The sequence below is a fragment of the Amaricoccus solimangrovi genome (genome assembly GCF_006385685.1).
Taxonomy (GTDB): Bacteria; Pseudomonadota; Alphaproteobacteria; order Rhodobacterales; family Rhodobacteraceae; genus Amaricoccus; species Amaricoccus solimangrovi.
In genome coordinates, this window is sequence record NZ_VFRP01000028.1 from 1 (window position 1) to 46,790 (window position 46,790).

A 46,790-nucleotide genomic window follows, 5' to 3' on the forward strand; every position below is an offset into this window, starting at 1 on the left:
TCCCGAGAACGCGAAGACCGGCTTCCTCTTCAACTACACCTGGTGGGCCGATCACCGCGACGAACTCGACGGCCGCTTCCAGTCCTGGCTGGCGCAGTAGGCACCCGGTCGCGCGGATACGTTGGCAGGCGCCGCCCCGGCGGCCCTGCCAGCGCCCGCCGCTCATCTCGCACGCCGGCCTCGGAGCCTCCCTTCCTTGACCGACCGCGCCGCTGCCGAGGGTGCCCCGCGACACATGGAGGCCCGAGATCTTCTCGCCCAGGGTGTGGCCCCATAAGCAGGATTCCCACCTGCGCTGATTTCTGGTTCAACCTTCCGAAAGTGGAGGGTTGGATGCGACGGCATGAGTTGAGCGATGAGCAATGGGTGGTCATCGAGCCGCTGTTGCCGAACAAGCCTCGAGGGGTGCCGCGGGTCGATGACCGGAGGGTCATCAACGGCATCCTCTGGCGGTTCCGGACCGGCGCTCCGTGGCGGGACGTGCCAGATGCCGAAGGTCTTCGGGAGTCCGCGCATTTCGTTCTCGAGCCGCGCCCGAACGCCGACCAGAGCATCCCGGGCGGTGAGCAGCGCCCGCGTGACGCAGGCGGCATGGCTCTTGATCCGCACCTCCTTGAACCAGCCGGTCCGCGCGATCCGCGCCATGCCGCGCGCGTCATGACGGTCGGTCTTGTCGGGCATCATCTTCAAGGCGGCGTTGGCAGGGCGCGCGTCGAGGCAGACGAGGGGCAGCCCCTTCGCCGTCAGCGCATTCCATAGTCAGACCGCCAGCGGGCCGGTCTCCATGCCGATCTTCCCGGGTGTCCAGCACCCGAGCCAGGTCGCGATCGCATCCGGGCAGGTTCCGACCCTGCCCTCCGCCAGCAGCGCTCCGGCGCCGTCGACGACACAGATCGCCGCCGGTTCCTGCGATACGTCCAACGCCGGGATCCCCTCAGATCGCCTCGTAGCTCTCGATCCCCACCGGTTCGCCGGACGCGGTCGGGATGAGCCGCCGCCGGGCCGCGTCGCGGAGGAAGGCGTCGAAGGCCGGCGCCGCGTGCGCCCCGGCATCGTCGCGGAGGCTCTGGAGCAGGAACAGGTCGGGATCGGCGCGCGAGCGATGCGCGCGCAGGGGCGCCGGTGCGTGCCCGTTACGGGCCATTTCCTCCGACAGGGCGCGGGCCAGCGCGTCGCCCATGCCCGGCGCCGCGCGGATCCGCGCCACCTCGGTCACGACGCCGGGGCCGGCCCGCGTCCCGACCGCGAGCCACCCGACGGCGAGTTCGCCGATCTCCACCCGCCGCAACCGGGCCCGCCCGACGGAAAGCCGCCCCACCGCCAGGGCGCCCACGGCGAGCGCGCCGACGGCCAGCGCCCCGAGCGCCGCCGCGCCCAGTGTCAGCGCGCCGAACGACGCCGCCCCGGTCGCGCTCGCGCCCGTCGCGACGGTCCCCCGCCGGCTATCCGTCAGATGACGTCGCATGTCCGCTCTCCCGCCCGTTCCGACCCTGTCCGGCGAGAGTGCGGCTGAACGGAGGTCGGCGCAACGGGTGGCATCGCCCGCGGCGTAGCGGCGCTCTCCCTGTCGCGCTCACTCGGTGCCGATACCGGCACGCCGGAGCGACGCCGCGAACCGCTCGTAATCCTCCGGCCGCCCGGCGAGGGGGCGGACCCGGGCCTCGAGATCCCCGAGCAGCGCCGGCGCCTTCGCCGCCAGCCAGTCCCGCTCGCGGCGGGCGTCCTCCATCTCGCCCGCCTCCGCGAAGAAGGCGGCGGCCATCAGGTGGTAGATCGGCACGTCGTGAAACACGGCGGACCGGATCCGGGCCGCCGCCTCCGCGTAACGGCCGTCGATATAGGCGCAGAGCGCGATGCCGGTCTCGAAATAGGGCAGGGGCCCCGGATTGCGCGCGAGCGCGTCGGCCAGCAACGCGCAGCCCCGGTCCCATTCGCCGTGCAGCGCGAGGCGGTAGCCGTATTCGCCGAGCATGTCCGTGTCGTTGGGATTGAGCGCGACCCCGGCCGCGCCGACGCGCAGCGCCCCCTCGAAATCCCCGCCGAGATAAAGCGCCATCATCTTCGCCTCGGTCGCGCGGATGTTGGCCGGATCGAGCAGGAGCGCGTGGCGCGCATCCGCCAGCGCGCGGCCGAGATCCGCCTCCGGCTCGAAACCCCAGCGGCGGCCGTCGATCGCGACCTGGGCGCGCAATCCCCAGGCCGTCGCATAGTCGGGCAGGCGCGCGACCGCGCGCTCGACGCAGGTCCGGACCGTCCCGTAGCCCTCGGCGTCGATCGTGGCGCGAAAGGCGAAATAGGCGAGCACGCAGGCATAGCCATCCGCGGGGTCCGCCGGCCGCTCGGCCCGCGCCGCGGCGTCGGCCTGGAAGATCGCGCCGTAGGGCTGGCCGATCGCCGTCGCGGCCTCGGCCGCGATCCGCGTCTCGGCCGCGAGCGGCCGCTCTGTCCCGAGATCGGCGGCGTAGCTGCGCGCCCAGACCACCGTCCCGTCGACGGGGCGATGCAGGTTGAGGCTGACGCGGAGCTCGTCGCCGTCGCGGCTGAGCGTCCCGTCGAGCGCGTAGCCCGGCCCGGGCGTCGTCTCCGCCGTTTCCTCCAGCGGGGCCACGACGACGATGTCCCGGAACCGCGCGAGTTCGGCGATGAGCTCCGAGGTCAGGCCGCTCGCGAGCGCGGCGTCGAGCGCGTCGCCCGCGACGACCCGGGGCGCCACGACCGCGACGCGCGGAATGTCGGGCTTGGCGGGCGCCGCCGCGCGCGGCCACCGTAAGGCGCCCAGAAGCCCCGCGAGCGTGACGAGGGCGAGAAGGAGGATGGCGCCGATGAGCGGCGCGACGCGACGTCGCGGGGCCTCCGGCCGCGCGGTGGCCTCCGGCGCCGCCTCGCGCGCGACGAAGCTCGGCACGTAGCCGCCCTTCGGCACGGTGATGACGATCGGATCGTCGGCGCCGGCGGAGAGGTAGTAGCGGTCGAGCGCGCGGCGCAGGTGCCCGGCCTCGACGCGCACGATCGGGTCGGTCCGCGGATCGAAGGAGGCGTCGCGGCCGAAGACCTCGATGGCGATCGAATAGGCCTTGATGCGCTCCGCCCGGCCCGCCAGCGCCTCCTCGACGACATAGGCGAGGAAGCGGCGGTCGCGGTCGGTGGCGTCGAAGGCGTCGCTTTCGAGGATCCGCCGGAGCTGGGCGCGGCAGGGCGCCGGGTCGAGCGACCCGCCCTCCCCCTCGGGCCGGTATGCCACCTGTTCCAAGGCACCCCCTCCTCGGCGCGCCGGACAATCCTCCGGCGTCGCGTGGCTTATACTCTCCGGGCCTCGCCCTGCCAATCGTTACGCGACCTGTCCGCCGCGCGGTTTACGCGCGTTCCACGGGGTTAATTACCCCCCGATACTTCCGCCGGTCCCCCGGGCGGGTCAGGCTCCGGACGAGCGGCGCGACCTCCGTGCCGGATCGCGACATCTGGACGGGTGCGATGAGCTGGAAGCCCGAGCGCGACCTCGCCTCCGCTCTCCGGCGGTTTCCGGAGAAGGCGGACCGGGTGCTCCGGCTGGCGGAGCGCGACGAGGCGTTCCGCGACATGTGCGAGGAACTCGCCGCCGCGGAGGCCGCGCTCGAAACGCTGACGGGCGACGGCTCCGCGACCGGGGCCGCGCGGAGGGAGGAATGCGAGGGCTGGATCGTCCGCCTTCTCGGGGAGATGTCGGACGCCGTCCGGGAGGAGGAGGTGATCCGGCTCTCCGACCGCAGGCGACGCTGAGCCGGCGGGCCGGGAGGCCCGTGGCGCCGAACCGATCTGACGCGGCGGATACCGGGGATCCGGTCCCGCGTCCGAGCCCGCTCCCGGCAGGGGGCGACAACGGCCGGAAGGCCATGGGAGAGGGAAGAGGATGATGACACGCTATCTGACCGGAGCCGCGATTCTCGCGCTGCTCGGCGCGCCGGCCTTCGCCGCCGGGCTGGAAGTCACCTGCGGCGACTACAGCATGATGGACGAGACCACCAAGATGGAGACCATCGCGGAACTCGAGACCGAGACCTCGCAGTTGCCGAAGGAGCAGCAGCTGACCGCCGAGGCGATCCACACCAAGCTGGAAGCCGAGTGCAAGGACAAGGTCGACATGATGGTGATCGACGTCGTCACCGGCAAGTAGCGCCCGTTCCATCAACCAGGGTCCGGCCGCGCGGCGGGCGGACCCGCCGCGCCCGAACCACCCGGCCCGCCGGATCGGCGCGAATATGTAAATGCATATCCGACCGAGGGCGGACGGGGATCCGGCCGCGCGCTCGATATGCATATGCATATTCGGCCAGATCGCCGCGCGAGCCGTGGGTACCGGCCGCCCCTCCGGAGGTTCTTTCATGCTGCGACCGACGCTGGTTTCCGTTCTCCTCTCCGCGGGGCTTCTGCTCGCGGGGCCGGGCTTCTCGCAATCGGCGCCGCCCCCCGCGCCGCATGTGCCGCTCCAGAAGACGATCGGCAAGGCCCGCCCCGAGATCGTGCCCTCGCTCATCGTCATGAACGCCGCGGGGGCGGCGCTCGCGGAGGGGACGCTGACGCTGAAGGCGGTGGCGGCGAATTCCATCGTCTTCGCCGACCGCCCGGTCCGCGCGGCGGGACACGCGCCGACGAGCGTGCTGCTCGACGAATGGAACCCGTCCTATCCCGACAGCTTCCACGCCGACCCGCCGAACGCCACCGTCTCGGCCTTCGGGACCACCGAGAAGGAGGTCTACGACGCCGTGGTGACGCTCCGGAACCCGCGGATGAACGGGGCTGATCTCGTTTTCGACGTCGACGTGCTCGAGGGGAGCCTCGACGGCGCCACGGGTCCGGCGGCGCTCTTCATCGACATCATCGGCCGGCCGCTCACGCCGCTCTCCTTCGCAGGCGCCGCGCGCCGGACCGCCTATCGCGGCGCCTGGTACGCGGGCGCGGCCGACGCGGCCGCCGTCGACGCGGCGCGGCCGGCCTGCGGCTATCCGCCCTATCCGCCCTGCTACTGACGCGGAGCCGCGCGGCTCCGCCCGGGGCGCGAGACATCCAGCTTGCCCGCGCCGCCCGGCGCGGTCGCGACACGAACCAGAGGACCAGAGCCATGCACGTGACGAGGCAGACCCTGCCCGCGACCGCCTTCACCCTCGCGCTCATCCTGACCGCGACGGTGGCCTCGGCCCAGGGGGCGGGCGAGACACCGCCGGCGGGCGCCGCCGGGGCGACGACGACGATCGACGGACGCTACCTTCCGGCCCCGCCCCGCCCGTTCCGGGGCGAGATCGACACCAATGCCATGCAATCGACGCCCTCCTGGCCCGAACTGATCACCCCGCCCCGGGGCGCGCCGAACGTCCTGCTGATCATGACCGACGACGTGGGCTTCTCGGCCCCCTCGACCTTCGGCGGCGTGATCCCGACGCCGACGCTCGACCGGATCGCCGACGAGGGGCTGCGCTACACCCGGTTCCACACAACGGCGCTCTGCTCGCCCACCCGCGCGGCGCTGCTGACCGGGCGCAACCACCATTCGGTCGCGACCGGGGTCGTGGTCGACCAGGCCACCGGCTTCCCCGGCTACGACGGCGTGATCAAGCGCGACACGGTCGCGGTCGGCGAGATCCTCAAGCAGAACGGCTATGACACCTCCTGGTTCGGCAAGGACCACAACACGCCGACCTGGGTGGCGAGCCAGGCCGGGCCGTTCACCGACTGGCCGACCGGGCCGATCAAGGGGTTCGACTACTACTACGGCTTCATCGGCGACGACACGAGCCAGTGGCAACCGAACAACCTGTTCCGGAACACGACCCCGATCGAACCCTATCTCGGCCATCCGGGCTGGAACCTTATCACCGCGATGGCCGACGAGGCGATCGGGCGGATCAACATGCTGAACGAGGTGCAGCCCGAGCGGCCGTTCATGATCTACTACGCGCCGGGCGGCACCCACGCGCCCCATCATCCGACCAGGGAGTGGGTCGACAGGATCGAGGCGATGCACCTCTTCGACGAGGGCTGGAACAAGCTCCGCGATACGATCTTCGCCAACCAGAAGAAGCTCGGGATCGTGCCGGAGAACGCCGAGCTCACCGCCTGGCCGGACGACCTGCCGAAGTGGGACACGCTCTCGGACGAGCAGAAGAAGCTCTACATCCGCCAGGCCGACGTCTACGCCGCCTATCTCGCCTATACCGATCACGAGATCGGCCGGGTGGTCCAGGCGATCGACGACGCGGGCAAGCTCGACAACACGCTGATCATCTACATCTCGGGCGACAACGGCGCGAGTCCGGAGGGGACGCTCAACGGCCTTTACAGCGAGTTCGCGATCCTGAACGGCATCCACCCGAGCGTCGAGGACAACATGAAGTTCTACGACGCCTGGGGCACCGACCAGACCTATCCGCATTACGCGGTGCCCTGGGCCTGGGCCTGGGACACGCCCTACCAGTGGACCAAGGAGGTCGCCTCGCATTTCGGCGGCACCCGCAACGGCATGGCGATGATGTGGCCCGACCGGATCAAGGACAAGGGCGGCATCCGGACGCAGTTCCACCACGTCATCGACGTCGTGCCGACGATCCTCGAGGCCGCCGGCATCCCCGAACCGGTCTCGGTCAACGGCGTCGCGCAGCGGCCGATCGAGGGCGTGAGCATGGCCTATACCTGGGACGACGCCAACGCCCCCGGCCGGCGCGACACGCAGTATTTCGAGATGTTCGGCTCCCGCGCGATCTATCACGACGGCTGGGTCGCCGCGGCGCCGCCCCTGGTCGCGCCGTGGGATCTGTCGCTGGCGCCGCCGCCGGCGGATGTGATGAACGGCTTCAAGTGGCAGCTCTACGACATCGAGGCCGACTGGAGCCAGGCGAAGGACGTCGCGGCGGAAAATCCGGACAAGCTCCGCGACATGCAACAGCTCTTCACGATGCAGGCGGAGAAGTACCGGGTCTTCCCGCTCGACGACCGCACCCTGCCGCGCTTCATGGCGCCGAAGCCGAGCTACACGCCGGGCCGGAACGAATTCTCCTACGCCGGTCCGCTCATGAACGTGCCGTTCCCGGGCGTCGCCGGCGCGCCGGACCTGCTGAACAAGTCCTACACGATCACCGCCGAGGTCGAGATCCCGGCGGGTGGCGCCGAGGGCATGCTGATGACCGACGGCGGGCGGTTCTCCGGCTACGGCTTCTATCTCGTCGGAGGCAAGCCGACCTTCACCTGGAACCTGATCCAGCTCGAGACCGTGAAATGGCAGGGGAAGGAGGCGCTCTCGCCGGGGCATCACACGCTCGTCTTCGACTGGAAACAGTCCGCGCCGGGGCTCGGCAAGGGCGGCACGGGCACGCTCAAGGTGGACGACGCGGTGGTCGATACGAGGGAGATGCCGAAGAGCCTGCCGGTCGGCATCGGCTGGGTCGAGACCTTCAACGTCGGCGTCGATACCGGCACCTCGGTGGACGAGTCCGACTACAAGGTGCCCTTCCCCTTCACCGGGACGATCGACCGGGTGACGGTGAAGCTCGGCCCGGAGCAACTGACGGCCGCCGAGCAGGAGATGATCCGGGGCGCTCGTCAGACGAGCAACTGACTCCTTGAGAGGGCCGCGCCGGTCCTCCATTCTCGCAACGCGGGGTCCGGTTCGCCGGGCCCCGGAGCCTCCCAAACCCCGGAACCGGGACCGAACCAGATCGAGGATCGCACCGAGCATGAGACTTCCGCTTCACGCCATGGCCGCCGCCGGCCTGCTCGCCGTCCCGCTGACCGCCGCCGCCCAGGGCCAGAAGGAACCGCCCGCCGCGATCGCCACGCCCGACCGCGTCGAGACGCGGCTCGGCACGCTCGAATTCACCGATGGCGCGCCCGGGCCGAAGACGGCGGCTGCGCTCTACGATCATCTCGACTTCACCTATGCGTTCCGCGCCTTCACCGACACCTTCCGGGGCGTCAGCGTCGAGGCGGCGCGCCAGGGCTTCGAGGCCGCCGGGATCAAGGACAACGAGATCCTGATCTTCTCCGGGCTGATGGATTCCTCGTCGCTGTTCCTGACGGCCAACGCCGATACCGTCTATTTCCTCGGCTTCGTCGATCTCTCGAAGGGCCCGATGGTGGTCGAGACCCCGCCGGGCGCGCTCGGCACCATCGACGACATGTGGTTTCACTGGGTGACCGACTTCGGCCGGCCGGGGCCGGACCGGGGCGAGGGCGGCAAGTACCTGCTGGTCGGGCCGGGCTATGACGGCCCGCTGCCCGAGGGCGGCTTCTATGTCGGGCATTCCCGCACCAGCCGCGTCCTGCTGCTCGGGCGCGCGTTCCTCGAGAACGACGATCCGAAGGCGCCGGTCGAGGCGATCAAGTCCAGCACCCGCATCTATCCCTACGCGCCGGGGGGTGTCGGCACCTCGATCGCCGAATATCTCGAAGGCGGCGTCGAGCTCGGCCGGGACGCGACGCCCGAGACGCCGGTGTTCCACGAGGGCACCGGCCTCGTCATCAACACGATCCCGCCGAACGATCTGAGCTATTACGAGATGCTGAACGACCTGGTGCAGGCGGAGCCCGCCGATGTGATCGATCCCGAGCTGATGGGGCCGATCGCGGCCATCGGCATCGAGAAGGGCAGGGAGTTCGCCCCGGACGCGCGCATGCGCGGGATCCTCACCGAGGCCGCCGCCGTCGCCAACGCGACGAGCCGGACGCTCGGCTTCGATCCGCGCGATCCGGAGTGGTTCTACTATCCCGACTCGCAATGGTGGAATCCGCTCTTCCTCGGCGGCTACCAGTTCGAGACCCCGCTTCCGGAGATCACGCGGGAAGGGGCGAAGCCCTATCCGCCGACCGGCTACCGCCAGCTCGACGCGCGCACCTCGTTCTTCTACATGGCGACGGGGATCACGCCGGCGATGGCGATGCGGCTGCCGGGCGTCGGCTCGCAGTATCTCTTCGCGGCGAAGGACGGGGACGGCCATTTCCTCGACGGGGCGAAGACCTACAGGGTCACGCTGCCCAAGGGCATTCCGGCCGGGGAGTTCTGGTCCTTCACCCTCTACGACAACCAGACCCGCTCGATGCTCCAGACGCCGCAGAAATACCCGCGCGCCGGCAGCCAGTCCTATCCCTCGCCGGCGGCCGAGGCGGCGGCGGACGGCTCGACGACGATCTGGTTCGCGCCCGAGCAGCCGGAAGGCGTCGGCCGCGGCAACTGGATCCAGACCGACCCCGGGAAGGGCTGGGTCACCATCCTGCGGCTCTACAGCCCGCTCGAGGCGTTCTTCGACAAGTCCTGGCGCCCGGGCGAGATCGAGGCGGTGGAGTGACGCCCGGTGTCCGCCGCCCGACGCCTTCCGCGGGCTTCGCCGCGCCCGGTGGCGCGGGCGTACCGGATCGCGGCGCGGCGGCCCGTCACCGCGCGCGCGGGGGAACGAACGGCAGTTCGGGGGCGGCCAGCCCGGCGAAGGGGTCGGCCCAGGCGGGTATCCGCGACAGGCGGTCGTTCCAGCGCGAGATGGCGGGATAGTCCGCGAGCGGCAGGCCGGCCGCGGCGTTGAAGGGCAGGAAGGTCGCCATCCGGAAGTCGGCGTAGCTCAGACCGCTGTCGAGCAGGAAGGCTCTCGTCTCGAGATGCGCGTCGAGTTGCGCGGCGCTCGCGCGAAAGAGCGCCTCGCCTTCCGCGACCTTCACCGGATCGACCGGGCCGAGCCCGTAACGCTGCCTGGTGCCGAACTCGAAATGGACCATGTCGCAGGCATGCACGAAATTCGCCTTGCCCCAGCTGATCCACCGGATCAGTTCCGGAAGCTCCGGATCCAGCCGCCAGAAGGTCGATCCGGCCGACATCGACAGGCGGCAGGCGATGGCATCCGCTTCCCAGAGCGTGGTCCCGTCCTCGACGAGAATGGGAACGCGGAGGGAGGGATTGAGTTTCCGGAACCGCTCGCTCGACGCCGGATCGAAGGGCGAGGCCCAGACGAACTCGATCTCCGATCCGAGGTATTTCGCGGTGGCCACCGCGAGCCGGGGATTGGGGTTGCGCGAGAAGTAGAGCGTCGGCACTCCGGTTTCCCTCCCCGTCCGGGGTCCCCTGCGCCCCGGCCCTCCGGGGCAACGCGGCGGGATCCCCACCCCCGCCTCAGATCACCACGAGGTCCGCGCTGGTGAGCGTCGGCGCGCCGCTCAGCGCGGCGAAGACGACGGCCGCGCCCGCGCCGTCGCCGTCGGCGTCGTAGGACAGTTCGCCGCGCGACGTGTCGTAGAGGATGAAGTCGTCCGCGTCCCGCGCGGAGCCGGTGGCATTGGCCGCGAAGAGGCCGCTCGCCAGGACGCCCTTCGCCGTCAGCATCGGCATCACCGCCTTTGCGATCTCGATCGTGTCGGCGGCCGCGTTGAAGCCGATGATCGCGTCGACGGCGCCCAAGGCCGAATTGAAGCGGAACACGTCCAGCCCGGCGCCGCCGTTCAGCGCGTCGGGCCCGCCGCCGCCGTTCAGCATGTCGTCGCCGATCCCGCCGTTCAGCGTGTCGGCGCCGGCGCCGCCGTTCAGCCTGTCGTTGCCCGCGGCGCCGCCGAGCGTGTCATCGCCGCCACCCCCGTTGAGAAGATTGTCGCCGGGGTTCCCGGTCAGGACATTGGCGAGGCCGTTGCCGGTCGCGTTGATGGCCGCGCTCCCTCGCAGCGCGAGATTTTCCGCCTGGCCGCCGGCGAGCGAGAAGGTCACCGTCGAGAACACCCGGTCGAAGCCTCCGCCGCTCGCCTCGCCGACCTGATCGCCGGCGTCGTCGACGTGGTAGCGGTCGTCGCCCGCGCCGCCGGCCATCGTGTCGGCGCCGCCGCGGCCATCGAGAACATTGGCCCCGGCATTGCCGGTCAGGATGTTGTCGAGATCGTTGCCGAGCCCGCGAATGTCGCCGGCGCCGGTCAGCACCAGATCCTCGAGCAGGCCGGCGGCCTGATCCGGATTCGCGAGGTCGAAAGCCACGCGCGACATCACCGTGTCGTGGCCGTGGTCGCCCGCCTCCTGCTCCACCACCCTGTCGCCGGCATTGTCGACGACATAGACGTCGTCGCCGTCCCCGCCGATCATCTCGTCCGCGCCCGCGCGCCCGTCGAGGGTGTTGTCCCCGCCGGTTCCGGTCATCACGTTGGCCAGGGCGTTGCCATAGCCGTCGCTGTCGGCCGACCCGCCGGAGCCGTGATAGAGCGTCAGGTTCTCGAAATCGCCCTGAAGCCGGGGGCCGCGCCTGAGGTCGAAGGTCGCGGCGGCGAAGATCGTGTCGATCCCGGCGCTGTCGATCAGCGTGTCCGTCGCGTCGGCGGTGTAGTCGTCGTCGCCGTCCCCGCCGTTCATCAGGTCGGCGCCGTCGCCGCCGCCTCCGCCACCCCCGAGGTCGTCGTCCCCGGCGCCGCCGGTCAGCGTATCGGCGTAGCCCGATCCCACCAGCGTGTCCGCGTTGGCGGTGCCGGTGACCCCGACGCCCGAGGTCGCGTCGACGGCGCTGAGCCAGACGCGCTCGTTCGAAAGGAGCAGCCTGGTCGAGAAGTCGATCGACCCGCCGGCGCCGTCGACGCGGAACATGATCTGGCCGGTGTCGTTCCCGCCGGTGATGCGCGCGAAGGCGTTGAGCTGTTCCAGCGTGGCGAAGGTCACGCCCCAGGACATGACGACGAGCCGCTCGACATTGCTGAATGTCAGGTCGCCGAGATCTCCCGTGCCGCGATAGGGCGACCAGGAGTAGAGCTGGAAGGCGGCGGCGACGACCACGTCGTCGCCGCCGCCTCCGTCGATCGTTCCGTCCTGGCGCCGCACCTCGAACGTATCCGCGCCGTTGCCCCCGTAAAGCGCATCCGCGCCGCCGCTGGCGTCGTCGCGATAGACGCCTACGAAACGGTCGTTGCCCGCGCCGCCGCGGACCACGTCGTCGTGACGCGTATTGGCGAAGGAATCGGCATGACCGGTGCCGGTGACGTCGTAGCCGGAGGAGAGCGTGGTCGCGTTCACCGCGACGCCGGTCGTGCCGGTGACCCGGCCCGAGAAATCGATCGGGCCGCCCGGGCCGGTCAGGTAGATGTTCCCGCCGGAGGGCAGGGTGATCGCGGCGAAGGCGCTCAGCTGATCGATCCGAAGGGCCACCTCGTAGCTCTCCACGAGGAGATGCTCGACATTCGCGAAGGCGAGCGCGCCCAGGGTATCGCCCCGCAGGTATACGCGATCGAAACCGGCGCCGCCGTCGATGGCGCCGCCGTCGCCATAGCCGGGCGCCAGCAGGAAATCGTCATCGCCGCCGGCGCCCGAGAGCATGTCGATTCCGCCGGCCGCGCCGGGCGTTCCATCGCTCGATATGCCATCGAAAACATCCGCGTCCGGCGTTCCGGCGAGATAATCGTCGCCGCTCGTGAGAACGTAGGTTGCCACGGCTCACCCCTTCGATTCAGGAGCGCGCCGAGTGCTCTCCCGTGTGGAATCAAGCGGATACTGTACCGATCATATCGCTTTGCGATTGGAAGGTCACCTCTTTCATCCCGGGAGGAAGCCGGCGCGGCCGGGGGTGGATGCGAGGGCGCCGCGCCCGGACGCGCCTCGCGCTCGCGGGGTCAGGTGAGGATGAAGTCGGAAGCGCCGAGATCGCCGAGACGGACGCCGAGGAGGGTGACCGCGGTTCCTTCGCCCAGATCGAGGATCACGTCGTCGCCCGAGCGCGTCGCCCGCTCCAGAACCGCCGCGGCGGAGGCGAAGTCGAATTCCTCGACGTCCAGGCGGTCGAGGCCGGGCTCGAAATCCTCGATCACGTCGGCTCCGCCGAAATCGTCGAACTCGAAGACATCCGCCCCGGCGCCTCCGACGAGCACGTCGTCTCCCTCGCCGCCATCGATCCGGTCGTCGCCCGCGCCGCCGACCAGGCGGTCGGAGCCTTCGCCGCCATCCAGTTCATCATCGCCGGCGCCCCCGAAAAGCCTGTCGTCGCCCCGGTCGCCATCGAGCTCGTCGCGCCCGACGCCGCCCGAGAGACGGTCGCGCCCGGAACCGCCGTCGATCTCGTCGTCGCCGTCGCCGCCATAGATCCGGTCGTCGCCCGAGCCGCCCTCGATCTCGTCGTTCCCGGTCCCGCCCTTGATCCGGTCGTCGCCCGAACCGCCCTCGATCTCGTCATGACCGCTCCCGCCAAGGAGGCGGTCGTCTCCGCCACGTCCGAAGATCGTGTCGTTGCCCCCGAATCCGCGGACGCGGTCGAAGGCGCCGGTTCCGCGCAGGACGTTGCCGCCGGCGTCGCCGTCGATGTGCATCGGTGATCTCCTCGATTGTGATGTCATCCCCTCCTGAGCACATCCCCGCTGACGCCGGTCTGACGGCGGGTGTCAGGAAGCTGTCAGGAAGAGGGCGGGGCGGCCGGCAGGTCGAGCCGGGCGATGAGCCCCTGGCGGCCATTCTCCAGCGCCAGCGCGCCTCCGGCGGCGGCGGCGATCTCCGAGGCGATGGACAATCCGAGGCCCGCGCCCGGGCCCGCGAGGTCGAGCCGGACGCCGCGGGTCCGGAGCGTGCGGAGCAGTTCCGGAGGTATGCCGGGACCGTCATCCGCGATCTCGATCACCACGCGGCCCCCCGCGCGGGACGCGCGGATCTCCACCGCCGCGCGCGCGTGACGCGCGGCGTTCTCGAGCAGCGCGCCCAGGGCCTCGGTCAGGTCATCCGCGTCGATGCGCGCGCGAAGGCCGGGCAGGGCATCGACGCGCCAGCCGAGGCGAGCGCCTTCCGGAGTCCGGCGCAGCACGGCGAGGAGCCGGTCGATGACCCCGGCCGGCTCCGAGAGCGCGAGGCGCGCCGCGGAGGCGACGCGGGCGCGCGCCAGTTCGCGATCGACGTGGCGTTGCATCGCCAGGGCGATCTCCTCGATACCCTCGGCCTCCGCGCGCTCTCCCTTCGCACGCAACCGGTCCGCTTCCCCGATCAGGGCCTGCAGCGGACTCTTCAACCCGTGCGCGAGATCGGCCGAACGTCCGCGGGCACGCAGGAGCGCCTCCTCCCGTTCGGCGATGAGCGCGTCCACCTCGGCGGCGAGCGGACGGATCTCGCGCGGAAAATCCGCGCCGAGCCGGCTCTTCTCCCCCGATCTCACCGCCGCGACGCGCTCCCCGACCTTCGCGAGCGGGCGGAGGCCGACGGCGACCTGGGCCGCGCCCGCGGCGATCAGCATCGCGGCGAGCAGGGCGACATAGGGCGCGAGATCCCCGACGAAGGCGCGGGTCGCCGCGCGGACCTCGCTCCGGTCGAGCGCCACGGCGGTGCGAACCCGCGATACGCCGCCCCCTTCGGCGAGCGTCAGGGTCCGCTCCAGAAGCAGGAGGGTCGCGCCCCCCGGCCCCTCCAGCGCGTCTTCCCGCGGCGTGCCGGGCGGCGGAGCGGGATCCGGAAGATCCAGCGCCCCGTCCCAGAGCGAGCGCGAGCGCGACGGGCCGCCCGTGTCGGTCTCGACCTGCCAGTAGGAGCCGGAGAGGGGCCGCGCGAAACGCGGATCGGACGGCGGACGGGTCACCGTCACGGAGCCGTCCGGCGCCCGCGAGAGACCCGCGGCCAGCTGATCGAGATCGACGAGCATCTCCGCGTAGGCGCGCCGCTCGACATGCCGCTCGAAGAGGACGCGCAGCCCGACCGCGGCGAGCGCGAGGGCCGCCAGGATCGCGGCGGCGCCGGCGAGCAGAAGGCGGAGCCTGATCGAGCCGCCGCTCACGCGTCCGCTTCGAGGTAATAGCCGAAGCCGCGCCGCGTGCCGACCAGCCCCGGCCCGAGCTTGCGCCTCAGCCGCGCGACCAGCGCCTCCAGCGCGTTCGCCTCCCGCGCGTCGTCGTCGCCATAGAGATGTTCCAGCAATTCGGTGGGCGGAACGACCCGCGCGCGGTGGAGCGCCAGATAGGCGATCAGCCGGTATTCCAGCGACGATAGCGCAACGGGTACGCCCCTGACGGCGACGGTCATGCGATTGCCATCGATCGTGAGGGAGCCTGCCACGAGGATGGCGGCGCCCCGTCCCGCCGCGCGCCGGACGAGCCCGCGCGAGCGCGCGACCAGTTCCTCCATGTGGAAAGGCTTCGGCAGGTAGTCGTCGGCGCCCGCGTCGATCCCCTCCACCCGTTCGACCCATGCGCCCCGCGCGGTCAGCACAAGCACGGGCATGTCACGGCCGTTCGCGCGCCAGCGCTTCAGGATCGCGAGACCGTCCATCGACGGCAGTCCGAGGTCGAGCACGACGAGGTCATATTCCTCGGTGTCGCCAAGGAACCAGGCCTCCTCGCCATCGCTCGCCGTCTCGACCCGGAATCCCGCCGCCGAGAGCGCGGTCACGAGGTCGCGCCGGATCCGGGGATCGTCCTCCACCGCGAGTACGCGCATCAGTCGTCATCATCCTCCCCGACCGAGATCACGCGGCCGGTTCTCGCATCGACGACCGCCTCGAGCAAACGCCCATCCGGGGCGATGAACTCGAATTCGTAGACATGGCCGCCATCCTTCGCCTCGAACTCGACCTCGATGATCCGGCCGTCGATCTCACGCTCGACGATCCCGAGGATCTCGCGCAGCGGCAGGACCTCCCCCCGCTCGAGCGCGCGGCGCGCGCGGTCGCTGTCGTCGAGATCGGCGTTGCCGATCACGGGCACGACGAGCAGGACGGTCGCGAGGCCTGGAATCTTCATCCGCCTCCCTTGCCCGATTCCCGCTGACGGCTCGCTGACGGATCCGGCTCCCGCCGGTCAGGATGGCGACGCCGCGATCGGAAACCCGTGACGAGGGGAGGGCGCCTTCCGCCCCGTCGCGAAGGCGCCCCCGGGCTCACATCTCGAAGTCCTCGTCGAAGCTCATCTCCTCCGCCGGGGCATCCTCCTCGGGCGGCGTCTCCTCGGCCATCGCGGGATCGCCGGAGAACATGCCCGCGATCGCATTGCCGAGCAGAACGCCGCCCGCGACGCCGACCGCCGTCTGCGCCGCGCCCGCGAGGAAGCCGCCGCCCTGATGGGGCGCGCGCATGGCCTGCGTCGCCGGGCCGTTCCCCGGCGCGGGCCGGGGCGTCGGGCGGGCGCCACCGCCGAAGAGGCTCGAGAGGAAGCCGCCGCCGCCCGCCCGCGCCTGTTCGGTCTCCAGCGCCTCGATCCGGGCCTGGGCCTGTTCGAGCGCCGCCTGCTGAACGACGATGGTCTGCGCCATGTAGTAGGGCGCGCCCGGCTGGGCCGCGATCGCCCGCGCGATGAAGCCCTCGGCCGCGGCGTCCCGCGCGGGCGCGGCGCGCTCCGCCTCGGCCAGCCTGGAGAACAGCCCTTCGATCGCCTGCTGGTCGTTCCGGTCCATGTCGTCTCGCCTCCATCGGTTTCCCCCGGGTTTCTCCCGGTCCCGGCGATATAGGTGGTCCCGCGCCCTCCCGCGGCCCCGCGCGTCACTTTGCCTCAACCCGCGCGCGACCGATCCGCGCGTGACGGAAGGGCGGCGAGGCCGAACAGGTCTGTTCGGCGCCGCGCGGAGCCTGTAGGCCGAGCCTCATCTCCGCCGCGCAGAACGAGATCCGCCGCCCGAGGAAACCGAACCGTGCCCAGATTCTCCGCCAACCTGTCCTTTCTCTACGCCGAATTGCCGTTCCTCGACCGTTTCGCCGCGGCCGCGGAGGATGGCTTCCCGGCCGTCGAATACGTCTCCCCCTACGAACATCCGCCCGAGGCGGTCGCGGCGGCGCTCCGCTCGGCCGGCCTCACGCAGGCGCTCTTCAACCTGCCCGCCGGCGACTGGGCCGGCGGCGAGCGCGGCATCGGCTGCCTGCCGGACCGGGTCGACGAGTTCCGCGCCTCGGTCGGGACCGCGATCCGCTACGCCGAGGCGCTCGGCTGCGACAAGGTCAACTGCCTCGCGGGGATCGCCCCGGCGGGCGCGGACCGGGCCGAACTGGAGGCGGTGCTGGTCGCGAACCTGCGCCACGCGGCGCCCCGCTTCGCGGAGGCCGGGATCAGGCTCCTGCTCGAGCCGATCAACCTGCGCGACATGCCGGGCTTCCTGATCCCGACCACCGACGACGCCGGGCGGATCCTCGACGCGGTGGGATCGGACAATCTTCACATCCAGTACGACGTCTATCACCAGCAGGTGATGCGCGGCGACCTGATCGGGACCTTCGCGCGGCTGCGCGGGCGCATCGCCCATGTCCAGATCGCCGACAATCCGGGGCGGGGCGAGCCCGGGACCGGCGAGATCAACTATCCCTTCGTGCTGCGGGAACTCGACCGGCTCGGCTACGACGGCTTCGTCGGCTGCGAGTACAAACCGAAGGCCGGCACCAGCGCGGGGCTCGGATGGATGAAGCCCTATCTCACCGGGAGAGCGCGGGCCTGACGCCCTGACTCCATCGGACCCGATCCGATCCTCGGCGCGCGCGAGGTGAGGATCGGCTCGTGAAACCCGGGCAGGGCCGCGCGCGGCGAAACACCCGGAAGGTCCGTTCCCGCCACGCCGCGCGGATCGCCATGAGCGACCGGTCAAGCGAAGCGCCTTCGACGAATCATCGCCCCGCCGAGGCCTGACGGGCGGGCGGGCCGCGAGTGGCTCCGATGGCCGGGCTCCCGGAGAGTGATACGATTTTTCCTCCCCGCCGGGCTTCGCACGCGTGGCGGCGGAATTCCGTTTGCACACGCCGCGATCGCCCGCCATGAGCTTGCTCCCGGGGCCCCGCGCGCGGGCCCGGCAACGTCGGTTCAAGGAGGATGCCCGGATGAAGGCGCTGGTTCTGGAGGAGAAGCGCAGGCTCTCGCTGCGCGATTTCGATATCCCCGGCACGCTCGGGCCCAGGGACGTCCGGATCCGGACGCACACGGTCGGGATCTGCGGTTCGGACGTGCATTACTACACCCACGGCAAGATCGGCCCCTTCGTCGTCGAGGCGCCGATGGTGCTCGGGCACGAGGCCTCGGGAATTGTGATCGAGACCGGGGCGGAGGTCGCGCATCTGAAGCCCGGCGACCGCGTCTGCATGGAACCGGGGATCCCCGACCCGACCTCGCGCGCGGCCAAGCTCGGGATCTACAACGTCGACCCGGCGGTGACCTTCTGGGCGACGCCGCCGGTGCATGGCTGCCTCACCCCCGAGGTGATCCATCCGGCGGCCTTCACCTACAGGCTGCCCGAGAGCGTCTCCTTCGCCGAGGGCGCGATGGTCGAGCCCTTCGCGATCGGCATGCAGGCCGCGCTCCGGGCGCGGATCCAGCCCGGGGACGTCGCGGTCGTGACCGGCGCCGGCCCGATCGGGATGATGGTGGCGCTCGCCGCGCTCGCCGGCGGCTGCGCGAAGGTGATCGTCGCGGACCTCGCCCAGCCCAAGCTCGACATCATCGGCGCCTACGACGGGATCGAGACCGTCAACATCCGCGACCGCGCGCTCTCCGAGGCGGTCGCCGCGGCGACCGACGGCTGGGGTTGCGACGTCGTCTTCGAATGCTCGGGCGCGGCGCCGGCGATCCTCGGCCTGCCCGCGCTCGCGCGGCCGGGGGGCGCGATCGTGCTCGTCGGCATGCCGGTCGATCCGGTGCCCGTCGACATCGTCGGGCTCCAGGCGAAGGAACTCCGCGTCGAGACCGTGTTCCGCTACGCCAATGTCTACGACCGCGCGATCGCGCTCATCGCCTCGGGCAAGGTCGACCTGAAGCCGCTGATCTCGGCGAGCCTTCCCTTCGAGGACTCGGTCGCCGCCTTCGACCGCGCCGTCGAGGCGCGCGACACCGACGTGAAGCTCCAGATCGTCATGCCGGACTGACCGGCGCCGACCCGCGCCTTCGTCCCGGCGCCGCCGCGCGCCGGGATCGCGCCTGATCCGAAACGCGCCGTGTGCCATGCGGAAAAGTATGAGACGCGCGCCGCCACGAAGGCGAGGCGCGCCGCTTGCCAACACGCCCGAGACAAGACGATACCGATCGAAAGATCAGGTATTTAACTGGAGAACTTCAGGTAGGGCGATCTGCTCGCGCAAGCTTCTGCCGCGGCGCGGCGAAGCAGCGATGGATCATTTCCGCGAAACCGGTCGTTTTCCGACAGAACGCACGCAAAAAAGTATCGATCTTTTCTTCGCCTTGATGTGGAATCCGCCCCGGTCCCCAACCTAGGTTTCCGCTGCGTCCGGCGCGTCCGCAGAACAAGCGCCACCCGCTTCCCGGGGAAAGCGACGCAGGTTGGAGGAAGACCCGTGCAGCCAGATCTGGAACTGGTCCACATCCGCAAGGGCGAGTCCTTCGCCGCGTGGATGCATGGCTATCCGTTCCGGACGGTGCGCTGGCACTATCATCCCGAATACGAGATCCATCTCGTCACCGCGACCTCCGGAACCTTCTACGTCGGCGACTTCGTCGGCTCCTTCCGGCCCGGCCAGCTCATCATGACCGGGCCGAACCTGCCGCAGAACTGGATCAGCGACATCGCGCCCGGCGAGGTCGTGCCGCTGCGCTCGCTCGTGATCCAGTTCCCCGAGGCCTTCATCGAGGAGGCCAGCGCGGCCATGGCCGAGATGGAGGCGCTGCGCCCGCTCCTCGAGCGGAGCCGGCGCGGCCTGATCTTCGACGACGAGACGAGCGCGCGGGCGCGGCCGCTGATGGAGGCGCTGATCGAGGCGCGGGGCCTGCGCCGGCTCGCGCTCTTCTGGGAGATCCTCGATCTGCTCTGCCAGGCGCCCGGCCACGAGGTCCTGGCGAGCCTCAGCTTCGAACTCGACCTGACGCGCTTCGGCGACGGCGGGATCAACCGCGCGCTCGCCCATGTGCGCGAGCACCTGACCGAGCAGATCGAGGAGACCGAGCTCGCCGCGATGGTCGGCCAGAGCCAGAGCGCCTTCTCCCGCGCCTTCAAGCGCCACACCGGCACGACGCTCGTGCGCTACCGCAACCAGCTGAGGATCGACCTCGCCTGCCAGATGCTGCTGACCCACCCCGAGACCCGGGTGGCGCAGATCTGCTACGATGTCGGCTTCTCCAATCTCTCGAACTTCAACCGCCATTTCCTTCGCCTGAAGGGAATGTCGCCGTCCGAGTTCCGGACGACGTTCGCCGCCCAGAAAGCCATGGTCATGGCCGAATAAGCCCGCCTGACCGCGAAGATTTCACGAGTTCGAACGGCGCGGTGCCGTCCGAAGACGCGCGGGTGCTGCCTGCGACACCCCTTGGGAGGAACCCAGAATGAAAACAGCCCTTCTCACCGCCTCCGCCCTGCTGGCGCTGGCCACCGCCCCCGCGGTCGCCCAGGACCAGCTCAAGATCGGGATGACCTTCCAGGAGCTCAACAACCCCTATTTCGTCTCGATGCAGGAGGCGCTGAACGAGGCCGCCGCCTCGATCGGGGCCGAGGTGATCGTGACCGACGCCGGCCACGACGTCGCCAAGCAGATCTCCGACGTCGAGGACATGCTGCAGCAGAACATCGACATCCTGCTGCTGAACCCGACCGACAGCGCGGGCATCGAATCCGCCGTGCACGCCGCCAAGGCCGCGGGGGTGATCGTGGTCGCGGTCGATGCGAATGCGAACGGCCCGGTCGACACCTTCGTGGGCTCCAAGAACCGCGACGCCGGCTACATGTCCTGCAAGTACCTCGCCGAGTCGCTGAACGGCGAGGGCGAGGTCGCGATCCTCGACGGCATCCCCGTCGTGCCGATCCTCGAGCGCGTCGAGGGCTGCGAGGCGGCGCTCGCCGAGGCGCCGGGGATCACGCTCGTCGACACCCAGAACGGGCGGCAGGACCGCTCGGTCGCGCTCGGCGTGGTCGAGAACATGATCCAGTCGCATCCGGACCTCGCCGGGATCTTCTCGGTCAACGACGGCGGCGCCATGGGCGCGCTCGCCGCGATCCAGGGCTCGGGCCGCGACATCAAGCTCACCTCCGTCGACGGCGCGCCCGAGGCGGTGAAGGCGATCGCCGACGGCACGCCCTTCGTCGAGACCACCGCGCAGTTCCCGCGCGACCAGGTCCGCGTCGGCCTCGCCATGGCGCTCGCCCAGAAGTGGGGCGCCCGGGTGGTCCCGGCCCAGGTGCCGATCGACGTGCGCGTCGTCGACTCCGAGAACGCCGCCGACTTCAGCTGGTAAGGCGCAACCCTCCGCCGCTCTCCCCCCGCGGGGGAGCGGCGGTCCTCTCCGGCCACGAGGTGGGCACATGCTCGAACTGAACGGCATCAAGAAACGGTTTGGCAGGATCGAGGTCCTGCACGGCGTCGATCTGCGCGTCCACGCGGGCGAGGTCCACGCGCTTCTCGGCGAGAACGGCGCGGGCAAGTCGACGCTGATGAAGATCCTGACCGGGATCCTCCAGCCCTCCGAGGGCACGATCCGGATCGACGGCGCCGAGCGCCACTTCGCCGATTACGACGAGGCGATCGCCGCCGGCGTCGGGATCGTCTTCCAGGAGTTCAGCCTCATCCCCTATCTCGACGCGGTCGAGAACATGTTCCTCGGCCGCGAACTCCGGGGCCGGTTCGGGCTGCTCGACCGGCGCGCGATGCGGGCGCGGGCGCGCGAGATCATGCGCCAGCTCGCCGTCGACGTGCCGCTCGACGTGCCGGTGGCGCGCCTCTCCGTCGCCGAGCAGCAGTTCGTCGAGATCGCGAAGGCGCTGTCGCTCAATGCGCGGATCCTCGTGCTCGACGAGCCGACGGCGACGCTGACGCCCTCGGAGGTCGAGCACCTCTTCGCGGTGATGCGCGAGCTCCGCCGCCAGGACGTCGCGATCATCTTCATCTCGCACCATCTCGAGGAGATCTTCGAGATCTGCGACCGGATCACCGTGCTGCGCGACGGCCAGTTCGTCGGCAGCTGCGCGGTCTCGGAGGTCGACAACGACCGCGTCGTCGAGATGATGGTCGGCCGCCGGATCGAGAGCAGTTTCCCGCCCAAGCCCGGCGTCGACCCCGCCGCCCCCGTCGTGCTCGAGGCCGAGGAGGTCCAGCTCCGCCGGGGCGGCCCGGTCTCGCGTTTCGAGCTCCGCTCGGGCGAGATCCTCGGCTTCGCGGGCCTCGTCGGCTCGGGCCGGACCGAGACGGTGCTCGCGCTTCTCGGCGCCTATCCGGCCGCGCGCTGCAAGGTCCGGATGGACGGGGTGGAGAAGCGGTTCTCCGGTCCCGACGAGGGGCTGGCGCACGGGATCGGCCTCCTGCCCGAGAGCCGCAAGGACGAGGGGCTGATCACGAGCTTCTCGATCCTGCAGAACGTCTCGCTCAACAACTACGGCAAGTACCGCCGGAACCACTGGTTCATCGACCTGCGCAAGGAGCTCGACTGCACGACCGCCGCGATGGCGGCGGTGCGCGTCAAGGCCCAGGGCCCGCATGCCCGCGTCGACACGCTCTCGGGCGGCAACCAGCAGAAGGTCGTCATCGCGCGCTGGCTCAACCACGACATGCGCGTGCTGATCTTCGACGAGCCGACGCGCGGCATCGACGTCGGCGCCAAGGCCGAGATCTACGCGTTGATGCGCGCCTTCACCGCGCGCGGCCATTCGATCATCACCGTCTCCTCCGAACTGCCGGAGGTGATCGGCCTCTCGGACCGCGTCTGCGTCTTCCGCCAGGGCGGGATCGTCGCGACCGTCGAGGGCGCGGACATCAATTCGGAAACCATCATGACCCACGCGACAACCGGGAGAGTCGAACATGTCGCATGACACCGTCACCGCCCCCGAGGAGAAGGGCCGTGGGTTCAGCCCGGCGTCCCTGCTGCGCTCGCCCCTCGCGCTCCCCCTCATCGGGCTCATCGTCGTCTCCTGCCTCATGGGGCTCGCGAGCGACAATTTCTTCAGCCTCAACAACATCCTGAACGTGCTCCGGCAGGTCTCGGTGGTCGGCGTGCTCGCCGTCGGCATGACCTTCGTCATCCTCACCGGCGGGATCGACCTCTCGGTCGGCGCGGTGATGGCGCTCGTCGGCACGCTGAGCGCGGGGATGATGGTGAACATCGGCCTGCCGGCGCCGCTCGCGCTCGTGGCCGGGATCGCGCTCGGCCTCGCGCTCGGCGTCGTCAACGGGGCGCTCGTCGCCTGGGGCCGGATGCCCGCGATCATCGTGACGCTCGCGACGATGGGCATGGCACGCGGCCTCGGCCTCATCTATTCGGGCGGCTATCCGATCAGCGGCCTGCCGTCCTGGATCTCCTGGTTCGGCATCGGCCGGATCGGCGTGATCCCGGTCCCGGTCATCATGATGGCGCTCATCTACGCGGTCGCCTGGGTCGTGCTCCAGCGCACCGCCTTCGGGCGCCATGTCTACGCGATCGGCGGCAACGAGACCGCCGCGCGGCTCTCGGGCGTCAAGACCCGGCGGGTGCAGCTCGCGGTCTACGCGATCTCGGGCCTGACCGCGTCGCTCGCCGCCGTGATCCTGACCGGGCGGCTCATGAGCGGCCAGCCGAACGCCGGGGTGGGTTTCGAGCTCGACGCCATCGCGGCGGTCGTCCTCGGCGGCACCGCGATCGCCGGCGGCCGGGGCCTGATCCTCGGGACGCTGATCGGCGCGGTGCTGCTCGGCATCCTGAACAACGGCCTCAATCTCATGGGCATCAACCCCTACCTGCAGGACGTGATCAAGGGCTTCATCATCCTGCTGGCCATCTACATCGGGCGGGACTGGCGCTGAGCGCCGCCGCGATCTCTAAACCGGGAGAAGAGCATGTCTGAATCGCTGGCGGGCAAGATCGCCGTCATCACCGGCGCGGCCTCGGGTATCGGCCTCGCGACGACCGAGGCGCTCCTCGCGGAGGGCGCGAGCGTGGTCATGGTGGACTGGAACGAGGCCGCCCTCACCGAACTCGCCGGCAGGCTCGGCGACAGGGCGATCCCGCAGGTGACGAACCTGCTCGACGCCGCGAGCTGCGATGCGATGATCCCCGAGATCCTCGGCAAGGTCGATCACATCGACATCCTCTACTGCAACGCCGGCACCTATATCGGCGGCGACCTCACCGAGACGACGCCCGAGGCGATCGACCGGATGCTGAACCTCAACGTCAACGCGGTGATGAAGAACGTGCACGCGGTCGTGCCGCACATGTCCGCGCGCAAGACCGGCGACATCCTCGTCACCTGCTCGATCGCGGGGCATTTCCCGACCTACTGGGAGCCGGTCTACGCGGGATCGAAATGGGCGATCACCTGCTTCGTCCAGACGATGCGCCGGCAGATGATCCCGCATGGCGTGCGCGTCGGCCAGGTCTCGCCCGGGCCGGTGGTCTCGGCGCTGCTCGCCGACTGGCCGGAGGAGAACCTGCGCAAGGCGAAGGAATCGGGTTCGCTGATCGATCCGGGCGAGGTCGCCGACGCGGTCGTCTACATGCTGACGCGCAAGCGCACGGTGACGATCCGCGACATGCTGGTGCTGCCGACCAATTTCGACCGCGTCTGAGCGGGCGCGCCGGCCGGGGAGGGCCACCGATGGAGCGTTATCTCATTGGCATCGACGTCGGGACCGGCTCGGCCCGGGCCGGCGTCTTCGACACCGCCGGCAAGCTCCTCGTCACCGCGAAGCGCCCGATCGGGATGCATCGCGACGACGGCGGCGTCGCCGAGCAGTCGAGCGAGCAGATCTGGGAGGCGGTCACCGCCGCGACGCGCGAGAGCGTGGCGGAGGCCGGGATCGACCCCGCCGCCGTCGCCGGGATCGGCTTCGACGCGACCTGCTCGCTCGTCGTGCGCGGGCCCGGCGACGAGACCCTCCCCGTTGGAGATCCCGCCCATCCCGAGCGCGACGTCATCGTCTGGATGGACCACCGCGCGCTCGGCCAGGCCGAGCGGATCAACGCGGGCGACCACGCGGTGCTGCGCTACGTCGGCGGCCGGATCTCGCCCGAGATGGAGACGCCGAAGCTGCTCTGGCTGCGGGAGAACCGGCCCGAAATCTACGCGCGGGCGGCGCATTTCTTCGACCTGACCGACTTTCTGACCTGGAAGGCCACCGGCGCGACCGAACGCTCGGCCTGCACCGTCACCTGCAAATGGACCTATCTCGCGCATGAAGGGCGCTGGGACGCCGACTATTTCCGTGCGATCGGCCTGGGCGACCTCGCCGACGAGGGTTTCGCGCGGATCGGCGCGCGCGTGGTCGATCCCGGCACGCCGCTCGGCCAGGGACTGACCCCGGCGGCGGCCGGGGCGCTGGGGCTTCGCCCCGGCGTCGCGGTCGCGGCCGGGCTCATCGACGCGCACGCGGGCGGGGTCGGCACGGTGGCGGCGGGGGGCGATCCGACGCGCTGCCTCGGCTATGTCTTCGGCACCTCCTCCTGCACGATGACGACGACCGAGGAGCCGGCCTTCGTCCCCGGCGTCTGGGGCCCGTATTACTCGGCGATGGTGCCGGGCGCCTGGCTGAACGAGGGCGGGCAGTCGGCGGCGGGCGCCGCGATCGACCAGCTCACGCGGCTCCATCCCGCCGCCGCCGAGACCGAGGCGCTGGCGCGGGCGGCGGGCAAGTCGCTGCCCGGCTGGCTGGCGGACCGGGCGCTCGAACTCGCCGGTTCGGCGAGCGCGGCGGTCCGGCTCGCCGACGACTACCACGTGGTGCCCGAGTTCCTCGGCAACCGCGCCCCCTTCGCCGATCCCCACGCGCGCGCCGTCATCATGGGGCAGGGGCTCGAATCCGGCCCCGACTCGCTCGTCGCGCTCTATGTCGCGGGGATCTGCGGCCTCGGCTACGGCCTGCGCCAGATCATCGAGACCCAGGCGGAGCACGGCGCCCCGGTCGCGACGATCAGCGTGAGCGGCGGCGCGGGCGCCCATCCGCTGACGCGCCAGCTCCTCGCCGACGCGACCGGGCTTCCGGTCGAGATCACCGAATGCGCCGAGCCGGTGCTGCTCGGCTCGGCCATGCTCGGCGCGGTCGCGGCCGGCGTCCATCCGAGCCTGCGCGCGGCGATGCCGGCCATGTCGCGCGTCGCCACGCGCTGCGCGCCCGATCCCGCCACCCGCGCGCTCCAGGACGCGCGCCACGCGGCCTTCCTCGCCCTGCAGCGCGCCGCGCGGGAGATCCGCGCCTCCATCGGCGGCATCTCCTAGCAACGTCTCGCCGTCGCCCTCGCCGAGCACCTTCCCGCCTTTCCCCAGCATTCCCGAGGATCCCATGCAATTCACCGGCAAGTCCGTCATCATCACCGGCGCGGGCAAGGGCATCGGTCGCGCCTGCGCGCGCCTGATGGCCGAGCGTGGCGCCGAGGTCGTCGCGCTCAGCCGCACGCAGTCGGATCTCGACAGCCTCCGCGCCGAGATCGGCGGCCGCGCGATCGCGGTCGACCTCGCCGATCCCGCCGCCACCCGCGCCGCGATGGCCGAGGCCGGCGCCTGCGACTATCTCGTCAACAGCGCCGGCATCAACGTGCTCGAGAGCGTGCTCGAGATGACCGAGGCGGGCTACGAGGCGGTGCTCGGCATCAACCTGCGCGCCGCGCTTCTCACCTGCCAGGAATTCGCGCGCGCGCGGATCGCGGCCGGCGGCGGGGGGGCGATCGTGAACATCACCTCCATCGCCGGGCATCGCGGCTTCCAGGATCATCTCTGCTACGCGGCCTCGAAGGCCGGGCTCGAGGGCGCGACCCGGGTTCTGGCGAAGGAGCTCGGTCCCCACGGGATCCGCGTCAACGCCGTCGCGCCGACGATCACGCTGACCGAACTCGCCGCCGAGGCCTGGAGCGACGAGGCGAAGAGCGCGCCGATGATGGTCCGCCACCCGCTCGGCCGCTTCGCCGAGGCCGAGGAGGTCGCGCGGAGCATCGCGCTGCTCCTGTCCGGCGACGGCGCCATGATCACCGGGGCGGTCCTTCCGATCGACGGCGGCTTCCTCGCCGTCTGACCCAGGGAAGGGCGTCCGGAAGCACCCCGGATAATCATGCTTATGATGTGGCAGGCCCGGCGCGCCGGGGCCTCGCCCGGTCCCGGCGCCGCCCGGACATCCTAGCCGGTGGCGTCGGGGATCCTGAGATGGTCGAGGATGATCCGGCGCATCGTCTTGATCGCGCGGGCGTAGTTGAATGTCGGAAACATCACGTTGCGAAAGAGCGCGCCGTCGAGAAAGGTCGAGATGAAGAGCGCCGCGTCGCGTGCGTCGACCGGGCGGAACTCGCCCCGCGCGACGCCGTCGCGGATCGCCGCGCCGAGGACGTCCGCCTCCTGATCGTAGAAGGCGCGGATCGCCTGATCGACCAGCGGCGCGCGGTTGTGGGTGCTCGCATAGTCGAGGCTCATCTTCGCGACCTTCTGGAACTGGACGAACTGGCGGATATGCAGATCGATCCAGGCCGAGATGACCGCCTCCGGCGTGCGCGCCTCGCGCGTCACCGAGGCGAATTGCTCGAAGGCCTCCTCGACGACCCGGGCGATCGCCCGCATGAAAAGCTCTTCCTTGTTGTCGAAGTAGTAGTAGAGATGCGAGGGGTTCATCCCGGCGGCGAGCGCGATGTCCTTCACGGTGACGGTCGAATAGTTCTGCTCCGCGAAGAGGTCCAGAGCCACGCGGCACATGATGTCGGGCGGCGATCCCGCCGCGATCCTGAGCCGGCCGTCGCTCTCGCGCGCGGCCCGCGCGGCTCCCCGGCGGCGGACGCGGCGCGCCGGTCCCTCACCACCCGCCCGACGCTCCGCCGGGCCCTGGTCCACCTCGTCAGTCTCGCGGTCCACGCGCCGGTACCCTCACCCCTTGATGTACCAGGTGGTCGTGCTTCCGCCGTCGACCACGATCCGCTGACCCGTAACATAACGGGCGCCCGCGAGGTAGGCGACCGCTTCGGCCACCTCTTCCGGCGTGCCGGCCCGCGCGATCGGGATGCCGGTGACCTCGGCGGCGAGCGCGGGCTCGCGCGTCTCCCAGTCCGAGCCCGCCGACCGGATCGGGCCGGGGCAGACGCAGTTCACCCGGAGACCGAGCGGCGCCCATTCGACCGCCATCTGCCGGGCCGCGGCGACGACCGCCGCCTTGGCCGCCCCGTAGGCGCCGGCGCCCGGGTAGCAACGCAGGGCGGAGGCGCCGGCGATGCCGATGATCGCGCCCCCCTCGCCCGGGGCCGGCGCCTGTCCCATCGCGCGGGCGGCCGCGGTGGCGAAGTAGAAGAAGCCGCGGGCATGAAGATCGAAGAGCGCGTCCCAGTCGGCGGCCGGGAGGTCGAGGAGCCGGCCCGGGCGCGATCCGCCGGCGTTGTTGACGGCGATGTCGAGGCGCCCGGCGCGGTCGAGCGTCCCGGCCACGGCGGCGTCGACCGAGGCGCGGTCGCCGAGATCCATGGCGATCGCGCTCACCCGCGCGCCCTCGCGCGAGAGCTCCGCCGCCGCGGCGCGCGCGCCCTCCATGTCATGAAGGCCGGTCAGCACGACGCGCGCGCCGCCCCGTGCCAGCCGCCGCGCGATCGCGCGGCCGATGCCGCGCGCGCCGCCGGACACAAGCGCCACCTGTCCGTCGAAGGGTGCTTCGGTCATGCCTCGTCTCCCAGGATGCGCAGGGCGGCGATATAGCCCCAGGTCATGTTCGGCCCGAGCGTGGTTCCCGATCCGACCGCCCGCGTGCCGAACGGATTGGCCATCGCGACGCCCGCGCAGTAGAGGCCGGGTATCGGGGCGCCCGCCCGGTCGAGCACCCGGGCATGCGCGTCGATTCTCGGCCCGCCCTTCGTCGAGAGCAGGCAGAGGTTGAAGGGCAGCGCGACGAGCGGCGGCGCGATGGGCCGCAGGCGCTCCGGCCGGCGCCCGCCGGGGGCGAGAGGGTCGAGATGGCGGCCGAAATCGCGATCCTCGCCCGCCGCGGCGTCCGCGTTGAAGCGGAGCAGCGTTTCCGCGAGCGCGGCCGGCGGAACGTCGATGGCCGCGGCGAGACCGGCCGGAGAGCCGGCCTCCCGCGCCCAGCCCGGCGCGCGGGCGAGGAAGCGTCGCAGGAGCGGTGCGGTCCGGAGCGTGGCGCGATCGGTGACCATCCAGGCGGGCAGATGGCGCGAGGCGCCGGTCGCCGGGTCGCGCTCGGCGAGGACTTCGCCGAGATTGAAGAGGTATTCGTTGACGAAGCGCCGCCCGCCGCGGTCGACGAGGATCGCCCCCGGTTCGCGATGGTGGAACGTGCCGACCGGAAGCGGCGCGCCGTCGAGACGCGCCGGCAGCGCCGGGGCGATGTTCGCCTGATCCATCCGCGCCAGCCGCGCGCCGACCGCCTCCGCCATCCGGGCGGCGTCGCCGGTATTGCCCGGAGCGGAGGCGACGAGATCGACGGGCCCCGCGAAATGCCGCGCGCGCCGGGCCGTGTCGCGCTCGAACCCGCCCGAGGCGAGCACGACGCCGCGCCGCGCCCGGAGCTTCAGGGGTCCCCGCGCCGTGGCGCAGCTCACGCCGACGACGCGCCCGTCGCCACCGCGGCACAGCTCCACGACGCGGAGTCCGGTGGCCACGCGCCCGCCCGCGGCGCCGAGCCCGCGGGCGAGGCCCGCGACGAGCGCGGTGCCCTGCGCGCGGCGGCCAAGGAGAAGGCGCCCGGCGAGCCGGGGCGCCAGGCTGAACGCGGCGCGCCCCGGCCGATGCCAGGGGTCGTGCCGTCGCATTTCCTGATAGGTCAGCAGATGCGCCACATGGGGCGGCTGAAGCCGGAGGCCAGCCCGGCGGATCGGCCGGGGCGAGACCATCCGCCCCGTCGCGAGCGCGCCCGGCGCCTCCGGATACGGGTCCGCGTCGTCGGAGAGGGCGAAGCGGAGCGGCGTCGCCTGCTCGACGAAGGAGAGGCAGCGCGGCGCCTCGCGGGCGAAGGCTTCCCAGAGCGGGCCTTCCTCGGCCTCCCACCCCGCCGGGCTGACCGCGCGGATGTAGCGCAGCGCCGTCTCCGCGTCGTCCGCGATCCCGGCGGCGCGGGCGAGATGGTTGCCGGGGATCCAGATCCCGCCGCCCGACATCGCGGTCGTGCCGCCGATCCGGTCCATGCGCTCGGCGACGAGCACCGACAGCCCGCCCGCCGCGCAGGCGAGAGCCGCGGTCAACCCCGCGCCGCCGGAACCCACGACGATCACGTCGTATTCCGCCGAAAAGCCCGCGCGGCCCGCGGGCATCTCACGCGAAGCCGATCACGGCGCGCGGCCGGTAGGGCGCCTCGAGCGCGGCGATCTCCTCCAGGGAAAGCTCGAGGGTCAGGGCGGCCGCGGCGTCGGCGAGCTGCTCGGGCCGGGTCGCCCCGATCACCGGCGAGACGACGGGCTCCCTGCCGAGCAGCCAGGCGAGGGCGACCTGGGCGGGCTTCGCGCCGCGCGCGGCGGCGATTTCCACCACCTTGCCGACGATCTCCCGGTCGGCCGCGACCTCCTCGGCGTAGAGCGCGGGCGTGTAGCCGTCCGTCGCGGATCGCTCCGAACCCTCGCCCCAGGGGCGGGCGAGGCGGCCGCGCGCGAGCGGGCTCCACGGGATGACCCCCACGCCCGCGGCGCGGCAGAAGGGCAGCATTTCGCGCTCCTCCTCCCGGTAGAGCAGGTTGAGGTGGTTCTGCATCACGGTGAAGCGGGTCCAGCCATTGGCTTTCTGCGTCTCGATCGCGGTGACGAACTGCCAGGCGAACATAGAGGAGGCGCCGAGATAGCGCGCCTTGCCGGCCTTCACCACGTCGTGCAGCGCCTCCAGCGTCTCCTCGAGCGGGGTCGCATAGTCCCAGCGGTGGATCATGTAGACGTCGACGTGATCGGTGCCGAGCCGCTTCAGGCTCGCGTCGATCTCCGACAGGATCGCCTTCCGCGACAGGCCCGCGCCGTTCGGGCCGGGCCGCGTCCGGTTGTAGACCTTGGTCAGGATCACCACCTCGTCGCGCGGCACGGCGCCGAGCAGGAGCCGGCCGAGCGTCTCCTCGCTGCCGCCGTCGGAATAGGCGTTGGCGGTGTCGAAGAAGTTGATCCCGAGGTCGAGCGCCTTCGCGAAGAACGGCCGGCTTCCCTCCGCGTCGAAGAGCCAGCCGTGCCGGGGCGTCGGCCCGGTGGCGTAGCTCATGCAGCCGAGGCAGAGGCGCGAGACTTCGAGGCCGGTGCGGCCGAGCCTGGCGTAGTCCATCAGACGCTCTCCCCGATGCCGTCGCGCACCCAGTCCGCGAGCTGCCAGACCGGCATCTCCAGATGGCTGAGCCGCCCCGGACCCGCGAGCCGCGACTTCGCGCCGATCTGCTGCAGCGTGTTCACCTCGACGTCCTCCCGGGCGATCACCGCGCCCTTTTCCTTCGCCTGCGCCATCAGATCGGCGAATTCCGGGTTCTCGAGCGCCGAGCGGTGCACGAGGTGATGCCGGATCCACCAGGTCTCGCCCGCCGATTTCGGCAGGATCGTGGTCCAGCGCACCGAGTTGGCCGAGGTGCCCATCAGATGGTTCGGAAAAACGTGGTAGAGGTTGCCGGTCCGGATCTGCTCCTCGGTCCAGTCCGCGAAGACCGGCAGGCCGGGGGCGAGCGCGGCTTCGGTCGGCAGGTCGGCCCGGAGCGGGTGGCGCAGGCCGATCCAGCCCTGCTCCGGATCCTCCTTCACGAGCCCCCAGCTCTCGCCACCCGGATGGTGCGGCTGCAGCGTCTTCGCGTGCGCGCCGATGTGGTGGTAGCATTCCATGAAGGTCTCGACCGCGATCTTCCAGTTGAACGGGCAGGGAAATTCGGTCGAATAGCCGACGACGAGCTCGTCCATCGGGATATTGGCGAATTCCCGCGCGAGCCCGTCCATCCGGGGGCCGAGCGGCTCGGCGTCGCCCGAGAGGTTCACGTAGATCGAGCCGAGCACGATCTCCGAGCGGATCTCGGGCAGACGGCACTTCTTCGGATCGAACCCCAGCGCCTGATCCATGAAGGGCGCGGCCTTGAGTTGGCCGGTCAGGTCGTAGCCCCAGCGGTGGAACGGGCAGGAGAACATCTTCGCATTGCCCGCGCCCGAGACCACCGGCGCCCAGCGGTGCAGGCAGACGCGCGACATCACGCGGATCCGGTCGGGGCCGCGCACCACCACCATCGGCTCGCCGAGCAGGTCGAGGGTGAAATAGTCGCCCACCTCCGGGATCTGCGCGACATGGCCCACCACCATCCAGCCGGGGCGGAAGATGCGCTCGCGTTCGAGCGCGAAGAAGGCCTCCGTCGTGTAGGCGGCGGGGGGCAGGGTCTCGGCATCCGCCAGCGTCTGGCCCCGGCCGCCGTGCACCGCCGCGAGGATGCGCTCGGGCGCCCATTTCTCCAGGCTCTCGATCCGGGCGGGTTCGCTCATCGTGGTCTCCTTCAGGCGGTGGCGTCGGCCGGGGTGGCCGCGGTTTCGCGGCGGAGCACCGGCAGCACCTCCGCCCCGAAGCGTTCGAGCGCGCGCGCGGCCATCGCGAGCGGCATGTCGCCGAACTGGAAGAACATGTTGTAGTGCGTCGGGTTCATCGCCGCGCGCTCGGCGAGGATGCGCTCGGTCACCTGCGCGGCGGAGCCGATGATGACATTGTCGCGGAAGGTCTCGAGCGGCGGCTCGTCGGGCAGCGGCGGCGCGTCGATCATCGGCCCGGCATGGCCGATCTCCTTCGCGCGGAGCCCGGTCGCCATCCGGCCGACGAAGCGCGCGCAATCGGCGGCGATCAGCGCCTCGGCGGGGTCGTCGGTGACATGCACGTACTGCTGGACGCCGAGCCCGGTCGCGGGGAAGCCGGCGGCCGCCCAGTCGGCGCGGGTCTTTCGCCCCATCGCGATCAGCGCCTCCGACCCGCGCCATCCGGCGGTGATGAACGGCGTGGCGCCGAGCGGCCCGAGGCGGGCGATGATCCGGGGATCGCCGCCGGTCACATAGAGCGGCGGCAGGGGCGTCTGGACCGGGCGGAGCAGCATCGGCGCCTCGGGCAGGCCGAGCGCGCGGGCGGAACCCGTCACCGCGCCGGTGGTCAGCGCCTCCTCCAGAACATCCCAGTACTTCAGGAAGATGTCGCCCCGCGTCGTGACATCGACGCCGTAGCGGTCGAACTCGAACGGCTGGTAGCCGGTGCCGACGCCGAGCACCAGCCGCCCGCCCGAGAGCTGGTCGACCAGCGCGATCTCCTGCGCGACCCGCATCGGCTGGTAGAGCGGCAGCACGATCACCGCCGTGCCGAGCCGGATCCGCCGCGTCAGCCCGGCCATGTGCGCGGCCATCATCAGCGGCGAGACCGAGACGGAATAGTTGGTGAAATGGTGCTCGGCGAACCAGGCGGTGTCGAGGCCGATCTCCTCGGCGAGCCCGACCATCAGCTTGGCATCCGCCACCACGCCGGGCACGCCGCGCGGGTGCTGGCGGTAGGACATCAGGTTGAACAGCCCGAATTCCATGGCGTCGTCTCCGGTCAGGCGGGGTTGGTGGTCGTGGCGCGGGCCGTGTGGCCGCGGTTGTAGTAGGCTTCGATCCGCGCCTGTATCAGCGACAGCGCCGTGGTCGCGACGAGGTACCAGACGCAGGCGACGATCAGCATCGGGATGGTCTGGAAGGTGCGCGAATAGATCGTCTGCACCGAATAGAGCAGGTCCCAGAGCGCGACGATCGAGACGATCGACGTGGTCTTGAGCATCCCGATCGTCTGGTTGCCGGTCGGCGGCACGATGAAGCGCATCGCCTGCGGCAGCACGATCAGGAACAGACCCTGCCGCCGCGAGAGGCCGAGCGACTTCGCCGCGTCGTCCTGGCCGGGCGGCACGCTCTTCAGCCCCGCGCGCACGATCTCGGCCATGTAGGCGCCCTCGTTGAGGCCGAGCCCGAGGATCGCCGCCGTGTAGGGGGTGATCAGGTCGTTGAACGAGCCGGTGAGGAAGGTCACGTCGGTGAAGGGGATGCCGATCCGGTATTTCGGATAGAGCGCGGCGAGATTGTACCAGAAGATGAGCTGCACCAGCACCGGCGTCCCGCGGAAGAACCAGGTGTAGGCGGCGGCGAAGGCGCGGGCCGGCGGGCTGCCGTGCGTCGTCATCAGCGCGAGCAGGATGCCGATCGCGACCCCGATCACCATCGTGACGGCGGTGAGCCAGAGCGTCGTGAGGAAGCCCCCGAGCACGGTGGACGAAAAGAGGTACTGCCCCACCACCGGCCACTGGAAGCGCGGGTTGGTGGCGACGCTCCAGGCGAGCCCGATGCCGATGGTGGCCATCAGGACGGCGGCGACGACGGCGCTCCAGCGCACCTCCTCCCAGCGGAAGAGCGGTGCGCGGGGCGGGCGGTCGTGCTCGGTTTCGCTTTTCATCATGGCTCCGGCTCTCTCCGACGGGGGTGCGAGGGGCCCGCGCCGGACGCGGCCCCCCCGGGGGATCAGGGCAGCGGCTTCGTCGTCGTCATGTTCACGCCGAAATCCGAGAGCGCGGCGTGCTTGAGGTTCCATTTCGCGAAGATCGCATCATAGGCCCCGTCCGCCTTGAGTTTGGTGAGCGCCGCGACGAGCGCTGCCTTCAGCGGTTCGTTCTCCTTGGCGACGACGATGCCGAGGTAGTGCTTCTCCTCCAGCGGATCGGGCATCGAGCCGATGTCCACGGGGTTGTTGGCCCGGATCTCGTCCACCGCCGAGCCCTCGGAGAGAGCGAAGTCGATCCGGCCGGAGAAGAGCGCGAGCAGCACGGCGGATTGCTGCGGGAATTCGCCGATCTCGATCGGCTCCAGCCCCTGCTCCACGCACCAGTCGTTGAACCCGGAGAGCCGGGTCAGGAAGTCGGTGCCCGACTGGCCGGCGGTGGTGAGCCCGCAGAAGGATTTCGGATCCTCGGCCACGATCGTGTCGTTCGAGGCGAGATAGTAGAACTGGTTGCCGTAGGTCAGCGAATGGTTGACGAAATCGACCACCTCCTCGCGCTCCGGCCGGTCGGTGATGCATTCCATCGCCGCGTCGTAGCGCCCGCCCTGCACGCCGGGGATGAGCCCCGCGAAGTCGATCGAGGACACCTCGAGCGTCACGCCCATCACCTGCGCCAGCGCGTCCCAGATGTCGACCTCGTAGCCGACCATCTTCTTTTCCGAGTCGAACCACTGGCAGGGCGGATAATTCGCATCCGTCGCCATCTTCAGCACGCCGGTTTCCCGGATCGCCTCGGGCAGAAGCGCGTGGATCGCGGGATCCTCCTTCTGCTCGGGGATCGGCGTCTTCGGATAGGCGTCCTGCGCCAGCGCCGGGGCGAGGCCGGCGAGACTCGCCGCGAGCGCGGCCACGAGCGTCGGGAGGCGGAAGGGACGAACGGGTATCGGCATGGTCTCTCCATGGAAGCGGCGGGCGCGGCGGCCGGCTGGGAGGGCAGGCATTTGATCGTTCGTTCAAACCTGACGGTCCGGGGGCCGGCGTGGCTACCGCGATCCGCGGGGGCCGGGCGAAAATCGGGATCCGGGGGGCTACTTGCCGCATTAATTCGCCATGACACAGGCTAATGATCATTTATTGCCCAGGATGTTATCGATGCGGCAAGAATCAGCGATTCGTCGTCTGTTTCGAGGCAGATCGAGGCGAATCCAGTCATCCACCCCTCCGTTCACGCCGGATCCAAGCGCTTGGAATCGGCCTCGCCAAACTCGGGATCGTCAGCCTTTCCAGTATCTTCGCAGCCCGGAAGATAGGGAAAACGGTCGCTTCCGAAAAATCTGTTTGAATGTTTGATCAAACCACGCTCAGCTTGGGCGACCAGGAGAACACCCCAGGAGAACGGAATGACGGTGGAAGAGGCGATCGCGCGCTTCGAGGCGGAGCGCGAGAAGATATGGATGAGTTCGCCCGAGGACGTGACGGCGCTCGGCCAGGGGATCGTGCCGCGGCGCACCGGCGCGCGCGGTCAGTACCTCTCCACCATCATCTTCGCCGAGGGCGAGGCGCGCACCTTCGCCGACGAGATGCTCTGGGGCATCATCCGCGTCTGCGAGGACACGACGGCCGATCTCGCCACGCTCCAGGCGCTGATCGACCAGATCATCGGCTACAAGGCGTCCTTCTTCGACTTCGTCTCGCTGCCCTCGGCGGCGGAGATGACGCGGCTCTACGTGGAGGCGGCGAAGCTCTGCGAGACCACGGACGAGCTCGCCCGGCTCTCCCACGCCGCGCTCGGCTATGCGAACCGGCTGCACATGTGGGTCGACTACATCCTGCCCTGGGGACTCGGCGACGCCTTCCGGCGGAAGGAGGCGTGAGCATGCGGCTCGTTCTCGACATCGCCGGCAAGGACATCTGCGAGATCGACGTCTGGGAGGACAAGGTCCCGAACCTCTGCGCCCAGTTCCGCGAGAAGCTGCCGATGACCTCGATGCTCCAGCACGGCAAGCTGCTGGGGGATCTCATCTTCTTCACGATGCCGATCGTGGCGCCCTGGGAAAACCGCTACCTGACCGAGGAAGTGGGCGCCGAGCGGGTCGCGAAATACGGGAGCCCGGCGGGCGCCGTCTGCTTCTACAGCCCGCGCCAGCAGTTCTGCGTCGTCTACGGCGACGAGGCCTCCGACGAGCCGCTGCCGATCTCCTATATCGGCGAGGTCGTCTCGGGGTCGCTGGAACTGAAGATCGCGGGACTGGAAACGTGGTTCGACCAGAGCCGCACGGTCACCCTCAGGATCGCGGAGTAAGCGCATGGCCTTCGACATGACCGACGAGGCGATCGCCGCGCTCCAGGCGGAGCTGGCGGCGAAGGGCGTACGCTACTGCGTCGGCGCCTACGTGGACATTCATGGCGTCCAGAAGGGCAAGGTGGTTCCCCTGCCCCATCTCGCACATATGGCGCATGGCTCGGAACGCTACACCGGCTACGCGCTCGACGGGCTCGGCCAGGCGCCGAACGACGACGAGATCACCTCGATCCCCGACTTCGGCCACGTGATCCAGCTGCCCTGGGAGCCGAGGATCGCCTGGATGCCGGCGGACAACCATTTTCAGGGCGCCCCCTATCCGCTCTCGACACGCGTCGCGCTGAAGGCGCAGCTCGAGAAGGCGGCGGAGCTCGGCTTCGGCTTCGACCTCGGGATCGAGGCGGAGATCTTCCTGCTGCGCCGGACCGCCGCCGGGCTCGAAGTGCCGAGCCCGAACGACACGCTGGTGAAGCCCTGCTACGACCTGAAGGGCTTCCTCGACAATTTCGGCTGGCTCGACAGGATGGCCTCGACCATCGACGCGCTCGGCTGGGATCTCTATTCCTTCGACCACGAGGATGCGAACGGCCAGTTCGAATTCGACTTCCGCTTCGCCGACGCGCTCACCACCTGCGACCGGCTGACCTTCTTCCGGATGATGGCGAAGCACTACGCCGAGGAGGAGGGGCTGATCGCGACGATGATGCCGAAGCCCTTCGCGGACCGCACCGGCAACGGCGCGCATTTCAACATGTCGCTCCGCGATCTCGCGAGCGGCGCCAACGCCTTCGCCTGCGACCCGGCGGAGGATCCGCGTGGGCTCGGCCTCACCGCGACCGGCTATCACTTCATCGGCGGCATCCTCGCGCATGGCCGCGCGCTCTGCGCGGCGCTGGCGCCGACGGTCAACAGCTACAAGCGGCTGGTGCGGCGGGGCGCCATGGCGGGATTCAGCTGGGCGCCGGTGTTCAACTCGTATGGTTCCAACAACCGCACCAATTCGGTGCGCGTGCCGGCGGGCGGCGGGCGCTGCGAGAGCCGGAACGCGGACGGCTCGGTGAATCCCTATCTCGCCGCGACGCTCGTGCTCGCGGCCGGGCTCGACGGGGTGAAGCGCGCGCTCGATCCGGGCAAGCCGAACGATGACAACCTCTACGAGCTTACCGAGGCCGAGCGCGCGACGCGCGGCATCGAGTTCCTGCCGCAGACGCTGCTCGAGGCGGTCGAGGCCTTCGAGGCGGATCCGCTGGTGGAGGAGACGCTCGGCACCGCGCTTCGCGACGAATTCGCGCTCTACAAGCGCCAGGAGTGGAACGAGTACCACCTGACGGTCGGCGCCTGGGAAACCGAGCGCTACAGCCAGCTGTTCTGATGGACCTGCCCGAGCTCCGGCGCTTCTCCCTCGGCGACCTGCCGCTCTCGGGCGGCGGCCGCCTCCGGGACGCGGTCCTCACCTATCGCCTCTGGGGGGAGAGGGACGCGCCCGCGGTGCTCCTGCCCTCCTATTACACCGGAACGAGCGCCTCCCAGACCGGGATCATCGGGCCCGGGCGGGCGCTCGATCCGGAGCGGCTTCTCATCATCGCGACCGACCTCTTCGGCAATGGCGTCGCGACTTCGCCCAGCCATCGGAACGGCAGGGAGCGGGAGGCCTTCCCCGGCGTGTCGGTCGAGGACAACGTCCGGGCCCAGGCCAGCCTTCTCGACGCGCTCGGCATCGGCCGGCTCGCGCTCGTCCAGGGGTGGTCGCTCGCCGCGATCCAGGCCTGGCACTGGGCGGCGATGTTTCCGGACCGGGTGGAGGCCATCCTCCCCGTCTGCGGCGCGACCGGCTGCTGGCCGCTGAACCGCGTGTTCCTGTCCGGGCTGCGGGCGGTTCTGGAGGCCGACCCGGATTTCGCCGGCGCCGCGCCCGGACCGGGGAACGCCCCCCGGGCGCTCCGCGCCTTCGGCAGGGTCTACGCCGGCTGGGCCTATTCGCCCGCGTTCTGGCGCGACGCGCGCTGGCGCGAGCTCGGCTTCGACGGCGCCGGGGCGGTGCTCGACTGGTGGGAGCGGGATCATCTGCTCTGGGACGCGCATGATCTCGCGGTGGCGCTTGCGACCTGGGAAGGCGCGGATCTCGCCCGCGCGACCGGGGCGCCGGATCTCGCCGCGGCCCTCGCCAGGGTCACCGCCCGGGTGATCGCGATGCCCGGCGAGACGGACCGCTACTTCACGCCGGAGGAAAACGCCCTCGAGATCGCCGCCGTCGCGCGCGGAGAGCTGCGGCCCCTGCGCTCCGCCTTCGGTCATTGCGCCGGAGCGCCGGGCCGCGTCGCCGCCGACAGCGCGGAAGTCGAGAAGGCGACACGCGCGCTGCTTCCGGCCTGACCGGGACGCGCGCTGATCGCGGCGGGCGCGCCCGCCCGAAGGGGTCAGATGAAATAGATCCGGTCGGGCAGTTCGTTCGCGCTCTCGCTCGTGCTCGGGAACTCCCGGACCAGCACCGCGCCGCAGGATTCGATCGCCGCGACGAAGCCGTCGGCGACCCGGCCTTCGCGCAGATGCGCGACGAGCGCGTCGACGGCGTCCTGCCAATGGGACTGGGGAACACGCGCCGCGACGCCCTCGTCGGCGATGACGCGGGCGTAATGTTCGGCGAGGGAGACGAAAATCAGGATGCCCGACCGGTCGCGCTTGCGCGAGACCGAGCGGGTGTAGAACTGCTCGGTCGCGACGCGGAACGCCATCGCGCGCCGCGCCCGCCGGGGGATCAGCCAGGCGCGCGCCCGGGGCGGCGACAGCGCGAGCGCCAGCGCCACGAACACCGCGAGCTGGAGCGTGAGGATGCTCGTGACCGGCAGCGCGGTGAAGGCGATGAGCAGCCAGGGCGCCGCCAGCGCCGCGAGCGCGGCGATCAGGATGGGCAGCGCGCCGCTGTCGGCCGACTGCTCGGCGAGCACGCAGACGATTTCGCCGGTGCTCCGCGCCTCGACCGCGCGGATGGCGGCGACGATCCTGTCGTGATCCTCGGGGGACATTTCCATCACCAGCTCCCCGACGCGCCGCCGCCGCCCGACGAGCCGCCGCCGCCGGAGAATCCGCCACCGCCGCCGCTCCATCCGCCGCCGCCCGAACGGCCGCCCCGGTACTGGCCCGACCGTCCGCCCCCTTGGCTGATCAGCATGCCGAAGAGCATCGCGTTCACGAAGCGGCGGAACCCGCGCGACAGGATGAAGAGGGCGACGAAGCCGAAGAAGAGGAGGGCGGCGGGCCAGCCGGCCGCGTCGCCCTCCGGCGCGCGGTCGAGGCGGAGCTCCGGCCGCGCCTCCCATTCGGAGGCGTCCGTGGTCAGCACGGTGATGATGTCGTCGACGCCGCGCGCGACGCCGCCGTCGAAGTCGCCCGCCTTGAACCGGGGCGTGATGGCATTGGTGATGATGACCTTCGAAAGCGCGTCGGTCAGCGTTCCCTCCAGGCCGTAGCCGACCTCGATCCGCACGCGGCGCTCGTTCGGCGCGACGAGCAGGAGCGCGCCGTTGTTCCTGTCCGCCTCCCCGAGCTTCCAGGCGCGGAAGAGCCCGTTGGCGTAGGGCTCGATCTCCTGGCCCTGGAGCGAGGGCACGGTGGCGACGACGAGCTGGATGCCCGAGCGCTGCTCCAGCGCGGCGAGCTTCGGCTCGAGCGCGGCCTCCGCCTCCGGCGAGAGGATCCCGGCCTCGTCGACGACCCGGCCGGTCAGCGGCGGGAAGCTCTGCGCCGCGGCCAGCGTCGCGAGAAAGGCGAGGGCGAGCGCGGCGAGGGCGAGGAGCGGGCGCCCCGGGCTCAGGCGCGCGAGATCGCGGGTGCTCATCTGGCCCCCCGCGTCAGAACTTCACGGTGGGCGGGGTCTGCGCGCCGTCGCTGGCGGTGAAGTCCGCCATCGGCTCGGCGCCCCGGATCTTCGCCCAGATCACGCCCGGGAAGGTCCTGATCTCGGTGTTGTAGGCGCGCACGGCCTCGATATAGTCGCGGCGCGCGACGGCGATGCGGTTCTCGGTGCCTTCGAGCTGCGACTGCAGGGCGAGGAAGTTCTGGTTCGACTTCAGGTCCGGATAGTTCTCGCTGACGGCGATCAGCCGGCCGAGCGCGCCGCTCAGCTGGCCCTGCGCCTCCTGGAACTGCCTGATCTTTTCCGGATCGGACAGGTCGCTCGCCGATACCGTGATCTGGGTCGCCTTCGCCCGCGCCTCGACCACCGAGGTCAGCACATCCTTTTCCTGGGCGGCGTAGCCCTGCACCGTCGCGACGAGGTTCGGGATCAGGTCGGCGCGGCGCTGGTAGTTGTTCTGGACGTCCGACCAGCGCGCCCTGGCCTGCTCCTCGAGCGTCGGGATGGTGTTGTAGCCGCAGGCCGAGAGCAGAAGGCCAAGCAGGGAGACGAGAAAGAAGGCGCGAAGGCGCGCGACCTGGGCTGTCATCATCCGTCCTCCGGCGCCGCGGACAGGGGGCGCTGTTTCGATCCGGCGCTCAGCGTAGAGCAAACCCGCCGCCGCGGAAACTCTCGCGCGCCGTCGAGGTCGGTTCGCGTCACCTGGTCGACACGCCGGGGTTCATCGCGCGGCCCATCCCTCTCCCGGCGCGGAAATGGTTGAAGGATGATATCATGTGGCCTATCTTGATGTCATGCATGTCATTCTGGCCTCGGAGATATCACATGCCGGCCGTCACCATCCGCAACCTTCCCGAAGCGGTCCACCGGGCGCTCAAGGTGCGCGCGGCGCATCACGGGCGCAGCACCGAGGCGGAGATCCGCGATATCCTGGAAGCGACGGTCCTGCCCGCCGGCCGTCTTCGTGTCGGGTCCGCCCTCTCGGCGCTCAGCCGCGACGCCGGACTGACGAACGCCGATTTCGAGGCGCTGGAGGGGGTGCGCGACAGGACGCCGGCCTCCCCGATGCGCTTCGAATGATCCTGCTCGATACCAATGTCGTCTCCGAGGCGATGAAGCCCGATCCGGCCCCGGCGGTCCTCGACTGGCTCGACGGGCAACCCGCCGAGACGCTCTTTCTTTCGAGCGTCACGGTCGCGGAACTGCTCTTCGGCATCGGCGCGTTGCCGGAAGGGCGGCGCAGGCGGAAGCTCGCCGCCGTGGCCGACGGACTGCTCGGCCTGTTCCAGGCGAGGATCCTGCCGTTCGACACCGCGGCCGCGCGCTGCTACGCCGATCTCGCGGTCGCGGCCCGAACCGCGGGAAAGGGCTTTCCGACGCCGGACGGGTACATCGCGGCCATCGCGGTCGCACGCGGCTTCATCGTCGCCACCCGCGATACCAGCGCCTTCCGCGCGGCGGGTGTCCGGATCATCAACCCCTGGGACGAGGAAAACCGCTAGCCGCGCCGGATCGGGCGGAAACCCTCAGCGGACGGGCGCGGGAGCGCTCGCGGGTGGCTCGGCGGGCGGGTCCAGCCGGCCCGGCGGAGGCCGGCCACCAGCGCGTCGATGGTCGATTCTGTGCCCTGGTGCGAGCGGAAATAGCCGGCGGGATCGGTGGCGAGCCTGGGTTCGAGGGCCTCATCCGCGCGAGCGCCGCGCGGGCGGTCGGCGCGTCGCCGAGGGCGCCCGCCGCGATCGCGATCAGCGCCTGACCCGTCGGGGAGCCCTCGGCGGCGCCCTCCCCGGCGGTTTCCAGCATCGCGGCGTAGTCGCGCTCGAGATACTGGTGGATCGCGATCAGGTGGTAGTACCAGCCCGGCGGCCTGATCGACCGCGCGATCGCGCGCTGGAGGAGCGGAACGCCCTCGTCCCATTTGCCACGCGCCGCGAGCCGCCAGCCAAGCTGGGCGAGGGTGTCCGGATCGTTCGGATTGAGGGCGAGCGCCGCGCGCTGGGTGCGCTCCGACTCATCGTAATAGCCGGCGTAGTACTCGATCGAGGCAAGCGCCTTCAGCGCGGTCACGTTCTCCGGGTCGAGCTCGCTTCCGCGGCGGGCCGTGGACAGGGCCTCACCCAGGACGGCGTCCCGGTCGACGCCCGGAGTGAAGTCGAAGCGGACGCCGTCCATCTCCAGCCAGCCGAGCAGCGCCCAGGCCTCGGCATAGGAGGGATCGCGTCGCACCGCCTCCTCGAGGCAGGCCCGCGTCGGCGCGTAGAGTTCGGGCGGAAAGGATCGGCGGTAGATGTGGGCCCGCAGCACGCAGGCGTAGCTCGCCATGCTCGGCACGGCGCCGGAGAGGACGCGGGCGGTCACATCCCCCTTCACCGCCCCGTAGGGCTGCCCGAGCGCCATGGCGATCCCCGCCGCCATGTCGCCCTGCGCCGCGAGCAGATCGCCGGGATCGAGCCGCCGGTCGAAGCTCTCGCTCCATTTCACCTCGCCGCTCGCCGCGTCGACGAGCATGGCGTTGACGCGGACCTGCGAGTCGGTCGCCGTGACGCCGCCGCTGACGACGTAGGACACCCCGAGCCTGTCGTGGAGTTCGGCCGCGTCCGCGTCGCCGCTCTCCCCGAAACTCGCCCCCGCCGAGAACACCCGCAGCGCGTCGAAGCGCTTCAGTTCCGTGATCAGCTGCTGGCTGATGCCCTCCGCGAGAAATGTGACCTCGTCTTCCGCCCCGTTCGGCGTGAACGGCAGGACGATGATGCTGGGGCCGCTCTCCCCGATCGGAGGCGCGGCGTCCCGCCCGGCAAGGAAGGCGGCGAGCAGGGCGGCCGCGGCGGCGAGAGCGCAGCCCGCTGCGAACCGCGCCCCTCGGCGGCGCCGGAGCCGCCGGTCCGGTACGGGTTCGGCGGGTGGCGGTGGCGGCGGGGTGGCGGGAGCGGCCGCGATCTCGCGCCATTCCGACCGCACGGCGTAGCCGCCCTTGGGGATCGACAGACGCACCGGATCGAGCCTGCCGTCCTCGGCATAGTAGCCGTCGAGGTCGCGCCTGAGGCGCCGGGCCTCGAGGCGCACCACCGGATCGGACTGCGCGTTGAAGTCATCGCCCCGGCCGAAGACCGCGGTGGCGATCGTGTACCCCTTCAGGCGGTCGCCCCGTCCGGTCAGGGTCTCCTCGACGAGATAGGCGAGCATGCTTCGCCGCCGTCCCTGCCGGAACTTCGGCGTGGCGAGGACGCGGGCAAGCGCCGCCGCCGTATCGGACGGCCCCGGCACATCAGGCAGGATCGCGCCCCCGGCGCCTTCGGTCCCGATCGTCCCCATGCCCCGCGAGCCTCCCGCCCACACGGTTAACCTACGTTATTCCGCTCTGAGATGACACAGGAATGCGGGCTGCGAAACGTGTTCGAACATGTTCGCCGCTCCCGCCGGCGCGAGGCGGCGTGATCCTCGCGCGGTCGGCCGGGCGGAGGGAGAGATGGGACGGCTCGTGCATGTGGTGGCGCTCTTTCCCGACGACGAACTCGCGATCCACCGCCTTTACACGCGCGATGCCGGGTTTCGCGCCGTCTGCGACGATTACGAGGAGGCGCTCGCCGCCCTCGCGCGCTGGGAAACGGTCGACGCGGCCAAGGCCGACGACTTCCGGCGGCTCGCCTCCGAAATCGAAGCGGAGATCGCCGCGTACCTGAGACAGACGGCGGGCGGCGGGCACTCCGGCGGCTGACGTTCAAAACCGCGATCCGCGGAACCGGCAGAGGAGACCAGCATGAAACCCAAGCAACGCGGGTGGCGCGGGGCCGCGGACCTGTTCCGCGCCTCCGCCCTCGCCCTCGTGGCCGCCGCGACGGGAACGGCGTTGCCAGCGTCGGCGCAGGAGGGCGAAAGGCCGAACATCCTCTTCATCATGGGGGATGACATCGGCTACATGCAGCCGTCGATCTACCATCGCGGCCTGATGGTCGGCGAGACGCCGAACATCGACCGGATCGGCCGCGAAGGCGCGATGTTCACCGACTACTACGCCGAACAGAGCTGCACCGCCGGACGCACCGCCTTCTTCACCGGAATGAACCCGCTCCGCGTGGGCATGCTGCTGCCGGAGATCCCGGGCAGCCCGTCCTATCTCCGGGCGGGGACGCCGACGCTGGCGAAATTCCTCCATGACCTCGGCTACACCACCGGCGAATTCGGCAAGAACCACCTCGGCGACACCACCGAGTCGCTGCCGACCGCGCACGGCTTCCAGGAGTTCTGGGGTTATCTCTACCATCTCGACGCGATGCAGGGGGTGAGCTTCCCCGACATCAACGCGACGCCGACCAGCCAGACGGTGGCGCCACCGTGCCGGAACACGCCGATTCCGGGGCTGGCCGAGGTGCCGGGCGCCGTCGATCCCAAGACCTCGGTCTGCCTGACGCCGCCGCGCCCGGTGCTGGCCTGCAAGTCCTCCGACGGCGGGGCGGACAACCAGACCTGCTCCGATGAGGGGCCGCTGACGCTCGAACGCTCGGAGACCGTGGACGAGGAGATCTCCGCCAAGGTGATCGACTTCCTCGACCGCAACGACCCGAAGAAGACCGGCAAGCCGTTCTTCGTCTGGTACAACCCCGCCCGCATGCACATCACCACCATGCTGCCGCCGAAATACCTCGCGATGGTCGGAGAGCCGGGCGGCAAGGACTGGGGCATCAACGAAGCCGGCATGAAGCAGATGGACGACAACATCGGCACCGTGCTCGACAAGCTCTCGACGATGGGCCAGCTCGACAACACCATCGTCGTCTTCACCACCGACAACGGCGCCGAGACGATCACCTTCCCCGACGGGGGTACGACGCCCTTCAAGGGCGGCAAGCTCTCGACCTGGGAAGGCGGCATGCGGGTGCCGCTGGTGATCCGCTGGCCCGGTCACATCGAACCCGGCACGGTCAAGACCGACATGATGTCCGCGCTCGACTGGGTGCCGACGCTCGTCGACATCGCCGGCGGGCCGAAGGGCGAAGATCTCAGGACCCAGGTCGAGAACGGCTATCCCGGCCTGGTCAAGACCACACTCGACGGGATGAACGTGCGCGACTATCTCGAGGGCAAGGTCGCCGATTCGCCCCGTGATCACTTCTTCTATTACTCCGGCAAGGATCCGTCGGCGGTTCGCTACAAGAACTGGAAGATGTACTTCGCGATGGTCTCGGACGATCCCGCGGGCTTCATCCATGGCGTGCAGCCGTACAGCTGGACCCAGGTCGTCAACATCAAGCGCGACCCGTTCGAGACCTCGGTGGGGGACCAGCAGAAGACGCTCTTCGGCATGGGGGGCTCCCTCGCCTCGCCATCGACGGCCTATGTCTACGACTGGAACCTGCTGCCGCTCGGCCAGGCGCTCTGGCTGAAGGAGCTCGAGACCTACGTCAAGTACCCGCCGCTGCAGGAACCGGGAAGCTACAACCTCGAGCAGGTCGTGCAGCAGGTCCGGTCCATGAAGAGCGGCGCCGACTGACGCCTCCGGCCCGCGGAAGCCGGCCATTCCGATGCGGCCCGGCATCTTCCAGCCCCTGCGCGCTCCCGAAGGACGCCTTCGCCATGGGCGAGATGTTCGGGAGCGTCGGCTACGCCGCGGCGATCCTCGGCAAGTGGCACCTCGGCTCGGCGCCGGAAAGCCTGCCGACCGCGCGCTCGCCCGGCTCGGGGTCGTCGACGGCACCGTGGTGATCTTCGCCTCCGACAACGGCCCGTGGGGCGAGAACGCCCGCGAGTTCGGCAATCAGGGCACGCCCGACATGGGCAGCCCCGGGCCGTCCCGGGGCGAGCCCGGCGAGGTGACGGAGGGTTCGATCCGGACCGCCGCGCTGATCCGCTGGCCCGGCCACGTCGCGCCGGACTCGAGCTCCCCCGCGATGTTCTCGATCATGGACTTCCTGCCGACGCTGGCCAGCATCCTCGGCCCACGCGCCGGCCCGTCCGCGGCGTTGTCGGCGGCGCCGCCACGTCATCGATTGGCGCGATATGGAACTCCTCCCGGAAGCCGCGGAGAGGGTATTTGAACGAACCGCTTCGCGGGGCGTTTCATTGACGGGTTTTCCCGGCAATGATCCGGCCTCGCTCGCATCGGCGGCGGGCCAGCGGCCCCGGCTCATCGCATCGCATGCGCCACCAAGGAGGGCACAATGGCTCCGCCGAGGCGGATATCCGGCACGATTCCCATCGCGCGCGCCGAGGGCGCGACGTCCCGACGGCCGACCCGCGTGCGTCCGGTGCCCCGGATCGCAGACGGCGCGCCAGGCGGCGGGGGCGGAAGCCGCCCTTCGCCGCCTCCGGGGGAGTTCGAATCTTGAAGACCCGCGACTGGCTCCTCTGGCTGCTTGGCGCGCTCGCGGTGTGTCAGGCGATTTTCGCCGCCCTCCCGGCGATCGACATCCGGGTGTCGAGCC

46 protein-coding genes and 2 pseudogenes are annotated in these 46,790 nt (G+C 70.6%); 25 read left to right on the forward strand and 23 right to left on the reverse strand.

Features of this window, described 5'->3' with window-relative positions:
* Positions 1–333: 333 nt before the first annotated feature.
* Positions 334–498 (forward strand): annotated as a pseudogene (locus FJM51_RS19395) (transposase); the annotation flags it as partial.
* A gap of 66 nt (positions 499–564) precedes the next feature.
* Here the strand turns inward: FJM51_RS19395 and FJM51_RS25370 are convergent.
* The 4 genes and pseudogenes from FJM51_RS25370 to FJM51_RS19405 all read right to left on the reverse strand — a co-directional run.
* Positions 565–747: pseudogene (locus tag FJM51_RS25370) on the reverse strand (IS110 family RNA-guided transposase); the annotation flags it as partial.
* 12 nt (positions 748–759) lie between these two features.
* Positions 760–921 (reverse strand): hypothetical protein, encoded by a 162-nt coding sequence (locus FJM51_RS23885; RefSeq protein WP_181164643.1) that lies wholly within the window; start codon positions 919–921, stop codon positions 760–762.
* A 13-nt stretch (positions 922–934) separates the two neighbouring features.
* A complete protein-coding gene (locus FJM51_RS24190; protein ID WP_210240352.1) occupies positions 935–1,465 on the reverse strand; it encodes a hypothetical protein in 531 nt (176 codons plus the stop codon).
* 108 nt (positions 1,466–1,573) lie between these two features.
* A complete protein-coding gene (locus FJM51_RS19405) occupies positions 1,574–3,250 on the reverse strand; it encodes a hypothetical protein (RefSeq protein WP_140455793.1) in 1,677 nt (558 codons plus the stop codon).
* Between the two features lie 221 nt (positions 3,251–3,471).
* On the opposite strand from FJM51_RS19405, the gene FJM51_RS19410 reads away from it, so the two are divergent.
* From FJM51_RS19410 to FJM51_RS19430, 5 genes are all read left to right on the forward strand, one after another.
* Complete coding sequence (locus FJM51_RS19410) at positions 3,472–3,756, forward strand: hypothetical protein (RefSeq protein ID WP_140455794.1); 285 nt, start codon at positions 3,472–3,474, stop codon at positions 3,754–3,756.
* 133 nt (positions 3,757–3,889) lie between these two features.
* Positions 3,890–4,150: a hypothetical protein gene (locus FJM51_RS19415; RefSeq protein ID WP_140455795.1), complete on the forward strand. Its 261-nt coding sequence runs from the start codon at positions 3,890–3,892 to the stop codon at positions 4,148–4,150.
* A gap of 208 nt (positions 4,151–4,358) precedes the next feature.
* A complete protein-coding gene (locus FJM51_RS19420; protein ID WP_210240353.1) occupies positions 4,359–5,003 on the forward strand; it encodes a hypothetical protein in 645 nt (214 codons plus the stop codon).
* A 92-nt stretch (positions 5,004–5,095) separates the two neighbouring features.
* Positions 5,096–7,582 carry an arylsulfatase gene (locus FJM51_RS19425; RefSeq protein WP_140455796.1) on the forward strand — a complete coding sequence of 829 codons (2,487 nt, stop codon included), beginning with the start codon at positions 5,096–5,098 and terminating at the stop codon, positions 7,580–7,582.
* A 118-nt stretch (positions 7,583–7,700) separates the two neighbouring features.
* Positions 7,701–9,308, forward strand: coding sequence for a DUF1254 domain-containing protein (locus FJM51_RS19430; RefSeq protein ID WP_140455797.1), 1,608 nt, complete (start codon positions 7,701–7,703; stop codon positions 9,306–9,308).
* 85 nt (positions 9,309–9,393) lie between these two features.
* On the opposite strand, the gene FJM51_RS19435 is transcribed toward FJM51_RS19430, so the two are convergent.
* The 7 genes from FJM51_RS19435 to FJM51_RS19465 form a co-directional block, all read right to left on the reverse strand.
* A complete protein-coding gene (locus FJM51_RS19435; protein ID WP_140455798.1) occupies positions 9,394–10,044 on the reverse strand; it encodes a glutathione S-transferase family protein in 651 nt (216 codons plus the stop codon).
* 76 nt (positions 10,045–10,120) lie between these two features.
* Positions 10,121–12,400 (reverse strand): calcium-binding protein, encoded by a 2,280-nt coding sequence (locus tag FJM51_RS19440; RefSeq protein ID WP_140455799.1) that lies wholly within the window; start codon positions 12,398–12,400, stop codon positions 10,121–10,123.
* A gap of 179 nt (positions 12,401–12,579) precedes the next feature.
* Positions 12,580–13,269, reverse strand: coding sequence for a calcium-binding protein (locus FJM51_RS19445; RefSeq protein ID WP_140455800.1), 690 nt, complete (start codon positions 13,267–13,269; stop codon positions 12,580–12,582).
* An 83-nt stretch (positions 13,270–13,352) separates the two neighbouring features.
* The gene (locus FJM51_RS19450; protein WP_140455801.1) at positions 13,353–14,711 is read right to left on the reverse strand and encodes a sensor histidine kinase; all 1,359 of its coding nucleotides are present in this window, start codon (positions 14,709–14,711) and stop codon (positions 13,353–13,355) included.
* A complete protein-coding gene (locus tag FJM51_RS19455; RefSeq protein WP_140455802.1) occupies positions 14,708–15,370 on the reverse strand; it encodes a response regulator transcription factor in 663 nt (220 codons plus the stop codon). Before FJM51_RS19455 ends, FJM51_RS19450 begins: the two co-directional genes overlap by 4 nt.
* Positions 15,370–15,672, reverse strand: coding sequence for a PepSY domain-containing protein (locus FJM51_RS19460; protein WP_140455803.1), 303 nt, complete (start codon positions 15,670–15,672; stop codon positions 15,370–15,372). The genes FJM51_RS19455 and FJM51_RS19460 overlap by 1 nt, the downstream gene beginning before the upstream one ends.
* A gap of 136 nt (positions 15,673–15,808) precedes the next feature.
* Positions 15,809–16,321: a DUF2076 domain-containing protein gene (locus tag FJM51_RS19465; RefSeq protein WP_140455804.1), complete on the reverse strand. Its 513-nt coding sequence runs from the start codon at positions 16,319–16,321 to the stop codon at positions 15,809–15,811.
* Between the two features lie 234 nt (positions 16,322–16,555).
* Here FJM51_RS19465 and hyi point away from each other — a divergent pair, with 234 nt between their 5' ends.
* The 9 genes from hyi (at position 16,556) to FJM51_RS19510 (ending at position 26,816) form a co-directional block, all read left to right on the forward strand.
* Entirely contained in the window at positions 16,556–17,350 is a 795-nt protein-coding gene (gene hyi / locus FJM51_RS19470; RefSeq protein ID WP_140455805.1) for a hydroxypyruvate isomerase, read from the forward strand.
* 376 nt (positions 17,351–17,726) lie between these two features.
* Complete coding sequence (locus tag FJM51_RS19475; protein WP_140455806.1) at positions 17,727–18,764, forward strand: NAD(P)-dependent alcohol dehydrogenase; 1,038 nt, start codon at positions 17,727–17,729, stop codon at positions 18,762–18,764.
* A gap of 426 nt (positions 18,765–19,190) precedes the next feature.
* Positions 19,191–20,075, forward strand: a complete 885-nt coding sequence (locus FJM51_RS19480; protein WP_140455807.1) for a helix-turn-helix domain-containing protein — start codon at positions 19,191–19,193, stop codon at positions 20,073–20,075.
* Positions 20,076–20,172: 97 nt separating this feature from the next.
* A complete protein-coding gene (locus FJM51_RS19485) occupies positions 20,173–21,078 on the forward strand; it encodes an ABC transporter substrate-binding protein (protein ID WP_140455808.1) in 906 nt (301 codons plus the stop codon).
* Between the two features lie 67 nt (positions 21,079–21,145).
* On the forward strand, positions 21,146–22,648 hold the full coding sequence (locus FJM51_RS19490; protein WP_140455809.1) for a sugar ABC transporter ATP-binding protein: 1,503 nt from the start codon (positions 21,146–21,148) through the stop codon (positions 22,646–22,648).
* The gene (locus FJM51_RS19495; protein WP_140455810.1) at positions 22,638–23,615 is read left to right on the forward strand and encodes an ABC transporter permease; all 978 of its coding nucleotides are present in this window, start codon (positions 22,638–22,640) and stop codon (positions 23,613–23,615) included. Before FJM51_RS19490 ends, FJM51_RS19495 begins: the two co-directional genes overlap by 11 nt.
* Before the next feature lie 33 nt (positions 23,616–23,648).
* Entirely contained in the window at positions 23,649–24,380 is a 732-nt protein-coding gene (locus tag FJM51_RS19500) for an SDR family oxidoreductase (protein ID WP_140455811.1), read from the forward strand.
* A 29-nt stretch (positions 24,381–24,409) separates the two neighbouring features.
* Complete coding sequence (locus tag FJM51_RS19505; RefSeq protein WP_140455812.1) at positions 24,410–26,026, forward strand: FGGY-family carbohydrate kinase; 1,617 nt, start codon at positions 24,410–24,412, stop codon at positions 26,024–26,026.
* 64 nt (positions 26,027–26,090) lie between these two features.
* Entirely contained in the window at positions 26,091–26,816 is a 726-nt protein-coding gene (locus tag FJM51_RS19510; protein ID WP_140455813.1) for an SDR family oxidoreductase, read from the forward strand.
* Positions 26,817–26,917: 101 nt separating this feature from the next.
* Here FJM51_RS19510 and FJM51_RS19515 read toward each other — a convergent pair whose 3' ends face one another.
* The 8 genes from FJM51_RS19515 to FJM51_RS19550 form a co-directional block, all read right to left on the reverse strand.
* Positions 26,918–27,640 carry a TetR/AcrR family transcriptional regulator gene (locus tag FJM51_RS19515; protein WP_140455814.1) on the reverse strand — a complete coding sequence of 241 codons (723 nt, stop codon included), beginning with the start codon at positions 27,638–27,640 and terminating at the stop codon, positions 26,918–26,920.
* A gap of 12 nt (positions 27,641–27,652) precedes the next feature.
* The gene (locus tag FJM51_RS19520) at positions 27,653–28,432 is read right to left on the reverse strand and encodes an SDR family NAD(P)-dependent oxidoreductase (RefSeq protein ID WP_140455815.1); all 780 of its coding nucleotides are present in this window, start codon (positions 28,430–28,432) and stop codon (positions 27,653–27,655) included.
* Positions 28,429–30,036: an FAD-dependent oxidoreductase gene (locus tag FJM51_RS19525; protein ID WP_140455816.1), complete on the reverse strand. Its 1,608-nt coding sequence runs from the start codon at positions 30,034–30,036 to the stop codon at positions 28,429–28,431. The genes FJM51_RS19520 and FJM51_RS19525 overlap by 4 nt, the downstream gene beginning before the upstream one ends.
* Position 30,037: 1 nt before the next feature.
* A complete protein-coding gene (locus FJM51_RS19530) occupies positions 30,038–31,018 on the reverse strand; it encodes an aldo/keto reductase (protein ID WP_140455817.1) in 981 nt (326 codons plus the stop codon).
* The gene (locus FJM51_RS19535) at positions 31,018–32,202 is read right to left on the reverse strand and encodes an aromatic ring-hydroxylating oxygenase subunit alpha (protein WP_140455818.1); all 1,185 of its coding nucleotides are present in this window, start codon (positions 32,200–32,202) and stop codon (positions 31,018–31,020) included. The genes FJM51_RS19530 and FJM51_RS19535 overlap by 1 nt, the downstream gene beginning before the upstream one ends.
* 11 nt (positions 32,203–32,213) lie before the next feature.
* Complete coding sequence (locus FJM51_RS19540; RefSeq protein WP_140455819.1) at positions 32,214–33,272, reverse strand: LLM class flavin-dependent oxidoreductase; 1,059 nt, start codon at positions 33,270–33,272, stop codon at positions 32,214–32,216.
* Positions 33,273–33,286: 14 nt separating this feature from the next.
* Positions 33,287–34,177, reverse strand: a complete 891-nt coding sequence (locus FJM51_RS19545) for an amino acid ABC transporter permease (protein ID WP_140455820.1) — start codon at positions 34,175–34,177, stop codon at positions 33,287–33,289.
* Between the two features lie 62 nt (positions 34,178–34,239).
* A complete protein-coding gene (locus tag FJM51_RS19550) occupies positions 34,240–35,166 on the reverse strand; it encodes an ABC transporter substrate-binding protein (protein ID WP_181164644.1) in 927 nt (308 codons plus the stop codon).
* A 450-nt stretch (positions 35,167–35,616) separates the two neighbouring features.
* Between FJM51_RS19550 and FJM51_RS19555 the strand changes: the two genes are divergently transcribed.
* Genes FJM51_RS19555 through FJM51_RS19570 form a run of 4 tightly spaced genes read left to right on the forward strand, consistent with a single transcriptional unit; the run spans position 35,617 to position 38,891 of the window.
* Entirely contained in the window at positions 35,617–36,090 is a 474-nt protein-coding gene (locus FJM51_RS19555) for a cucumopine synthase-related protein (protein ID WP_140455822.1), read from the forward strand.
* 2 nt (positions 36,091–36,092) lie between these two features.
* Positions 36,093–36,518, forward strand: a complete 426-nt coding sequence (locus FJM51_RS19560; RefSeq protein ID WP_140455823.1) for a DUF3830 family protein — start codon at positions 36,093–36,095, stop codon at positions 36,516–36,518.
* Between the two features lie 4 nt (positions 36,519–36,522).
* On the forward strand, positions 36,523–37,890 hold the full coding sequence (gene glnT / locus FJM51_RS19565) for a type III glutamate--ammonia ligase (RefSeq protein WP_140455824.1): 1,368 nt from the start codon (positions 36,523–36,525) through the stop codon (positions 37,888–37,890).
* Positions 37,890–38,891: an alpha/beta fold hydrolase gene (locus FJM51_RS19570; RefSeq protein ID WP_140455825.1), complete on the forward strand. Its 1,002-nt coding sequence runs from the start codon at positions 37,890–37,892 to the stop codon at positions 38,889–38,891. The genes glnT and FJM51_RS19570 overlap by 1 nt, the downstream gene beginning before the upstream one ends.
* Positions 38,892–38,935: 44 nt before the next feature.
* On the opposite strand, the gene FJM51_RS19575 is transcribed toward FJM51_RS19570, so the two are convergent.
* From FJM51_RS19575 to FJM51_RS19585, 3 genes are read right to left on the reverse strand one after another with little or no spacing between them, the layout of a single operon-like run.
* Positions 38,936–39,547, reverse strand: a complete 612-nt coding sequence (locus FJM51_RS19575; protein ID WP_140455826.1) for a TPM domain-containing protein — start codon at positions 39,545–39,547, stop codon at positions 38,936–38,938.
* Entirely contained in the window at positions 39,547–40,353 is an 807-nt protein-coding gene (locus FJM51_RS19580; protein WP_140455827.1) for a TPM domain-containing protein, read from the reverse strand. Before FJM51_RS19580 ends, FJM51_RS19575 begins: the two co-directional genes overlap by 1 nt.
* Before the next feature lie 13 nt (positions 40,354–40,366).
* Positions 40,367–40,960 (reverse strand): LemA family protein, encoded by a 594-nt coding sequence (locus FJM51_RS19585; RefSeq protein ID WP_140455828.1) that lies wholly within the window; start codon positions 40,958–40,960, stop codon positions 40,367–40,369.
* 236 nt (positions 40,961–41,196) lie between these two features.
* Here FJM51_RS19585 and FJM51_RS19590 point away from each other — a divergent pair, with 236 nt between their 5' ends.
* Entirely contained in the window at positions 41,197–41,451 is a 255-nt protein-coding gene (locus tag FJM51_RS19590; protein WP_140455829.1) for a FitA-like ribbon-helix-helix domain-containing protein, read from the forward strand.
* On the forward strand, positions 41,448–41,873 hold the full coding sequence (locus FJM51_RS19595; protein WP_140455830.1) for a type II toxin-antitoxin system VapC family toxin: 426 nt from the start codon (positions 41,448–41,450) through the stop codon (positions 41,871–41,873). Before FJM51_RS19590 ends, FJM51_RS19595 begins: the two co-directional genes overlap by 4 nt.
* On the opposite strand, the gene FJM51_RS19600 is transcribed toward FJM51_RS19595, so the two are convergent.
* Positions 41,845–43,683 carry a hypothetical protein gene (locus FJM51_RS19600; protein WP_140455831.1) on the reverse strand — a complete coding sequence of 613 codons (1,839 nt, stop codon included), beginning with the start codon at positions 43,681–43,683 and terminating at the stop codon, positions 41,845–41,847. The genes FJM51_RS19595 and FJM51_RS19600 overlap by 29 nt on opposite strands.
* Positions 43,684–43,837: 154 nt before the next feature.
* Here FJM51_RS19600 and FJM51_RS19605 point away from each other — a divergent pair, with 154 nt between their 5' ends.
* From FJM51_RS19605 to FJM51_RS25375, 4 genes are all read left to right on the forward strand, one after another.
* Positions 43,838–44,086: a hypothetical protein gene (locus tag FJM51_RS19605; protein ID WP_140455832.1), complete on the forward strand. Its 249-nt coding sequence runs from the start codon at positions 43,838–43,840 to the stop codon at positions 44,084–44,086.
* Between the two features lie 42 nt (positions 44,087–44,128).
* Entirely contained in the window at positions 44,129–45,859 is a 1,731-nt protein-coding gene (locus tag FJM51_RS19610; protein WP_140455833.1) for an arylsulfatase, read from the forward strand.
* An 83-nt stretch (positions 45,860–45,942) separates the two neighbouring features.
* Positions 45,943–46,071 carry a hypothetical protein gene (locus FJM51_RS24755; protein ID WP_267901465.1) on the forward strand — a complete coding sequence of 43 codons (129 nt, stop codon included), beginning with the start codon at positions 45,943–45,945 and terminating at the stop codon, positions 46,069–46,071.
* Positions 46,068–46,403, forward strand: a complete 336-nt coding sequence (locus FJM51_RS25375; RefSeq protein WP_368733484.1) for a sulfatase-like hydrolase/transferase — start codon at positions 46,068–46,070, stop codon at positions 46,401–46,403. The genes FJM51_RS24755 and FJM51_RS25375 overlap by 4 nt, the downstream gene beginning before the upstream one ends.
* The last annotated feature ends 387 nt before the right edge of the window (positions 46,404–46,790 follow it).

Bases quoted from the DNA above. Each gene is read 5' to 3' on its own strand.
- FJM51_RS19420 (WP_210240353.1), top strand. From the start codon at position 4,359: ATGCTGCGACCGACGCTGGTTTCCGTTCTCCTCTCCGCGGGGCTTCTG.
- FJM51_RS19580 (WP_140455827.1), bottom strand. From the start codon at position 40,353: ATGAGCACCCGCGATCTCGCGCGCCTGAGCCCGGGGCGCCCGCTCCTC.
- FJM51_RS19560 (WP_140455823.1), top strand. From the start codon at position 36,093: ATGCGGCTCGTTCTCGACATCGCCGGCAAGGACATCTGCGAGATCGAC.
- FJM51_RS19475 (WP_140455806.1), top strand. From the start codon at position 17,727: ATGAAGGCGCTGGTTCTGGAGGAGAAGCGCAGGCTCTCGCTGCGCGAT.
- FJM51_RS19550 (WP_181164644.1), bottom strand. From the start codon at position 35,166: ATGCCGATACCCGTTCGTCCCTTCCGCCTCCCGACGCTCGTGGCCGCG.
- FJM51_RS19555 (WP_140455822.1), top strand. From the start codon at position 35,617: ATGACGGTGGAAGAGGCGATCGCGCGCTTCGAGGCGGAGCGCGAGAAG.
- FJM51_RS19520 (WP_140455815.1), bottom strand. From the start codon at position 28,432: ATGACCGAAGCACCCTTCGACGGACAGGTGGCGCTTGTGTCCGGCGGC.
- FJM51_RS19575 (WP_140455826.1), bottom strand. From the start codon at position 39,547: ATGGAAATGTCCCCCGAGGATCACGACAGGATCGTCGCCGCCATCCGC.
- FJM51_RS19415 (WP_140455795.1), top strand. From the start codon at position 3,890: ATGACACGCTATCTGACCGGAGCCGCGATTCTCGCGCTGCTCGGCGCG.
- FJM51_RS19570 (WP_140455825.1), top strand. From the start codon at position 37,890: ATGGACCTGCCCGAGCTCCGGCGCTTCTCCCTCGGCGACCTGCCGCTC.
- FJM51_RS19595 (WP_140455830.1), top strand. From the start codon at position 41,448: ATGATCCTGCTCGATACCAATGTCGTCTCCGAGGCGATGAAGCCCGAT.
- FJM51_RS19610 (WP_140455833.1), top strand. From the start codon at position 44,129: ATGAAACCCAAGCAACGCGGGTGGCGCGGGGCCGCGGACCTGTTCCGC.
- FJM51_RS19540 (WP_140455819.1), bottom strand. From the start codon at position 33,272: ATGGAATTCGGGCTGTTCAACCTGATGTCCTACCGCCAGCACCCGCGC.
- FJM51_RS19430 (WP_140455797.1), top strand. From the start codon at position 7,701: ATGAGACTTCCGCTTCACGCCATGGCCGCCGCCGGCCTGCTCGCCGTC.
- FJM51_RS24755 (WP_267901465.1), top strand. From the start codon at position 45,943: ATGGGCGAGATGTTCGGGAGCGTCGGCTACGCCGCGGCGATCCTCGGC.
- FJM51_RS19500 (WP_140455811.1), top strand. From the start codon at position 23,649: ATGTCTGAATCGCTGGCGGGCAAGATCGCCGTCATCACCGGCGCGGCC.
- FJM51_RS19590 (WP_140455829.1), top strand. From the start codon at position 41,197: ATGCCGGCCGTCACCATCCGCAACCTTCCCGAAGCGGTCCACCGGGCG.
- FJM51_RS19505 (WP_140455812.1), top strand. From the start codon at position 24,410: ATGGAGCGTTATCTCATTGGCATCGACGTCGGGACCGGCTCGGCCCGG.
- FJM51_RS19425 (WP_140455796.1), top strand. From the start codon at position 5,096: ATGCACGTGACGAGGCAGACCCTGCCCGCGACCGCCTTCACCCTCGCG.
- FJM51_RS19605 (WP_140455832.1), top strand. From the start codon at position 43,838: ATGGGACGGCTCGTGCATGTGGTGGCGCTCTTTCCCGACGACGAACTC.
- FJM51_RS19485 (WP_140455808.1), top strand. From the start codon at position 20,173: ATGAAAACAGCCCTTCTCACCGCCTCCGCCCTGCTGGCGCTGGCCACC.
- FJM51_RS19510 (WP_140455813.1), top strand. From the start codon at position 26,091: ATGCAATTCACCGGCAAGTCCGTCATCATCACCGGCGCGGGCAAGGGC.
- FJM51_RS19445 (WP_140455800.1), bottom strand. From the start codon at position 13,269: ATGCACATCGACGGCGACGCCGGCGGCAACGTCCTGCGCGGAACCGGC.
- FJM51_RS19600 (WP_140455831.1), bottom strand. From the start codon at position 43,683: ATGGGGACGATCGGGACCGAAGGCGCCGGGGGCGCGATCCTGCCTGAT.
- FJM51_RS19530 (WP_140455817.1), bottom strand. From the start codon at position 31,018: ATGGACTACGCCAGGCTCGGCCGCACCGGCCTCGAAGTCTCGCGCCTC.
- FJM51_RS19410 (WP_140455794.1), top strand. From the start codon at position 3,472: ATGAGCTGGAAGCCCGAGCGCGACCTCGCCTCCGCTCTCCGGCGGTTT.
- FJM51_RS19535 (WP_140455818.1), bottom strand. From the start codon at position 32,202: ATGAGCGAACCCGCCCGGATCGAGAGCCTGGAGAAATGGGCGCCCGAG.
- FJM51_RS19495 (WP_140455810.1), top strand. From the start codon at position 22,638: ATGTCGCATGACACCGTCACCGCCCCCGAGGAGAAGGGCCGTGGGTTC.
- glnT (WP_140455824.1), top strand. From the start codon at position 36,523: ATGGCCTTCGACATGACCGACGAGGCGATCGCCGCGCTCCAGGCGGAG.
- FJM51_RS19585 (WP_140455828.1), bottom strand. From the start codon at position 40,960: ATGACAGCCCAGGTCGCGCGCCTTCGCGCCTTCTTTCTCGTCTCCCTG.
- FJM51_RS19490 (WP_140455809.1), top strand. From the start codon at position 21,146: ATGCTCGAACTGAACGGCATCAAGAAACGGTTTGGCAGGATCGAGGTC.
- FJM51_RS24190 (WP_210240352.1), bottom strand. From the start codon at position 1,465: ATGCGACGTCATCTGACGGATAGCCGGCGGGGGACCGTCGCGACGGGC.
- FJM51_RS19525 (WP_140455816.1), bottom strand. From the start codon at position 30,036: ATGCCCGCGGGCCGCGCGGGCTTTTCGGCGGAATACGACGTGATCGTC.
- FJM51_RS19455 (WP_140455802.1), bottom strand. From the start codon at position 15,370: ATGCGCGTACTCGCGGTGGAGGACGATCCCCGGATCCGGCGCGACCTC.
- FJM51_RS19545 (WP_140455820.1), bottom strand. From the start codon at position 34,177: ATGATGAAAAGCGAAACCGAGCACGACCGCCCGCCCCGCGCACCGCTC.
- FJM51_RS19465 (WP_140455804.1), bottom strand. From the start codon at position 16,321: ATGGACCGGAACGACCAGCAGGCGATCGAAGGGCTGTTCTCCAGGCTG.
- FJM51_RS19460 (WP_140455803.1), bottom strand. From the start codon at position 15,672: ATGAAGATTCCAGGCCTCGCGACCGTCCTGCTCGTCGTGCCCGTGATC.